This is a genomic window from Pseudomonas sp. BAY1663 (genome assembly GCF_000582595.1).
Classification (GTDB): Bacteria; Pseudomonadota; Gammaproteobacteria; order Pseudomonadales; family Pseudomonadaceae; genus Stutzerimonas; species Stutzerimonas stutzeri_AF.
The window spans coordinates 1-57,671 of the sequence record NZ_AZSV01000016.1 but is presented as its reverse complement, the minus strand read 5'-3'; the positions used below and the strand labels follow the sequence as shown (position 1 = coordinate 57,671).

At 63.7% G+C, this 57,671-nt stretch carries 40 protein-coding genes and 13 pseudogenes; 20 read left to right on the top strand and 33 right to left on the bottom strand.

Annotated elements, in window-relative coordinates; genetic code table 11:
* Positions 1 to 31 precede the first annotated feature (31 nt).
* A complete protein-coding gene (locus tag BAY1663_RS07225; RefSeq protein ID WP_003292102.1) occupies positions 32 to 223 on the top strand; it encodes a 2-hydroxymuconate tautomerase in 192 nt (63 codons plus the stop codon).
* A 30-nt stretch (positions 224 to 253) separates the two neighbouring features.
* Positions 254 to 694, top strand: coding sequence for a heme-binding protein (locus BAY1663_RS07220; RefSeq protein WP_003292104.1), 441 nt, complete (start codon positions 254 to 256; stop codon positions 692 to 694).
* Between the two features lie 187 nt (positions 695 to 881).
* On the opposite strand, the pseudogene BAY1663_RS07215 reads toward BAY1663_RS07220, so the two are convergent.
* Positions 882 to 1,220, bottom strand: a pseudogene (locus BAY1663_RS07215) (transposase); the annotation flags it as partial.
* Between the two features lie 308 nt (positions 1,221 to 1,528).
* Between BAY1663_RS07215 and BAY1663_RS07210 the strand changes: the two are divergent.
* A complete protein-coding gene (locus BAY1663_RS07210; protein ID WP_037039000.1) occupies positions 1,529 to 2,959 on the top strand; it encodes an FAD-binding oxidoreductase in 1,431 nt (476 codons plus the stop codon).
* Between the two features lie 312 nt (positions 2,960 to 3,271).
* On the opposite strand, the pseudogene BAY1663_RS07205 reads toward BAY1663_RS07210, so the two are convergent.
* From BAY1663_RS07205 to BAY1663_RS25835, 4 genes and pseudogenes are all read right to left on the bottom strand, one after another.
* Positions 3,272 to 4,040, bottom strand: a pseudogene (locus tag BAY1663_RS07205) (IS110 family transposase); the annotation flags it as partial.
* Positions 4,041 to 4,117: 77 nt separating this feature from the next.
* A pseudogene (locus BAY1663_RS07200) lies at positions 4,118 to 5,367 on the bottom strand (IS256 family transposase).
* Between the two features lie 167 nt (positions 5,368 to 5,534).
* On the bottom strand, positions 5,535 to 6,248 hold the full coding sequence (locus tag BAY1663_RS25840) for a methyl-accepting chemotaxis protein (protein ID WP_371257591.1): 714 nt from the start codon (positions 6,246 to 6,248) through the stop codon (positions 5,535 to 5,537).
* Positions 6,249 to 6,395: 147 nt separating this feature from the next.
* Positions 6,396 to 7,193: pseudogene (locus tag BAY1663_RS25835) on the bottom strand (Tar ligand binding domain-containing protein); the annotation flags it as partial.
* Between the two features lie 225 nt (positions 7,194 to 7,418).
* On the opposite strand from BAY1663_RS25835, the gene BAY1663_RS07190 reads away from it, so the two are divergent.
* Together BAY1663_RS07190 and BAY1663_RS07185 are read left to right on the top strand one after the other, a co-directional pair.
* Positions 7,419 to 7,991 carry a recombinase family protein gene (locus BAY1663_RS07190; RefSeq protein WP_051497089.1) on the top strand — a complete coding sequence of 191 codons (573 nt, stop codon included), beginning with the start codon at positions 7,419 to 7,421 and terminating at the stop codon, positions 7,989 to 7,991.
* 3 nt (positions 7,992 to 7,994) lie between these two features.
* Positions 7,995 to 10,960 (top strand): annotated as a pseudogene (locus BAY1663_RS07185) (Tn3 family transposase).
* A 5-nt stretch (positions 10,961 to 10,965) separates the two neighbouring features.
* On the opposite strand, the pseudogene BAY1663_RS07180 reads toward BAY1663_RS07185, so the two are convergent.
* Positions 10,966 to 11,259 (bottom strand): annotated as a pseudogene (locus tag BAY1663_RS07180) (IS110 family transposase); the annotation flags it as partial.
* An 896-nt stretch (positions 11,260 to 12,155) separates the two neighbouring features.
* Between BAY1663_RS07180 and BAY1663_RS25830 the strand changes: the two are divergent.
* Positions 12,156 to 12,233, top strand: a pseudogene (locus tag BAY1663_RS25830) (hypothetical protein); the annotation flags it as partial.
* Between the two features lie 14 nt (positions 12,234 to 12,247).
* Positions 12,248 to 12,553 carry a transposase gene (locus tag BAY1663_RS25075; RefSeq protein WP_162830792.1) on the top strand — a complete coding sequence of 102 codons (306 nt, stop codon included), beginning with the start codon at positions 12,248 to 12,250 and terminating at the stop codon, positions 12,551 to 12,553.
* A gap of 398 nt (positions 12,554 to 12,951) precedes the next feature.
* Here BAY1663_RS25075 and mobH read toward each other — a convergent pair.
* The 3 genes and pseudogenes from mobH to BAY1663_RS07165 form a co-directional block, all read right to left on the bottom strand.
* Positions 12,952 to 14,775 (bottom strand): annotated as a pseudogene (gene mobH / locus BAY1663_RS07175) (MobH family relaxase).
* Between the two features lie 207 nt (positions 14,776 to 14,982).
* Entirely contained in the window at positions 14,983 to 15,903 is a 921-nt protein-coding gene (locus BAY1663_RS07170; protein WP_014819614.1) for a nucleotidyl transferase AbiEii/AbiGii toxin family protein, read from the bottom strand.
* Positions 15,896 to 16,654 carry a type IV toxin-antitoxin system AbiEi family antitoxin domain-containing protein gene (locus BAY1663_RS07165; RefSeq protein WP_009397193.1) on the bottom strand — a complete coding sequence of 253 codons (759 nt, stop codon included), beginning with the start codon at positions 16,652 to 16,654 and terminating at the stop codon, positions 15,896 to 15,898. The genes BAY1663_RS07170 and BAY1663_RS07165 overlap by 8 nt, the downstream gene beginning before the upstream one ends.
* Before the next feature lie 230 nt (positions 16,655 to 16,884).
* On the opposite strand from BAY1663_RS07165, the gene BAY1663_RS07160 reads away from it, so the two are divergent.
* Entirely contained in the window at positions 16,885 to 17,253 is a 369-nt protein-coding gene (locus BAY1663_RS07160) for a DUF3742 family protein (RefSeq protein WP_009397194.1), read from the top strand.
* A 29-nt stretch (positions 17,254 to 17,282) separates the two neighbouring features.
* Here the strand turns inward: BAY1663_RS07160 and BAY1663_RS07155 are convergent.
* The 20 genes and pseudogenes from BAY1663_RS07155 to BAY1663_RS07065 all read right to left on the bottom strand — a co-directional run bounded on the left by BAY1663_RS07155 (position 17,283) and on the right by BAY1663_RS07065 (position 35,610).
* Positions 17,283 to 18,802 (bottom strand): annotated as a pseudogene (locus tag BAY1663_RS07155) (conjugal transfer protein TraG N-terminal domain-containing protein).
* 15 nt (positions 18,803 to 18,817) lie between these two features.
* Positions 18,818 to 19,170 (bottom strand): annotated as a pseudogene (locus tag BAY1663_RS07150) (hypothetical protein).
* Positions 19,167 to 20,573, bottom strand: coding sequence for an integrating conjugative element protein (locus tag BAY1663_RS07145; protein WP_037038994.1), 1,407 nt, complete (start codon positions 20,571 to 20,573; stop codon positions 19,167 to 19,169). Before BAY1663_RS07145 ends, BAY1663_RS07150 begins: the two are co-directional and overlap by 4 nt.
* 10 nt (positions 20,574 to 20,583) lie before the next feature.
* Positions 20,584 to 21,527 (bottom strand): annotated as a pseudogene (locus BAY1663_RS07140) (TIGR03756 family integrating conjugative element protein).
* Complete coding sequence (locus BAY1663_RS07135) at positions 21,524 to 21,967, bottom strand: TIGR03757 family integrating conjugative element protein (RefSeq protein WP_037038992.1); 444 nt, start codon at positions 21,965 to 21,967, stop codon at positions 21,524 to 21,526. The pseudogene BAY1663_RS07140 and the gene BAY1663_RS07135 overlap by 4 nt, the downstream one beginning before the upstream one ends.
* Before the next feature lie 143 nt (positions 21,968 to 22,110).
* Positions 22,111 to 22,629 carry a hypothetical protein gene (locus tag BAY1663_RS07130; protein ID WP_013721898.1) on the bottom strand — a complete coding sequence of 173 codons (519 nt, stop codon included), beginning with the start codon at positions 22,627 to 22,629 and terminating at the stop codon, positions 22,111 to 22,113.
* Positions 22,630 to 22,777: 148 nt separating this feature from the next.
* Positions 22,778 to 23,740, bottom strand: a complete 963-nt coding sequence (locus BAY1663_RS25070) for a hypothetical protein (RefSeq protein ID WP_249121790.1) — start codon at positions 23,738 to 23,740, stop codon at positions 22,778 to 22,780.
* Positions 23,715 to 25,739, bottom strand: coding sequence for a class I SAM-dependent DNA methyltransferase (locus tag BAY1663_RS07125; protein WP_256206586.1), 2,025 nt, complete (start codon positions 25,737 to 25,739; stop codon positions 23,715 to 23,717). The genes BAY1663_RS25070 and BAY1663_RS07125 overlap by 26 nt, the downstream gene beginning before the upstream one ends.
* Complete coding sequence (locus tag BAY1663_RS07120; protein ID WP_003292122.1) at positions 25,736 to 26,212, bottom strand: MerR family transcriptional regulator; 477 nt, start codon at positions 26,210 to 26,212, stop codon at positions 25,736 to 25,738. Before BAY1663_RS07120 ends, BAY1663_RS07125 begins: the two co-directional genes overlap by 4 nt.
* 217 nt (positions 26,213 to 26,429) lie before the next feature.
* Positions 26,430 to 26,924, bottom strand: a complete 495-nt coding sequence (gene radC / locus BAY1663_RS07115; protein ID WP_037038990.1) for a DNA repair protein RadC — start codon at positions 26,922 to 26,924, stop codon at positions 26,430 to 26,432.
* Positions 26,925 to 27,119: 195 nt separating this feature from the next.
* Positions 27,120 to 27,863, bottom strand: a complete 744-nt coding sequence (locus BAY1663_RS07110) for a thioredoxin domain-containing protein (protein WP_037038987.1) — start codon at positions 27,861 to 27,863, stop codon at positions 27,120 to 27,122.
* Between the two features lie 13 nt (positions 27,864 to 27,876).
* Positions 27,877 to 30,763, bottom strand: a pseudogene (locus BAY1663_RS07105) (conjugative transfer ATPase).
* Positions 30,763 to 31,197 carry a TIGR03751 family conjugal transfer lipoprotein gene (locus BAY1663_RS07100; RefSeq protein WP_037038984.1) on the bottom strand — a complete coding sequence of 145 codons (435 nt, stop codon included), beginning with the start codon at positions 31,195 to 31,197 and terminating at the stop codon, positions 30,763 to 30,765. Before BAY1663_RS07100 ends, BAY1663_RS07105 begins: the two are co-directional and overlap by 1 nt.
* Positions 31,178 to 32,611: a TIGR03752 family integrating conjugative element protein gene (locus BAY1663_RS07095; RefSeq protein WP_037038980.1), complete on the bottom strand. Its 1,434-nt coding sequence runs from the start codon at positions 32,609 to 32,611 to the stop codon at positions 31,178 to 31,180. The genes BAY1663_RS07100 and BAY1663_RS07095 overlap by 20 nt, the downstream gene beginning before the upstream one ends.
* Positions 32,601 to 33,515, bottom strand: coding sequence for a TIGR03749 family integrating conjugative element protein (locus BAY1663_RS07090; RefSeq protein WP_037038978.1), 915 nt, complete (start codon positions 33,513 to 33,515; stop codon positions 32,601 to 32,603). Before BAY1663_RS07090 ends, BAY1663_RS07095 begins: the two co-directional genes overlap by 11 nt.
* Positions 33,512 to 34,204 carry a PFL_4703 family integrating conjugative element protein gene (locus BAY1663_RS07085; RefSeq protein ID WP_023085008.1) on the bottom strand — a complete coding sequence of 231 codons (693 nt, stop codon included), beginning with the start codon at positions 34,202 to 34,204 and terminating at the stop codon, positions 33,512 to 33,514. Before BAY1663_RS07085 ends, BAY1663_RS07090 begins: the two co-directional genes overlap by 4 nt.
* Positions 34,201 to 34,611 (bottom strand): TIGR03750 family conjugal transfer protein, encoded by a 411-nt coding sequence (locus tag BAY1663_RS07080; RefSeq protein WP_037038974.1) that lies wholly within the window; start codon positions 34,609 to 34,611, stop codon positions 34,201 to 34,203. The genes BAY1663_RS07085 and BAY1663_RS07080 overlap by 4 nt, the downstream gene beginning before the upstream one ends.
* Before the next feature lie 12 nt (positions 34,612 to 34,623).
* Positions 34,624 to 34,992 carry a TIGR03745 family integrating conjugative element membrane protein gene (locus tag BAY1663_RS07075; protein WP_004254916.1) on the bottom strand — a complete coding sequence of 123 codons (369 nt, stop codon included), beginning with the start codon at positions 34,990 to 34,992 and terminating at the stop codon, positions 34,624 to 34,626.
* A 22-nt stretch (positions 34,993 to 35,014) separates the two neighbouring features.
* Positions 35,015 to 35,254 carry a TIGR03758 family integrating conjugative element protein gene (locus BAY1663_RS07070; RefSeq protein ID WP_037038972.1) on the bottom strand — a complete coding sequence of 80 codons (240 nt, stop codon included), beginning with the start codon at positions 35,252 to 35,254 and terminating at the stop codon, positions 35,015 to 35,017.
* On the bottom strand, positions 35,251 to 35,610 hold the full coding sequence (locus tag BAY1663_RS07065; protein WP_037038969.1) for an RAQPRD family integrative conjugative element protein: 360 nt from the start codon (positions 35,608 to 35,610) through the stop codon (positions 35,251 to 35,253). The genes BAY1663_RS07070 and BAY1663_RS07065 overlap by 4 nt, the downstream gene beginning before the upstream one ends.
* Before the next feature lie 307 nt (positions 35,611 to 35,917).
* On the opposite strand from BAY1663_RS07065, the gene BAY1663_RS07060 reads away from it, so the two are divergent.
* From BAY1663_RS07060 to drmC, 12 genes are all read left to right on the top strand, one after another.
* Positions 35,918 to 36,115: a helix-turn-helix domain-containing protein gene (locus tag BAY1663_RS07060; RefSeq protein ID WP_177325798.1), complete on the top strand. Its 198-nt coding sequence runs from the start codon at positions 35,918 to 35,920 to the stop codon at positions 36,113 to 36,115.
* A 66-nt stretch (positions 36,116 to 36,181) separates the two neighbouring features.
* Positions 36,182 to 37,225, top strand: a complete 1,044-nt coding sequence (locus tag BAY1663_RS07055; protein ID WP_023657714.1) for a DNA cytosine methyltransferase — start codon at positions 36,182 to 36,184, stop codon at positions 37,223 to 37,225.
* Between the two features lie 20 nt (positions 37,226 to 37,245).
* Complete coding sequence (locus BAY1663_RS07050; RefSeq protein WP_011805416.1) at positions 37,246 to 37,704, top strand: very short patch repair endonuclease; 459 nt, start codon at positions 37,246 to 37,248, stop codon at positions 37,702 to 37,704.
* A 20-nt stretch (positions 37,705 to 37,724) separates the two neighbouring features.
* The gene (locus tag BAY1663_RS25065; RefSeq protein ID WP_256206582.1) at positions 37,725 to 38,201 is read left to right on the top strand and encodes a hypothetical protein; all 477 of its coding nucleotides are present in this window, start codon (positions 37,725 to 37,727) and stop codon (positions 38,199 to 38,201) included.
* Positions 38,198 to 40,156 carry a DISARM system SNF2-like helicase DrmD gene (gene drmD / locus BAY1663_RS25060; protein WP_256206581.1) on the top strand — a complete coding sequence of 653 codons (1,959 nt, stop codon included), beginning with the start codon at positions 38,198 to 38,200 and terminating at the stop codon, positions 40,154 to 40,156. Before BAY1663_RS25065 ends, drmD begins: the two co-directional genes overlap by 4 nt.
* The gene (locus tag BAY1663_RS25055) at positions 40,141 to 40,863 is read left to right on the top strand and encodes a hypothetical protein (protein WP_256206580.1); all 723 of its coding nucleotides are present in this window, start codon (positions 40,141 to 40,143) and stop codon (positions 40,861 to 40,863) included. The genes drmD and BAY1663_RS25055 overlap by 16 nt, the downstream gene beginning before the upstream one ends.
* Positions 40,860 to 44,936: an Eco57I restriction-modification methylase domain-containing protein gene (locus BAY1663_RS24750; RefSeq protein WP_196696644.1), complete on the top strand. Its 4,077-nt coding sequence runs from the start codon at positions 40,860 to 40,862 to the stop codon at positions 44,934 to 44,936. Before BAY1663_RS25055 ends, BAY1663_RS24750 begins: the two co-directional genes overlap by 4 nt.
* Positions 44,933 to 45,625, top strand: a complete 693-nt coding sequence (locus tag BAY1663_RS24745; protein WP_218186652.1) for an ATP-binding protein — start codon at positions 44,933 to 44,935, stop codon at positions 45,623 to 45,625. Before BAY1663_RS24750 ends, BAY1663_RS24745 begins: the two co-directional genes overlap by 4 nt.
* A complete protein-coding gene (locus BAY1663_RS07035) occupies positions 45,580 to 46,887 on the top strand; it encodes a hypothetical protein (RefSeq protein WP_218186651.1) in 1,308 nt (435 codons plus the stop codon). Before BAY1663_RS24745 ends, BAY1663_RS07035 begins: the two co-directional genes overlap by 46 nt.
* Before the next feature lie 12 nt (positions 46,888 to 46,899).
* Positions 46,900 to 50,919 (top strand): DISARM system helicase DrmA, encoded by a 4,020-nt coding sequence (drmA, locus tag BAY1663_RS07030; RefSeq protein WP_023657717.1) that lies wholly within the window; start codon positions 46,900 to 46,902, stop codon positions 50,917 to 50,919.
* 2 nt (positions 50,920 to 50,921) lie between these two features.
* On the top strand, positions 50,922 to 52,781 hold the full coding sequence (gene drmB / locus BAY1663_RS07025; RefSeq protein ID WP_023657718.1) for a DUF1998 domain-containing protein: 1,860 nt from the start codon (positions 50,922 to 50,924) through the stop codon (positions 52,779 to 52,781).
* A gap of 13 nt (positions 52,782 to 52,794) precedes the next feature.
* Positions 52,795 to 53,544: a DISARM system phospholipase D-like protein DrmC gene (drmC, locus tag BAY1663_RS07020; RefSeq protein ID WP_223194972.1), complete on the top strand. Its 750-nt coding sequence runs from the start codon at positions 52,795 to 52,797 to the stop codon at positions 53,542 to 53,544.
* Positions 53,545 to 53,595: 51 nt separating this feature from the next.
* On the opposite strand, the gene BAY1663_RS23410 is transcribed toward drmC, so the two are convergent.
* From BAY1663_RS23410 to BAY1663_RS23405, 4 genes and pseudogenes are all read right to left on the bottom strand, one after another.
* Positions 53,596 to 54,288 (bottom strand): hypothetical protein, encoded by a 693-nt coding sequence (locus BAY1663_RS23410; protein WP_033895037.1) that lies wholly within the window; start codon positions 54,286 to 54,288, stop codon positions 53,596 to 53,598.
* A 282-nt stretch (positions 54,289 to 54,570) separates the two neighbouring features.
* Positions 54,571 to 55,319, bottom strand: a pseudogene (locus tag BAY1663_RS07010) (TIGR03747 family integrating conjugative element membrane protein).
* Positions 55,316 to 57,472, bottom strand: coding sequence for a type IV conjugative transfer system coupling protein TraD (gene traD, locus BAY1663_RS07005; protein WP_037038963.1), 2,157 nt, complete (start codon positions 57,470 to 57,472; stop codon positions 55,316 to 55,318). The pseudogene BAY1663_RS07010 and the gene traD overlap by 4 nt, the downstream one beginning before the upstream one ends.
* Positions 57,473 to 57,480: 8 nt before the next feature.
* On the bottom strand, positions 57,481 to 57,671 hold a 191-nt coding region (locus tag BAY1663_RS23405), incomplete at its 5' end, for a PFL_4695 family integrating conjugative element protein (RefSeq protein ID WP_128576127.1).

Genomic DNA, 57,671 nt, shown 5'->3' with positions numbered 1-57,671 from the left:
CCCGGGCGGCCTCTTCTTCAGGAGGCACACCATGCCTATTGCCCAGATCCACATCCTTGAAGGCCGCAGCGACGAGCAGAAGGAAACCCTCATTCGCGAAGTCAGCGAGGCCATCTCGCGCTCCCTGGATGCGCCGCTGACCAGCGTGCGAGTGATTATAACCGAGATGCCCAAAGGCCACTTCGGCATCGGCGGCGAAAGCGCCAAGGCCATTGGTCGATGAGCCTGCCTCCTCCTGCACAGAGTCCGGCACATGAGAACAACGAATCAACGCTCGCTGCACTGGGAAGCCGCCTATGCCGCCACCCGTGCGGCCGTGGCACATGCAGAGAAGCTAGGCGTGCGCATTAACGTCTGTGTGGTTGACCACTCCGGCCTGCCGTTGGCCTATCTGCGCATGAACGGCGCCTTTCTACATTCACGGGAAATTGCCGAAGACAAGGCGTACACCGCCGTGAGCTTCGGCTTCCCCACCCGCGACTGGCTCGACGTGCTGGGTGACAACCCGCGCCTGCGCATCGGCCTGCCGAGACGCGAGCGGCTGGTGGTGTTCGGCGGGGGCCTGCCGATCCTACTCGATGGTGAATGCATCGGCGGCATCGGCGTCTCTGGGGCCGACGAGGGGCAGGACGAAGCCTGCGCGGCAGCGGGCTTGGCGGCCATAGGGCATCATGAGGCATCCAGTTTGGGGTAGAGGTAGATTTCGACTTTCGCGCCCGAACGCATCATGCGGCTGGCTTCCAGAAGGAAATCAGCAGCATTGACTGGCCTTCTGATCTCTTTAGGCGGTTTCGGTAATAAGCGGAGCGAGAAACAGATCAGCCGATGGATGCTAGGTCGGCAAGCCCGTTCAGTTTGGCGGTGGCAGATAGACCGTGGGCCAATGGCTGGTTGGCGGCGAGCAATTCCTGCAACTGCACGGCTTGGCCGTCCTTGAGGTTCTCAGCGTTGCGCAGCAGCAGCCAGCGGCTGCGCTTGACCACCACCTTGCGCGCTGTTTTGTTATCGCGCAGGAGGTTGGCCTGGTCGACGCGACTATGGTCGATCACCTCACGACCGTAGCGCGCCACCCCATGGAACAGGTCGTAGGCCACGTCGGCTTGAGGGCAGTGCCGCTGCACTTCCAGGTCGAAAGCGGTGTTCATGTCCATGGCGACAGCCTCGATATGCTGGCAGTGCTCACCGAGCCACTCGAAGAATGGGCGAATCGCCTGGCCGCTGCATGGCGACAGCAGGGTGTGGGGGTTGGGATGTTTAGCGACTGCCAATCTACCCACTTCCTCGCCTGTTACTAATGAGGAACAAAGTATTCGAACATCGCAATGATATTACGGGGTATTGTCTGACATCATAAAAACACAAAAGCATCAGCGTGTTATGGGTTTCACGGATATTTATCGGAAAACTTTTTGACTGTCCGGATACAAAATTTCGGGTTAGTAACTCGCTCTTTCCCCAGAATCCGCGGCCGCCCATCATAAAGGCTGGACACGCTGGCCGTTCCATAAACTGGAAGAGGAGTCTCTTCATGAACATCACTGCATCGGAACCGGCGTCCGGGCCCTGGAACCCTAAACGAATTCTGGCCGCGCTGCGCGCCGACGCCAGCATCGGCGAAGTGCTGGCGGGCGCCGACATCGAGGCCCGGTACCTGAACGACTGGAGCGGTGAGGAAGGCGGCAGGCCGCTGGCCTTGGTGCGCCCGCACGACACCGCCGAAATTGCGCGCGTGCTGGCATTATGCCATGCAGGACGCTGCCCGGTGGTGCCGCAGGGCGGGCTGACCGGCCTGGCCGGCGGTGCCACGCCGATAGAAGGCTGCGTGCTCGTTTCACTGGAGCGCATGTCCGGCGTGGTCGAACTGGACCCTGCCTCAGCCACCATGACCGTCCTGGCCGGCACGCCGCTGCAGGTCGTTCAGGAAGCCGCGCAGGCGGCGGGCTTTCTGTTCGCGCTGGACCTGGGCGCGCGCGGCTCCTGCCAGATCGGCGGCAACATCGCCACCAATGCGGGCGGCAACCGCGTGATCCGCTACGGCATGGCGCGCGACCTGGTGCTGGGACTGGAAGCCGTGCTGCCCGACGGAACCGTGCTGTCCATGATGAACAAGATGGTCAAGAACAATGCCGGCCCCGATCTGAAGCATCTGTTCATCGGCACCGAGGGCACGCTGGGCATCATCACGCAGGCCGTGCTCCGCCTGCATCCGGGCGTCTCGGGTGCCAATACCGCGTTGGTAGCCGCGCCCGATTTCGGCTCGGCCATCAAGCTGCTGCGCCATGCGCAGCACCTCCTGGGCGGCCGGGTCAGCGCATTCGAGATGATGTGGCAGGACTACTATGCCGCGGCCACAACCGCCGGCGGCATCGCCGCGCCGCTGCCGGCCACGTATCCGCTATACGTGCTGCTGGACCTGCAGGCGGCCGCACCCGAAGAGGATGCGGCGCGCTTCGAGGCGATGTTGGAACACGCGCTGGCCGAAGGCTGGATCGCCGACGCCGCCGTGGCCCAATCTCACACGCAGACCCAAGCCTTCTGGGAACTGCGCGATGCCATCTCCGAGATGCTGCGCACCTTCGCGCCCACCATCAACTTCGACGTGTCCGCGCCCATCTCGGGCATCGAGGAATGCGTGGCCCGGATGCGCGAGGCGCTGGCGCGCGATTTCCCCGGCGTTCGGGCGATCTACTTCGGCCACGTCGGCGACGGCAACGTGCATATCATGGTGGGTTCGCTGCCGACTGACGACCGCAAGACCGAACAGCGCATCGAGGCTGCATTCTACGCTATCGTGCGCAGCCTGTCGGGATCGGTCTCGGCCGAGCACGGCATTGGGCTGCACAAGCGGCCGTGGTTGCACTACAGCCGCAATCCGGCGGAGCTGTCCTTGATCGCGACGGTGAAGCGCGCGATCGATCCGCACGGGATCATGAATCCGGGGAAGATTCTGGCGTCTTGAGTGAGGGTGGTGGCGGCTGTCGCCGCCTGATGGGTGCTGCAAGAGATTTTTTGAAGAAAAAATTTATGGTCATCCCGTTTCTGCAATACTGACCAGCGATGATTGTATGGCTTGCCTAAATCTATCCAGCGTCTCGTTGGGGCATGCCCCGCGCCACGATGAGAGTCGCGCCTGGTGATCCTGAAAAGCCGGCGGCTTCGAAAGCCGATTTTTATGTCAGGTTGTTCACCAGGTCGGTGGCCGTTCACGTCATCGGTTGTTCAGCATCGCAAAACCTGGAAGGGTGTTCCGTGGTACAGCTGAATGGCCGGGTCAGGCGGCGTAGACGACTGGCCCTGCTTCGAATTCCGAGTGGTTGGCGGCGAACGCCCAGGCGACTCGGGAGAACTTGTTGGCCAGGGCGCGCACCACCATGTTCGCATGGCGTCGCTGCCGTAGCGAGCGGACCCAGTGGGCCAAGGCACCCTGCTGATGCTCCAGGCGCTGCAGGTAGACCCGGGCGCACTGCACTAAAAGCCGCCGCAGATACTTGTCTCCCTCGTTTGCTGATACCCAGCAAATTGGCTCGACCGCCGGTGCTGTGCTGGCGGGGTACCAGCCCCACCGATGCCGCGAAATCACGGCTGCCGCCATACTGCTTGCCATCGCCCATTTCGGCCGATAACAGGCTGGCTGTGATCGGGCCGACACAGGGAATCGTCAGCAAGCGGCTCCCCAGGTCATCTTCCTCAAGCTGGGTGGTCATTTCCTTGTCCGGTGCCTTGATCTGTCCGTCCAGACAGCGTGAATGCTGATGCAGGCGCGTTAGGAGTACGACCAGCCGAGGCGGCAGCTCATGCTCATCCAACGTGCTCGGCAGTCGTCTGACCAGCGATAGTCCCTTGGGCAGGCTGATGCCGAACTCCAGCAGGAAACCGTGGGCCTGGTTGGCCGTCTTGGTACGATCACGCACCAGCGAATCACGCATCCGGTGCAATACCGAGAGCGTTTGCCGGGCCTCGATCTTGGGCGAGACGAAGCGCATGCTGGGCCGCGATGCGGCTTCGCAGATCGCTTCGGCATCAATGAAGTCGTTCTTGTTGGGGAGCCCGCAGAATCCGGAAAATAACGTACGCTAAGGATGAGGGTGTCCCGGATTATGTGTAAACGGGATTTCTATTAATCCTGCATCAATCGATCTTCGAACTGGATACTGAAGCGATTCAGAGCCGCTTTCCAGTCCCGTATCGGCATCGTCCACTTCTTGCTGATGTTGTTCAGCGCCAGATAAAACAGCTTGCTCACGGCCTCGTCAGTTGGGAACGAGGCCCGGGTCTTGATCACCTTGCGCAAACTCATGTTGATCGATTCGATGGCGTTGGTGGTGTAGATCACCTTGCGGATCTCGGCCGGATGGTCGAAGAACGGGATAACCCGTGCCCAGTTACGCCGCCAGGACAGGCCGATTGACTGGTACTGACCACCCCACTTTTCTTCAAACTCCGTCAGCCGTTGCTCGGCCAGTTCGACCGTCGCCGAGGTGTAGACCAGCTTCAGATCGGCGGCCACTTCCTTGCGCGCTTTCCAGGACACGAAGTTCAGGCTGTTGCGCACCATGTGCACGATACACAACTGCACGCAGGCTTTCGGATAGACCGTTTCGATCGCCTCGGGGAAGCCCTTGAGGCCGTCCACGCAGGCGATAAAAATGTCCTGCACGCCACGGTTCTTCAGCTCGGTGACTACCTGCAACCAGAACTTGGCACCCTCGGCTTGGGCGATCCACAGCCCCAGCACTTCCTTGTGCCCGTCCATATTGACCCCGATAGCCAGGTACACCGCCTTGGTCCGCACCGCGCCGGCATCGCGCACTTTGACGTGGATGCAGTCCAGATAAAGGATCGGGTACAGCGGATCGAGTGGACGGCCCTGCCAGAGCTTCACCTCGTCGCTTACCGCGTCCGTGACGGTCGAGATGAGGGTTGGGGAGACCTCGGTGCCGTACATCTCCTCCAGGTGCCCTGGATCTCTCGTACGCTCAGGCCGCGGGCGTACAGCGAGATGATCTTGTCGTCGAAGCCCGTCCAGCGGGTTTGCTGCTTGGCCACCAGCTGCGGCTCGAACAGCGCCTGGCGGTCACGAGGGATGGCCAGCGGCAGTTCGCCGAAATCGCCCTTGAGGGTTTTGTCGCTGTGACCGTTACGGGCATTACCGCCGGCGTTGAAGATCGATCCACTCTTGCCATGCCCAGGTGCTCGGTCATCTCGGCTTCCAGCGCACGCTCGACCAGCATCTTGGTGAGCTGGCTTGAGCAGGCCGTTTTCGCCAATCAAATCTTCCGGTTTCTTGTAATTGACCAGCAGGCTGTCGGCGAGCTTAACGAGTTCAGGGTCGGGCTTCGCTCGCTTGGTGCGTTTTACTACGGTCATGGGTACTCCTTGAGGCTGGCAGTCTCCTGCCAAATGACCGTTTACACAAAGTTAAAAACACCCTCCTCAGGATGGCCTGAGGAAGTCCTTTCTCGGGAAAAAGAGCCCAGCAGCCGAGCGGGTTACAGCGCATCAATTCCGCGAAGCTGGGGCTTTTCAGAGTTTCCCTAAAGACGGAACATGTGCATCAGACGCTGAAGTTGGCTTGCCAGAGAAGCCAATTGCGTACTGGTGGCAACATTCTGACGTGAGGCTTCGCTAGTTTTTTCGGCAATCTGGCTTACGTTGGTAACGTTACGGCTGATCTCCTCCGCGACAGAGCTTTGCTCCTCAGCTGCAGAAGCAATCATGGCATTCATGTCATTAATGGTCGCCACAGCATTACTGATTTGCTCCAGCATATGGCCTGCACTGGCAACCTGCTGCTTACCAGCTTGTGCTTTGCTGCAACTGCTTTCCATGACAGCAACAGCACGATTTGCGCCGCTCTGCAGCTTTTCAATCATGGCCTGAATTTCGTTGGCTGACTGTTGCGTGCGCGAAGCAAGCGAGCGCACCTCATCCGCGACAACAGCAAAGCCTCGTCCGTGCTCACCAGCATGTGCAGCTTCAATAGCCGCGTTAAGGGCAAGCAGGTTGGTTTGTTCGGTAATGCTTCGAATGACATCCACTACAGAGCTAATACCAGCACTGTCTGCCTCAAGCTCATGAATCACAGTGGCAGCGTGTTCAACTTCACTGGCGAGGCTGTCAATAGAAGCGATTGTTTGATGAACCACGCGCATGCCGCTTTCAGACTGCTGATCGGCCTCCTGTGCCGCCCGTGCCGCACTGGCAGCGTTCCCCGCTACGTCCTGAACAGTAGCGGACATTTCGTTCATCGCAGTAGCTATCAGGTCTGTCTCCAGCTGCTGGCGGCGGATACCGTCACTGGTTTGACTACTTGCCTGGGCCGTCTGCTCAGCTGCAGCTGCCAGTTGCTCCACGGCACCTGCCAACTCTTGAAAGGTGTGGTGAAAACGCGAAGCCATTTCATTGAATGCGCTAGATATTTCGCCCAGCTCATCACGCCCCTGATAGGTAACTCGATAGCCCAAATTGCCATCAGCGAGCTGCTGACCGCCGACTTGAAGCTCCCGAACGCCTTTGGTGATACTTGGCACAGTGGCCAGAGCCGTGACTGTGACCAGAGACAGAGCCACTACCAGCGCCAGTCCTATCATCGCCACAAGACGCTCGAATTGCTTATCCGCGTTTTGAAAGCTTAATTCAGCTGCCGACGCCTCCGACTCAATAAGAGTGCGCAAGCTGGCATAGGTAGTCATAAAAGCAGGATCAAGGCGGGTTAGCAGGATTTGGTTCCCTCCCGCATAGTCGCCTTGGCGCATCGCATTGAGCGTCGGCAGAACACCATTATCCAAGTAATCAGACAATTTGTTCTGCAGCTCAGTGCTAAGGCGCTGCTGTTCTTTGCTCATTGGTATACGCTGGTAGTCAGAAAGGCGCTCACGGATGATGCTTACGCTTTTATCCACTCTATCGAAATGCATACTCGATGGATGATCATGCGCCTTCTCGAAGGCACTTCCGGGCTCATGCTGAAGGGCAAGCAAAAGCTGAGCACGCGCGTTGTGCATGTGGTTATTGATGTCGCCAAGCTTGTCGATCGGTAGCAACATGTTGTTGTACAGCCGATCAATCACTGCATTGCTGGTGCGCATTCCATTAAGACCAGCCATTGGCAAGCCGACAGCCATAGATGCTAGAAGCACGAGCAAGCCGATGAGACGGGTTTTTATTGAGAAACGGGCTAGCCAACCACTCATCGTGTCACCTCATTATTAGATATTTCAATGTGCCTTCATTGTATCGGCTGGTTCATTTGAAATCTTGAGTCAGGCTCCCCCTCAAGGCTTCTCGCCATATGGCCGGGGGAAATATTAGTACTCAAATCAAATACAAGACCTAAAGGCCGTCAGGTTGGGCTATACCCTAACCGGATGTCAGGCAGCCCAGCGCTACGCCGTCAGATAGAGTCCATCATTAATTTTTTGACCTCTGCTTGCCAAAGTCATAGATTTCAGCCTGACAAATTCAGCAGTTACGACCAGAACCCGGAACGCCAACTGGAACAGACCCAGGTGAGCAAGCTGTTCACCGACAAGGCCTCGGGCAAGGATACTCAGCGCCCGCAACTGGAGGCGTTGCTGAGCTTCGTCCGTGAGGGCGACACCGTGGTGGTGCATAGCATGGATCGTCTGGCGCGCAACCTCGATGACCTGCGCCGCCTGGTGCAGAAGCTGACCCAGCGCGGCGTGCGCATCGAGTTCCTGAAGGAGGGCTTGGTGTTCACGGGCGAGGACTCCCCGATGGCCAACCTGATGCTATCTGTGATGGGGGCCTTCGCTGAGTTCGAGCGCGCCTTGATCCGTGAGCGGCAGCGCGAGGGCATCGCCTTGGCCAAGCAGCGCGGCGCGTACCGAGGCCGCAAGAAAGCCCTGTCCGATGAGCAGGCTGCTACCCTGCGGCAGCGAGCGACGGCCGGCGAGCCCAAGGCGCAGCTCGCCCGTGAATTCAACATCAGCCGGGAAACCCTCTACCAGTACCTCCGCACGGACGACTGATACATGCCGCGTCGCTTGATCCTCTCGGCCACGGAGCGGGATACCCTGCTCGCGCTGCCGGAAAGCCAGGATGACCTGATCCGCTACTACACCTTCAACGATTCCGACCTGTCGCTGATCCGCCAGCGGCGCGGCGACGCCAACCGTCTGGGCTTTGCGGTGCAACTCTGCCTGCTGCGCTTCCCCGGCTATGCGTTGGGCACCGACAGCGAGCGGCCCGAGCCGGTGATCCTGTGGGTGGCCAAGCAAGTCCAGACCGATCCGGCGAGTTGGGAGAAGTACGGCGAGCGCGACGTGACCCGTCGCGAGCACGCCCAGGAACTGCGCACCTACCTGCAACTGGCCCCGTTCGGCCTGTCCGACTTCCGCGCCTGGTGCGCGAGCTGACCGAACTGGCCCAGCAGACCGACAAGGGCTTGCTGCTGGCCGGTCAGGCGCTGGAGAGCCTGCGGCAGAGGCGACGCATCCTGCCGGCGTTGAGCGTGATCGACCGGGCTTGCTCGGAGGCCATTGCGCGGGCCAATCGGCGGGTCTACCGCGCCCTGGTCGAACCACTCACGGACTCGCATCGGGCCAAGCTGGACGAGCTGCTGAAGCTCAAGGCCGGCAGCAGCATCACCTGGTTGACCTGGCTGCGGCAGGCCCCACTGAAACCCAACTCCCGGCACATGCTCGAACACATCGAGCGGCTGAAGACATTTCAGCTGGTGGACTTGCCCGAAGGCTTGGGCCGGCACATCCACCAAAACCGCCTGCTCAAGCTGGCTCGCGAGGGCGGGCAGATGACGCCCAAAGACCTCGGCAAGTTCGAGCCGCAGCGGCGCTACGCGACCCTGGCCGCCGTGGTACTGGAGAGCACCGCGACCGTGATCGACGAGTTGGTCGATCTGCACGACCGCATCTTGGTCAAGCTGTTCAGCGGCGCGAAGCACAAGCATCAGCAGCAGTTCCAGAAGCAGGGCAAGGCGATCAACGACAAGGTGCGCCTGTACTCGAAGATCGGTCAGGCGTTGCTGGAGGCCAAGGAAAGCGGCAGCGACCCCTATGCGGCCATCGAGGCGGTGATTCCCTGGGACGAGTTCACCGAGAGCGTCAGCGAGGCCGGGCTGCCGGCCCGGCCGGAGGGCTTCGATCATCTGCACCTGGTCGGCGAGAACTTTGCCACCCTGCGCCGCTACACGCCGGCCTTGCTAGAGGTACTGGAACTGCGCGCCGCACCGGCCGCGCAAAACGTGCTGGCAGCCGTGCAGACGCTTCGCGAGATGAACGCCGACAACCTGCGCAAGGTGCCGGCCGATGCTCCCATCGCCTTCATCAAGCCGCGCTGGAAGCCGCTGGTTATAACACCTGAAGGCCTCGACCGGCGTTTCTTTGAAATATGTGCACTGTCCGAGCTGAAGAACGCCCTGCGTTCCGGTGACATCTGGGTCAGGGGATCACGGCAGTTCCGAGACTTCGATGACTACCTGCTGCCGGCGGAGAAGTTCGCCGCGCTCAAGCGTGCGCAGGCCCTACCCCTGGCGATCAACCCGAACAGCGACCAGTACCTGGAAGAGCGCTTGCAGCTGCTGGACGAACAGTTGGCCACCGTCACCCGCCTGGCCAAGGACAACGAGCTGCCCGATGTCATCCTCACCGAGTCCGGGCTGAAGATCACCCCACTGGATTCCGCGGTGCCCAATACCGCGCAGGCGCTGATCGACCAGACCAGCCAGCTATTGCCGCGCATCAAGATCACCGAACTGCTGATGGACGTGGACGACTGGACGGGCTTCAGCCGCCACTTCACCCACATGAAGAACGGTGCCGAGGCCAAAGATCGGGCGCTGCTGCTGTCCGCGATTCTCGGTGATGCGATCAACCTCGGGCTAACCAAGATGTCCGAGTCGAGCCCCGGCCTGACCTACGCCAAGCTGTCCTGGCTGCAAGCCTGGCACATCCGCGACGAAACCTATTCGGCGGCCCTGGCCGAGCTGGTCAACCACCAGTACCGCCACGCCTTCGCCGCCCACTGGGGCGATGGCACTACTTCCTCTTCCGATGGCCAGCGCTTCCGGGCTGGTGGCCGGGGCGAGAGCACCGGGCACGTCAACCCGAAGTACGGCAGCGAGCCGGGACGGCTTTTCTACACTCATATCTCCGACCAGTACGCGCCGTTCAGCACCCGCGTGGTGAACGTCGGCGTGCGCGATTCCACCTACGTGCTCGACGGCTTGCTGTACCACGAGTCCGACCTGCGGATCGAGGAACACTACACTGACACGGCCGGCTTCACCGATCATGTCTTCGCCCTGATGCACCTGCTGGGCTTTCGCTTCGCACCGCGAATCCGCGACCTCGGCGAAACCAAGCTGTACGTGCCACAGGGCGTGCAGTCCTACCCGACGCTGCGCCCGCTGATCGGCGGCACCCTGAACATCAAGCACGTCCGCGCCCATTGGGATGACATCTTGCGTCTGGCTAGCTCGATCAAGCAGGGCACCGTCACCGCCTCGCTGATGCTGCGCAAGCTCGGCAGTTACCCGCGTCAGAACGGCCTGGCCGTGGCCCTGCGCGAACTAGGCCGGATCGAACGCACTCTGTTCATCCTTGACTGGTTGCAGAGCGTCGAGCTGCGCCGCCGCGTGCATGCCGGGCTGAACAAAGGCGAGGCACGCAACTCCCTGGCTAGGGCGGTGTTCTTCAACCGCCTCGGCGAGATCAGGGATCGGAGCTTCGAGCAGCAGCGCTACCGGGCCAGCGGCCTCAACCTGGTGACGGCCGCCATCGTGCTGTGGAACACGGTGTACCTGGAGCGCGCCACCCAGGGACTGGTCGAAGCCGGCAAGCCGGTGGACGGCGAGCTGCTGCAATACCTGTCGCCGCTGGGCTGGGAGCACATCAACCTGACCTGCGATTACGGCTGGCGGCAGAGCCGCAGGCTGGAAGACGGGAAGTTCAGGCCGCTACGGTTGCCTGGAAAACCTTAGCGTACGATTTTTTCCGAATTCTGCGGGCTCCCCTTGTTGCCCTTGACGAAAGGACGCACGAACTGCGGCGAGATCAATTTCACTTGATGCCCGAGCGCCGTCAGTTGGCGCGCCATAAAGTGCGCTCCGGCGCAGGCTTCCATCACCACCGTGCAAGCCGGCAGGATGCCAAGCAATCGCATCATTTGCTGGCGTGTCGCTTTCGTGCGAAAGATCTTCCGGCCAGAACCGTCTTTTCCGTGTAGATGAAAGCTTTGCTTGCCCGGATCAATCCCTACCAGTGCAACTGCGCTCGTGATGATGGCCTCCGAAATAAAACACCCTGCGAAAGTGTGCCCTCGGAGGGTGGGGATGACCATCTCATTAACCCGAATCTCGAACGCGCGGAACCCACCAGGCAGCAAAAGCCACCGATCTTCTCGCATGCAGCCAACTACCCTGCTGCTGCCCAGCTCCACGCTGATCCTCCGCGCCGTTTCGCAAACTACCGGTATCAGCCTGCATGCGCTTTTCATCCATGTATTCGAGCGTGCTGGACAGGCTGCTCGCGGCGACGGTCTTGCGGCTGCCGCCGCGTATCGACAGTAAGCCGCCCCCCCCCCCCCTTTTGCTCGAACACCCCGCCCTGCATCCTGTGCTTTTCCAGTAGGGCATTTATATGGAAACGATGCACGCGCGCCGCGAGTCCTGGGCTCGGCATGTTCAGGCCTGGCAGGACAGCGGGCTGACGCAGTTGCTTATTGCCAGTAGCATGCGCTCAAACCCGAGGCACTGGCCTACTGGATCAGGCGCAGCAAGCGGGCGGCCACGCCGCTTACCCTGGTGCCCGTGGCAGCGGCAGGGGTGTGGCTGCTGCAGGCATGCCAGTGGCTGGCGGTTGGCGTTGCCGGCGGACGTCGATGCAAGCTGGTTGGCCGGATTGCTGCGGGGGATGGCCTGACGCGAATGCCGGCCCAGGTTTGGCTGGTGGCCGACCGATCAACATGCGCTTGGGGATCGACGGGCTTTGGTGCACCTTCAGCAGGCCCTCGGGCGACCACCCTGCGATGGCACGACCTATGCCTTTCGCAATCGGCACGGCTCGCGGCTCAAGCTGTTGCAGTAGGACGGCACCGGTGTGTGGTTGGGTCAGCGCCGTCTGCATCAAGGCCGTTTTCGCTAGTTCCATGCCGCCGAATGCAGCGCCGCGCTGGTCAAGATCGGCGAAGACATCAGCGAGCAGCTCGACCTGATCCTGGCCAGGTCCTTCGTCCACCGGCACAGTCGCCCGCAATAAGCCTGCCGCCCGTGCGAAAGCATCAGCGCCGCGCCGGTTCCGCCGGCAGTGGCGTGGCCTTGCAGCCCCTGGTGGATCGGCTGCGCGCCTTATTGCTCCAACGCCAGGTGCTGCATGCCGATGAAACACCCTCTGCAGCAACTCGATCCCGGCGAGGGGAAAACCAAACGCCCCTATCTCTGGGCCTACTCTGGGCCTACCGCAGCAACGACCTGGAGCCCAGTGACAGCCGAGGCCTTGCGGCGCATCGCCGATCTCTATGCCCTCGATTGGCGCGCCCGCGCACTCGACGCGGCCGTCCGGCAGCTACTGCGTGAACAGAAATCCCTGCCCAAACTGCAGGCCCTACACGACCGGCTGCAGCTACCGCGCCGCCGCCATCCAGAGCCTTGCTGGCCACCACCAGACTGAACGGGCTCGAGTCCGGCGCCTGGCTCAAGGACACCCCGGGAAAAACTGCCAATCTGCCCACCAGCCGGATCGAGGAGCTGTTGCTCCTCGCGTCTCAACCTGAGTAACGATGGGACGGCTGGACGCTCACCTTTTTCATAAGACAAGCCAAAAACGGGCACCTACCCACAGCATGGGTTCGTGGAGGCGGGCTTAACCGTGACCGGTTGCTGAATGGGGGCGATGCCGCTCAGCATGCGCTTAATGCAGCTCACGACCTGCTCAACCTAGATTGCTAATTCCCGGCTTGGATAGGGGGCAGGTTTTACAGAGGGTTCGCGCTTGGTAAGAAGTCCTCATGCAGGAGCCGCAGGTATGGGTTGTCTGGCGGCGTCTCCTGGAACAGCGCATCCGGGCTGACGAGCAGGTAGCCGTGCAGCCGGCGCGACTTGCGCGGCCCCGTGACTTCGCAGGTCCAGATGTTCAGCCGCTCGGCTGCTTGCGGTGCTGTCCCAGCTTCTCGAAGCGCTTCTGTACCCACTGCCACCCCTCCAGCTTCTCCTGCTTGGCCAGCGCGACGACTTGAAGGTACTCCTGCGCGTAGCGCTGGAACACGCCGGGGCTGACGAGGTAGGTCGTACCGGCGACGGTATGCACCAGGGCCTTGGCGTCGTTGATGATCAGCTTGCGCGTCTGGATGCCCTGACGCAGCCAGGTCATGAAGTGCGCCCCGGAGGGCTCCGCGCGATCCTGGGCAGGCGCGAGGCTCATCTGCGGCGGGGGCACGATCGAAGAGGCCAGCTCGGACTCGGCGACAGGGCAACTCGGGGTCTCCATTACCGTGGGGGGAGCGTCGTCGCCCAACAGGTCGAGTAGCGCGGCCACGGCGGTGTCCGTGGCTGCGGATGCGATCGGCGCCGTGCTCGCGGGTGCAGCTTCGATGCCTTCCACGCGCGACCCATCAGCCACCGCCGGCGCCTGCGGCGTTGGCTCCGCCTGTTCCTCTTCGACCTGCACACGGCCTGCGAACGGCGCCGGGCGGTCGGCGGCATCCCAGATCATCGCCGGCGAAAGTTTCAGGAAGGTGAATGCGTGCGACCAGCCGGCGTCGCTGGTGACGGTAGCCTTCCAGATCGCCTTGCCATCCGGCGTGGGTTGCACGATGCCGTGATCCTGCAGCACGTTGAACACCGCCGTGTTGCTCGCGGGGATGCCGCCGATGCCCTGCGACAGCAGATGTGCGCGCAGCTTATCGGAGACGGTCTTGCTCACCAGCCAGAGTGCGTCCTGCGTCAGCCATCCATCCGAGGCCTGGGGCTGGTTCAGCTTGAATTCCTCCCTTAGCAGATAGCGCAGGCCGTCCAGCAGCTTGCGCTGCAGCGTGTGCCTGGGCGCCGCCAGCGCCTTGCCGGGATCGCCGCCGAGTTCCTGGGCGACCGAGGCCTGATCGGCCTGCACGACCAGCTCGCCGAGCGTACCGGCGTGCTCGTACTGGCCGGCCAGCACGTACAGCAGCGCGGCCCAGAGGTCGGGATAGCCGCTGAGCCAGTCGAAGATGTCCCGTTCGAGAATGCGCGTGTAGAGCAGCCCGGTGGCGGCGCTGTGCAGGCGGTACTCACGCTCCTTTCGGTAACGGAAGCGATAGGGCTTTCGCAGTGGGCCGTGCCAGGGATGCCAGGCGCTGCCGTCGGCATGCTCGACGTGCAGATCGACCGCAATCTTGCCGATGTCGTGCAGCAGGGCCGCGTAGGCCGTGCCTGCGGTCCAGGCCTCGGCCTGGGCAGCCTGCGCTTCCGGCGTGACGCCCGCAGGCAGCAGGTATGACTGCCGCAATTTCAGCGCATAGGCGACGATCTCCAGGCCGTGGTCCAGCATGCCGCCCGGATAGGCGTGGTGGTGGCTCTCGGAGGCCGGAAACTGCTGGACCAGCTCGGCGTAGCGCTCCAGTGGGGCGAGGTAGAGCGTGGCGAACTGTCGGCGCGAGAGCGATGTGCGCTGCCAGATGTGTTCCAGCAGTTTCTGCCGACGCGGCGTCGCCAGCAGCGATGCGGCCGACTCGGGCCGCATCGACTTTCGGAGTTTCGATGGCGGATGTGGGCGGTGTGCCGGCGGTGGGTGGCACCCGTTTGCGCTGGAACAGCGAGAGCATGACGCCCCCCCCCCCGGATGACGGGCTGATCTGGGGCGCCTTTGGCCTTTTCGGTAGGGCCTTTCCCCTTGGCCCCGTTCCCTTGCCCCTTCCCAGCCCTTTGGCCTTTGTCGGAAGCCTTTGGGTATAGGGCCGCTGCTTCGCGGATGCCACGATGAATGCGGCATGGGGCAGGCCCGACAAGCGGGGAATACTTCTGTCGCCGCGTCAGATCTGGCCCAGGCCGGCATCGAGCGCAGCGGCTTGCGCGGCGAAGTCCTTGGGGCGCTTCTTGCGAAAGGTCTCCAGGTTGTTGAGCTTCCAGCGCAGTGCCGGCAGTTGCGCGGCGTGCTGGCATTGCACCAGCGACCAGTCCGGTTCTGCGCGTACCAGGCCGCTCAGGAACCGCCTGTGCGCCTTCGTCAGCCGTTGCTGCAACTCGCGTCGCAACTGCGCGCGAGCCTCCAGCAGCGTGTCCAAGGGGCAGTCCACTTCGGCCATACCGACAAAGGCCCGTTCGTACTCGCCGGCGATGTCCTTGTCGTTGCCGAACAACACTTCGTGGGGCGGCCGGTTGTGGCCCGCCAGATAGATCACGAAGCACTCGACCATGCCATCGCTGATGTCGCCCGACTCAAAGAGCTGCCACACGTCGAACAGGTCGCGCGGATGCTGCCGGTCCAGCGCGGCCACCAGCTTGCCGGCGTACAGCTCGTCCGGTGCCAGGATCGGCACGTCCAACTCGATGCCGAACAGATCGCTGGTCTTGGCGCTCAGCGGCCGCCGCTCGACGGGCAGCACGCTGCCTCGGAACACGACGTTGACCTCGATCTTCACCTGGCTGGCATCGTTCTCGACGATCAGCTTGGTGTCCCCCAGGTCCTTGGCGCGAACCAGGCGTGTTTGCACGCCCAGCGGTGCAAGGCGCGCGGCGATGGCGGCCAGCTCCTGGTTGATGGCTTGCAGCGCTTCGTCGCGCGGCGTCTGCCACGGAAGGTACACCACGTCGATGTCCACCGAAAGGCGCGGCATGTCCCGCACGAAGAGGTTGATGGCCGTGCCGCCCTTCATGGCGAAGATGTCGTTGGCGAACACGTCAGGCGCGACGGCCAGCAGCAGGCGAACGGTGTCCGCGTAGGTCTTATCCATGAGGTCTCAGGCTCAGCAAGGTGCCGTCATCGAGCCGGCTCATCCAGCGCGTGTTGCTGCCGGTGCGAACCGGGTACTGCTCCAGCAGAGCATCGACATCCACGAGGTTGGTCTCGCGCGCCCAGGTGAGGAACAGGCGCACGGCCTTCACGCTGGCGCAGCAGGACAGCAGTTGCCCGAGTAAGTCCTTGCGGGGGGAACGCAGTCCATCAAAGATGTTGCGGGCCTCTTCGAGGCTCTGCTTGGCGCCGGCTTCGTACAGCAGTTCCAGAACGGCACGCTCGGAGGCAGCCACCCGCAGATCCTCGGGCAGGCCAGGCGGCGTGGTCAGGGTCATGCTGGCCAGCGCCGTGTCCGGCCAGTCGAACAGGCGGGCGTGGACGTAGCGGGCCGGAAAGCGCGCGGTGAACCAGGCCGGCAACGCGAAACGACCGTCGCCCCACAGTACCAGCGTCTCCCGGCTGCCCAGGTTGTGGCGCACGCCCTGCAGGGCCAGGGCGCTCTTGCCGCCGACGTGCAGGCCGGGCACGCGCTGTTGCAGGAACTTCAGCGCACTGTAGACCCCGAATTCATCGTTCGGGAAGGCATAGACGCCATGGGCCAGGCGCACGAGCCACCCGCCGTCGGCATAGTGGGCGGCAAGCTGGGGCGACACCCCGAACTGACTCAGGGTGGCGAGGTCGAACGGCGCCCCGCGGGGGAGTCCGGCCTGCAGCCGCTTGATTACCTGGTGCCTAGAATTTCCATCCATGCTATAAAAATAGCACGGAATCCAATCAGCCCCTAGAGGTATCGCAAGAACCTCGCAGGGAAAGTAGCATAAGGTTTGATTTCTATTGCAAAATCTAATCATCTTGGCGACACCCGAGCCAGCCTGGCTCTGCCAGCCGCAACCCACCCGCCCTCCTGATCGCGGTCTATGCTGGAGGGCAAGCCACAACCGGCCGCTCCTGAGGTGAGGCACCACTGAAACCGAGGCACATGAGCATGACCACCAACACGCACAACGGGCGCTGGAGCCACCGGCTGGGCCGGGGGGCTGGCCGTGCCTGGCGTGGATACCAGCGCCGCGAGCAGCGTGTCGCCGGCCGGCTGGTGACGCGCGGGGTGCCCGCAGGCGCGGCGACGGCGGTGCTCTGGATCGTCAAGCTGGCCGTGCTTGGCATGCTGCTCTACACCGTATCCTGGCTCGTCCTGCTGCTGGCCTTTGCGGTGGTCGCCACATGGTTCGCGCGAAATGCCGATGCGGATGACGAGAAGCAGCCGGAACTTAGAGACGGACACTCGGGCGTCGGCCTGTACGACAAAGATGACTGGCGGATCGACATGGGCGATCCCGACGAGCCGTAGCCGCCGCATCAGCGCGAGGAGAGTGCTCCTTACTTCGCTGCACCTTTCGATACGGCCGTCATCGCAAGACGAGAGCCGCTACCTCCAGCCGACTTTGCATAGGACGTGCCAGTGATGAGACCGCCCAGGAAGTTTCCAGCGCGAACTCCCGCCCATCCGAGTGCCATCACCCAGAACGTCGGTAACACGATGAACATCATCGCCATCACGAAATTCAACAGCATATCGCCGAAAGCGTTATTCAACCCCATCAGCGGGTTGAAGTTGCTGTGCGGCGAATGCCAGCCGTAGAGCGCGTCCAGGATCGTGCTGTCGATCCAGCGCGCGAGCTGGAACCAGAAGTCCACGAAGAACAGCGCGAACTGGACGCAGCTCACCGTCACCACCGTCTTCAGGTCGTAGGTGCCGATCAGCAGCACCAGCGGGATGCAGATGACGAGCGCCATCTTGAGCATCGTCAGCACCATCGGCAGCGCCTGGCGCACCACGTCCATCGCGGGGAAGAAGGCCAGCGAGCCGACGGTCAGCCCCAGGTGGCTCGCGTCGCGCGTGACGATGTTCGGCAGCGTCTTGTCGATCTGGCCGCCGTAGTCGGTGTAGACGGCGCCTGGTTCATCTTCTGCTGCCGCGGTGATACCACGGCGCGGATCACCGAGTCATCGACCTCGCTCGGCGACAGGAAGCCCGCCCAGCGCGCGATGCGCGACAGCAGATCCGGGTCGACCTGAGCCAGCAGCCGGCTGCGCAGTCCCTGGCCGCCATCGGCCCACCACTGCCGGCAGGACGGATAGCCGCCGCCGCTGTCCACCTGTGCCAGCCCCGCATCGCGGGTCGCGTCGTAGGGCCAGGCCGTGCGTGGGGTCTTGGCGCGATAGGTGTCATAGAAGCCGGGCGTGTCGAGGAAATAACTCGACCCGATCCAGGTGACGTCGTTCATCTGTTCCTCGGAGAGCGTCGGCCGGTTCATGAACAGCTTGGCGCGCGACGGCCCGTAGCAGTCGTGCGTGAAGTCGGCGACCTCCTGTGCCAGCACCGGATCCTCGATGCGCGTGGCATCCACATCCATGCGAATCTGACGCAGGTCCGTGCCGCAGGGAATCGCCGCCACCGCGGCGCCCGTCACGGCTTTCGACAGCGAGTGCATGAAGAACCACCACACCGGCACCAGCGCGCTCTGATCGTTGAGCGCGGTGTAGACGTTGGACCAGCCCGTCTCGTTGGGCAGCGGGACGTTGACCTGGCATTGCGCGGAGCGCGTGGTGTCGAACTTGATCGTGGCGAGATCCACCGGGATGAACGGGATGCCGGCGAACAGAATGACCACGATCGCCACCCACACCCGGTTCTCGATGCGCATCGACGACAGCACGCCCTTGTTGCCTTCGTCCGCACCTTCGCTGCGGGCCTTGAGCCATTCCTGGATCACGATGGCCACGAACGGCAGCGCGAACACCCCACTGGCCACGAGGATGCTCCAGATGCCGTTGTTGACCACCCAAGCCACCAGGGTCAGGTAATACTCCAGGTAGTCCGTGGTGTAGAGCGTCATGGCTGCCTCCCGGTCTCAGCCGTGCCGCAACAGTTGGCTGGCTTCCAGCGCGACCACGGCGATCACGGCCGCGATCTCCGTGCGCAGCAGGCGCTGATGCGTCTCGCGGGACGCTCCCGCCGCAGCAGGCGCCGGCGCAGCCACCACCAGCCATAGGCCGTCGCCCCATAGAGGCACAGCCGCCACACGAAGAAGTGCCCGGCGTGCGCCTGCAGCCAGTGCTGCCAGCCCTCGACGCCGCCGACCACGTGGATGCCGGCGATGTTCACCGCCACCGCGGCGGCGACCACCAGCAAGGTCCACAGCAGCGCCACGCCGACACGGCGGTTGAACAGCCATGGCAGCCGCAGCCAAGCCGGCCGGCTCATGGCGTACCGCTCCGCGGCTTCTGGACTTCCCGGAGACGGTCGCGCGTGGTGTCGCCCTCGAAGATGCCGCGCGAGCCGGCAGCGCGGGTGCTGTGGCGCTGGATGATCGCCATCGGCGAGTTGCCGGCCAGCGTGCGGCGCAGCTCCAGCTCAGTCTTGAGGTTGTTGATCTCCTGCACCAGCGCGCTGTTCTCCTGGTCGACCGCCTGCACGGCCAGTTCGTTGGCGGCGACGTTCGGCTCCTTCTTGCCGGTCAGCAACGTGCGTTGCAGCAGCAGGGCCTTCTCCAGCACGCTGGACAGCGCCGCCTCGGACGCGAGGCGCTTGCCCAGCAGGTCCTGGTCGGGTTCGTCGCGCAGGGCCTCGATCACGCCGCGGGTGATCGGCAGCGAGCTGCTGCCGGCCGCGTCGAGATTGGCCGGTGTCGTCGGCCGGGCGCCCGTCACCAGCTCCTGCAGCACCTGCAGCCTGGCCTCGTACTCTTCCTGGATCACTGGCGTGAGCCCGACGCCAGGCATGGTCTGGGTCTTCGTGCAGTTCTCGCAGGTGCGTTGCTCGCGTTCGCCCAGCACGCGGTTCGCAAAGTCCGCGGCCGCGCCGGGCGACGACCATGTCTGGCAGGTCAGGCGGTTGCCGCAGGTGTTGCTCGGGATCGACGAGGTATCGGTGGCGCTGCGCCCGTTGAGCAGGTTGTAGCCCGCGCGTGTCACGTCGCCGATCACCTTGATCGAACTCTGGCCTGAGCCACCCGCGTTGCCGCCGCCGACCCAGGGCACGCCGTTGTTCCCTTTGTTGGACTCGGCCTGCTCGATGGCGGAGACGGCGTCGGTGCTGCTGACCGCATCCCGCAGCGCCATCCCCTCGGCGAGCTGGTCCCAGCCGGCCTGGCCGCCGGCCATGTCCGCCATCCGATTGGCGATGGCCCGGCAGGTCATCTTCGAGCGGTCGAAATCCAGGCGCGCCTGGAGGATGCCGTTGGTCAGCAGGTTGTAGAGCCCCGGGTCGGCGCGCTGGATGATCAGGGCCGGCAGCGAGGCCACGGCGCTGGTGGCGTTCTGGATCACGTTGCTCATGATCGTCTGGAAGCCGTTGCTGATGCCGTTGAGCTGGTTCTGCAGCGTCGTGGTGATGCTCATGTCGCCGCAGATCAGGTTGCTGTTCCAGCCGATCCCCACGCCGATGCTCTGCATGTTGCCGGCACCCCCCATCGACACGGCCCGGCCGCCGCCGATGCTGTAGAGCACGTCGTCGCCGATCACGCTGCCGCCGACGTTCACGCCATTGGGGTCGATGCGGGTCTGCGCCCAGGCGACGCCGACGACCAGCGTGATGGCCGCCACGAGCAGTGTGGCCCGCAGGGGCGATTTCGCGCGGCGCAGGAAGTCAGGGAGGGATGCGTTCATCGTGGGTTCCTCACATGAAATCGACGCAGCCGAGGAAGACCTGGCCACGGCGCCGGCAGCAAGAGTACGGCCGCCACAAGGCCCAGGCGTAGTCGCCCTGCTGGGCCTGCACGCGGGTGCGGCTGTGCGGGAAGACCACGCAACTGTTCGAGAGCGTGGGCGTCAGCTCCTGCCACTTGCCCGTCGAGGCGTCGGTCTCCATCAACGCGCCGGCCGGCCAGTACCCGTCGCGGGCGTTGGCCAGCAGCGGCTGATAAACGTGGACTTGGTTGCGGCGGGTGACGATGTCGCCCGCGCGCTGCGCGACCACGGCGCCGCTCTCGTGGTCGTCGGTCTGGTGCAGGAAGCCGCCGCGCGGATACACGTTGCCCCAGAGGTTCAGGCCGGTGCGCGTACCGATTTCGCGCCGGCCGGGGATGAGCGCTTCGGGGTAGAACGCTTCCGGGATGTTGTAGCGCCAGGCGATCGTGTCGAGCGTACTCAGCAGATACGGCATGAAGGCCGTGCCAGCGCCCTCGCAGGTGTAGCCGGAGGCGCTGGCGAACTTGCTGAACACCTTCCCGGCCGGATGGCCGATGACATCGGCGTTCTTGAACTTGGCGAGGTTGTTCTCGTTGTCGTGATTGGTCGTGCCGTCACCGCCAGCTTGGCGGTCGGGTTGGGCATGCTCATCGCCCTGACTTCCAGCCACGGGTTTTCTCCAGTGTTCGAGTAACTCGATACCACCGCATCGGGGACGTAGTGGCGCACCTTGACGGAAGTGCGAACCGAGCAGCCGAAGGGCGTGCAGTACAGCCAGTAGCAGATTCCGACCACGCGGTATTCGAGGCAGTCGGGCGATAACGCTGACGAGACGATGGTGGCGGTGTCCAGGGCGAACGTCGACGTGGCCGTGCCCAACAGCAGCGAGGCGACGGTGGCGCGCAGGCGTCGGGATGCCCGCAGGAGGCTCATGGCTGCGTGCTCCGGTAGGCGTCGATGCGCGCAACGGCGCGGGGCACGTCGGGCTCGCCGTAGACCACGTAGCGTCGATCGACCACCACGGCGGGAATTCTGGCGATGCCCAGTCCCCAGGCATCAGCGACGCCCTGATAGGCGTGGCCGATGCGGCGCTGCAGGGCCTCGCCGCCATCATGCAACCGCTGCCGCACCAGGGCCGCGGCCTGTTGCGGGTCGGCCGGCAGGTGCGCGGCGAGTTCGACCTCGATGCGCGTGGCCTGGTCCATCTCGATGACCCGCACGCCGGCCGGGGCCTGCACCGGATGACGGCTGTCGGTGACGACGAGCACGTCGGCTGCTGCAGTCTGGGTAAACATGAACAGCACTGCCCACAGTCCGGGCGCAATGCTGATGGTCGGCAGCCGGGGCGAAGCCTTGAAGACGGGGGCCGGCATATCGGGCGTCCTTGGAGTCGATCAAAGTCACAGTCGACTTCAAGTGCCGATCTAGCGCGACAAAGAAACCGCATCCGGCCCCTGCCGGTTTCATACCCTATGCCGTTGTGAGCGTTGTGATTGCCTCCTGTCGGAGGCGGAGATCAGGTGCGGGACGCTGAGGTGCCCGCGAACCCAAGAAACGCATGCTGTAAGCGAATCGGCATCGACGGCTTGGAGCGTGCGTGTAGGCTCTGCCAAGTCCCGTCACTGATGTCGCTCGGGGCGAGGCGATCTACCGAGCGCGAAACTCTTCTCAAGTAAGCGTTGACGCCATCCGCGGATTCCGAAGGAACGCCGGCAAGAACGTACCCCACCATGAAGCCGATAGCATGGTTCTCGCCGTACTTCTCCTGGATGAATCGATCCATGCCCTCGACGACGTACTCTCGACACAAGTGAGTGTCCGACCCGGCGATTCGTTTGCATTCGATGATCGCGTGCGGATCATGCTCCTGCGTGCGCAAGAAAATTTCGACGAACGCCAGCGGGATGTCGGTACGTCCGTCTGGCAGCATCACGTTGCTTTTAGATCGCGATTCCGTGCCAGGCAGCACCATGATCTGCTTCCACGGGGAGTTCTTCAGCGCAATGCGCATCCCGTCCCGCAGGCGCTCGGTCATGATTACCTCTCCAGCGTTGGCATTCACGTCCTCGGCTGCGCATGCTCGCTGCCAACCTGCGGCCAGTGTCAGCAGAATGACCGCCACAACCTCGGGCTCAAGTTCAATGAACTCTCTGCCAGTGCAGGAGGTGTCTCATAGGGGATCCTCAAACTTTGCCCCCTGAAAAGCTCTCCGCGACCACTGCATCGGCATCTTCCAGTGCCGCTATGCCCATCCAGTAGCGCCGCGCTGCTGGCTTGATGATCACGACTTCGTTGCGTCCGTGTACTCGCAATTCCCGCTCTGCACTGAGCGCGGTCGCAATCTTGACTTTCAGGCGCCTGCCGATACGTGCCAGTACTTCACCCAATTCGCCTTGTGGTGCCACGACGCTCACGCTCGCATTACCCGGCCCCTCTTCCAAGACAAAGCGCACGACGCGCAAGGCCGAACTGCTTGGCAAGTCGAGCACTTCGGCGCGCATGTGCCGCTTATTGCGAACGGAAAGCCAATCCTCGATAACGGACAGGAACGTCTTGGCATACGCCGTGACCTCAGTACGACTGTCCGATGGCTCCACGGATGATTCGCGGCCGGTTTCCCATTGCCACCCGGCGCGAAGGAGGCCGTCTCGAATGACAGTTCGGTCGGCATCGTTCAGTTCGTACAGATCGAAGACAGCTTCGTCCAGTTCAGCCCATCCCCTCTCGTCGGTGCCGTTGGCGCGCAGATTCTTCTCAATCTGCAGCAGGCGCTGGCCAGCCTCAGATTTCACTGCGCTCGTGAAATTAGGCACCGGTAGGAAGCTGAGGTCGCGAGCCAGCAGCTTCCTCTTGTAGATTCCAAACTCTGCAGCGGTCAGATAGAAGAACCATGTCGCAAAAGCAGAACTCAACACGGTGGCAAGCAAATGTGCCGTCCGCGTGTGCCCTCTCGGAAGAGACACTGCGAAGTATGAGTTCGTGAAGACGAGATCCCGCTCGGAGACGGCCGCCAAGACGCGTGGACTCCCCAGAAGCATTTCCTTCACGATGAGAAGCGGGGCTTGATATATCTCCCGCGATCGTGGCCATTGTGCCTTCGATTGGCTGAAAGTCGGCAAATCATCGGGAATGTTGAAGTGCTGCATGTCTTTGACTTGCAGTACATCCAATCCTTTTAGCGGGCGAGCATCGCGCGTCTGATTCTCTGGGCCCGCGAATCAATCCAACCTGGAAGGTAGTGTCGAGTAATGAGAGTTGCTCGCCCAGATTTCTGTGGGCCGAAGTCAAGTCATCCAGCAATAGGAGGTCACGGCGCCGGCCAACGGCTGCTGCCTTGAGCTTCAACGGCTGTTCTTGGATCTCGTCGAGTGTCAAAGTGATGACGTCACTCGGCGCCACCTCGAACGAATGAGTCCTTGCACCGCTGGGCGTCCACGGGATCTGAACGACCGTGACCTGATCCGTTCGCTGCTTCGGTCGATGACGGGCAAAGAGAACCACTGCGGGCATAGCCGCTGTCGCGAAGAGCCAACTGCACAAATTGGACAGATTTACCAAGGTGATCGGAGCCACGGCTCGCATCACATGCTGAGCTGCTGCCATGCCGGTGCCGCTGCGGCTGAAGAACGGCATCGCGCTAAGAATGATGCCGAAACGGGTCTTCTCATGTGAGAACTCCGCCGCTCGCAACACGAAATCCAAGCCTTCACCGCGCGGTTGCGCAGGTACGCCCGCAACCCTGGTCTTGCGCCGCGCTTCGGTTCCTGTCTGCCCCCTAAAGCTCCAAGGGGGATTGCCCACGATAAGGTCGAACTGCTTCAGCCCTGTCGGCGTCGCCAGCACGGCCTTGCCATCTCCATCACGTTCGACAGTACGAGCGTCACCGACGAGCAATGTCCTGCCGATCAATGGCTGGAACTTCAGGGACTGCGGTGGTTGCGGGTCAGGGTCCAGCTCAAGCGCAGCCAGGTACAGGCTGAACGCAGCGACGCGAATCGCGGCTTCGCTAATGTCTACGCCATACACCTGCCCGTAGAGCGTCGAGCGGATCAGCTCCCTCGTGGGCGGCTGACCTTGCGAGCGAAGATGAACCAAGCGCCGCAGCGCTTCGACCAGGAAGACACCGGAGCCGCACGTCAAATCCAGCACCGACTCCCGTCCAGATAGACCATCCATGACCTCATCGAGGACCAGCGAGACGACGGACAGTCGCGTGTAGTGCACGCCGTTTCGCAACGCTTCTGTGCGCTTTCCTCCAGTCTGCGGCTCAGCATGTGCAAACTGCTCGTAGATCGAGCTGATGAGCTCGACCGGAATCACGTCGAACTGGTAGGGGAAGAAGCTGAGTTGCCCGCTTTCAGGATCGACAGCCTCCAGGAACTCCGCAACCCGCGTCAAATGGTGAGCGGCTGGTGTCGTTTTCACCGACGAGGGCGGAAACATATCGCCGTTGAAGGTCTGGGCCAGCCATGCGAACAGCTTGCTGGTCGCTGGCCGGTCGCGCAGGATCGCCGGCAACGCCGTGCGGCCGCATACCCGCTTCAACCGCGCCGCACTGACGATCTCGCGGTCAATCAGGTACTGGGTGAAGATCACGCGCCCAATCAAGGCCTGCGCCGCATCGCGCGCGAGATTGCCTGCGACCAAATCGCGTTCGAGACATCCAAGGTCAGACAGGAGCTTCTGATCGACGCTGGTCTTGCGATCGATGGCCGGCACCTGGGCCCAGAATTGGCCCGTCTCGATCGCCAGTCGGCCGGCCAACTCGTCCAGTTCATGAAGCGAAGCTTCGATGTTCTCGAAACGCCGAATCAAATGTCTCTGGGCATCGCCTTCTTTCGCGGGTGTGCCGAAACCGTTGTACAGGTCGATACGCTGCGGCGAGATCACCCACAGCAACGGCGCGAACCCCTCGTTCCAGACCTCTCGTCGCCACTGGCTGACCAGATCGTCTGCAGGCGCGCTTTGCTCAAACTTGAAGTAGACGGTCAACGACGACGCGCTGCGCCACAATGCGTCCGGAACAAAAACGCGGCCGTGGCGCGAGGACTGCGCCTCAGCCCCCAACCGAAGGCCGGGCGCGGGTCGCCCGTCCGGCAGGTAGCCGGTTGCGGCGAGCACCTGTTCCAGCGTGGCAGTGTTCACGCCCTACTCCGGATAGCTTCGGGTGGAAACGGCAACGCTGCCTGGCTCGGCGTCGGGACGATCGGCAGCATGTGCTGCTGAAGCCGCATGATCAACGGATCGAGCGGGATCACGAGAGTCGGTTGGGCCGGCGCCGGCCCAACCCCCTCGGGGCCGATATCGCACAGGTTCGCCAAAGTGGGCGTCACGAACGCCACAGACCCGTTCAGCGCCAACGCGCCACTGGTGCTCAGCAACCGAAAAAGCGCGTCCACGCCGACGCTGACGGTGGCGATGTGCACGCCCAATGAGCTGACCAGCTCATTGGTAACGGCCAAGCCAAGGAGATCGGCGAAGGTGAATCGGGCAGCCTTCCCGGTCTTGGACGCCAAGTAGGGCACGGTCTTGCGCCAATGCCGCACCGTTTCGGCGGACACGCCAGTTAGCGTGCGCATCTGATCCTGAGTGTACTGGATGGCGGTGACGGCAGACATTCGCGTTGCTGGCAACTAGAAAATACGCACATTCTGCCATGTAAAGGTGTGCCTCTCAACAAATAAAGGCCGGTTCAGCCGCGTATCCCGCAAGCTTGCAAGCTTCCGAAATCGTGACCATCAGAACGCATCGCCAAGGTGGCAACCGGAACCGTTCATGGCAGTTCTTGTGGAGAGGGGCAAGAGGAACAGGCGCCCCCGGAGGGACGCCTGCGGACTACAGTAAGCCGGCTTCGGCGAACGAGTACGGGCTGCCCTTGCCGACGATGAAGTGATCCAGCACCCGGACATCGACGGTGGCCAGGGCGCTCTTCAACCGCTCGGTGATCGCACGATCAGCGGCCGAGGGCTCGGTGTTCCCCGAGGGGTGCTGATGCGCCAGGATCAGCGCCGAAGCGTTGAGCGCCAGCGCACGCTGAACCACCACCCTCGGATACACCGAAGTCTGGTCGACCGTGCCCTTGAACAGCGGCTCGAAGGAGAGCACCTGGTGCTGGTTGTCGAGAAACACGACGGCGAAGATTTCGTTCGGCTCCGCGACCAGTTTCAGGCGCAGGTAGTCGCGCACGGCGGCGGGACTGCCCAGCGCTGGACCGGCCTTGAACACGCGGTTCTCCAGCAGGGTGATGGCCTGCCGGATGATCCAGTCTTCGTGCTGGGCGGCGATCAGGGTGAGCGACTCCGGGCAGGAGTCGGCGATGACGAGAGACATGGCGAACCTCCAATGGATGAGATCGGAGGGCGCCTGCCGCTGGAGGGCAAACCCTCCTGGGGACGATGGGGATGGAACAGGTGACGAGCGGGCATCCACCACCGCGGATGCGGTGGCTGTTCGCGTCAAGGGATGCGATGCGAACGGGTTTCGATCAACGCGGACGAGCCGCGCCGCAGCCTTGAAGATCGATGGCTACCTGGGCATGTCACCGGCAACGCCGGCGGGCATGTCTGGGGAATGGGCGGGTTCGGCTGCGGTCGTGCTGCCGGCGGCGAGCAGGTCGATGGCCGACAGCAAGGCATCGCCTTCGACGGGGCCGTGCAGCAGGAGGGTCTTGCCGGACTCGCGGTCGCGCAGTTGCAAGGCCGGCGTGGCCGCGATGCCCTGCTGTGCCGCTTCCACCGCCTGGGCACGGATGACGGCATCGGGGCGCTCGCTGTCGAGACAACCCTGCATGGCTGGCGTGAGGTCGGGATAGCGCAGGCCCTCCGGCAGGCCCTGGCCGTCGCCGCGGGTGTTCGCGTAGAGCCACGCCACGGCCTGCCAGAACGTGGCATGTCCGCCCGTCTCGCCCGCGCACTCGGCCAGGCGTGCCTCGGCAGTCGCGGCCGGCTCGTGCATGGACAGCGGCAGGTGGTGCCACTGCCAGTTCACCTCGGGATGGGCGTCGATCCAGCGCTTGAGCGCGGGGAAGTAGGCCCGGCAGTACGGACACTCCAGGTCGGCGTACCCGACCACCGTGAAGCGCGCATCGGCACGGCCATACAGCCAGGGCGGGCCGGCCGGTTTCGACGCTTCGGACCCGGCGGCGGCCAGGGACATGGGCTCGGTTGCCGGATGCGGCGCGCGCAGCAGCATCCACGAGGCCACCGCAATCGTCGCCACGATCAGCAGACCGATCCAGGGATGACGGCGGGCGAATGAAGGCAGGCGCATCGTGTCGCTCCCGTCAGGCCAGCGTGTCCAGCGCCAGGGGTTCGATGCCCCGCGCACGGTCGATCTTCTCGGCCACGCGGAAGGCGGCATCCAGCTCGCTGATGCCGTGCTGCTGCATCAACTGGAAGCGTTCGGCCTTCTCCTCGGGCTCGGTCATCGCCATCGCCAGGTAGAGGCTGGGCGGCACGGCGCGGAACAGCACTTCCATCGACTTGGACAGGATGACGCCCTCGCTGAACTTGCCGGCCTCCTTGCGTGCCGAGAGCATCAGCGCCTTCTGCGAAGCGTTGAGTTCGCGGAAGCGCGCGATCTTCTCGACTTCATCGGGCGGCATCGACAGGCAGATCCACCACTCGATCATGTTGAGCATGGGCTCGGCCGCTTTCGGCAAGTCGTCCAGGTTCTGTGTGGCGAGCCAGAACCAGGCGCCGAGCTTGCGCCACATCTTGGTGATCTTGACCACGTAGGGCGCGAGCAGCGGGTTCTTCGTGATGATGTGGCCTTCGTCCGTCACGTTGATGATCGGGCGGCCCAGGAACTGGTCGCGCTCGGCGATGTTGTTGACGGTGTTGATGAGCGAGATGTAGGCGATCGAGAGTTGGGCGTTGTAGCCTCGCGCGCGAAGGTGGCCAGGTCCACGATGGTGATGTCCGCCTCGGGCCACGGCGTGCCGGACCGGTCGAACATCTCGCCGTCCACGCCCTGGCAGAACATGTCCATGGCGTCGGCCATCTCCAGCAGCCGTGCGCGCCGCATCTCCGGCAGCGTGGCGTCGCGGGCGCGCTCGCGCAGCGCGTCGCGCACATCGCGCGTGAGCACCGTGCGTCTATCCGCCACGCAATGCTGGGCCGCATCGAGAATGCACTGGCGGATCAGGCTGCGGTCGGCGCGCGTCATGCGCGCTTCTTCCTTGTCCTCGCCGCCGGTGATCATCAGTCGTGCAGTGATCTCCAGCTCGCCGAGCACGTCGCGCTGCTCATCGCCTTCCACGGCCATGCCGGCATCGGTCTGGTCTTCGTCGAGCGCATCGGCGTCCAGCGTCTGTACCTGGCTCGGCGTATCGACCAGGCGCCAGGCGTCGGCGAACGGCGCCAGACTGACGCCCGCGCCGGGCGCGAGCTTCACGCGATGCACGGTGAGGCCCAAACGTGCCGCGAAGTCGCCGAACAGGCCGAAGCTGTTGCCCGCCTCGACGATGAACAGGCGCGGCCGATAGATCGCCGTCACCTGATTCAGGATATTGTTGAGCGTCGCGCTCTTGCCCGACCCCGTAGGGCCGAACAGGAACAGATGCGCGTTCATCTGCCGGTCGAGGCGGTTCAACGGATCGAAGGTGATCGGGCCGCCGCCGCGGTTGAAGAACGTGATGCCCGGATGCCCCGTGCCCTGACTGCGGCCCCAGACCGGCGCCAGGTTCGCCGCATGTTGCGCGAACATGAGCTGGGTGTACCACTGGCGCTTGTCGGCCGCCGGATCGAACACGCACGGCAGCCAGCGCAGATAGCTGTTCAGCGGCGCCACCTCGTCCTCTTCGCGTACCGGCTGCAGGCCGGCGTTGAGCATCACGTTGACGAGCTGCAGGCCGCGCGCATCGAGCTGGGCCAGGTCGCGGCCGCGCAGGTAGAACGCCAGCGCGCCGCGGTAGAGCTTGTGCGCGCTGCCGATCAGGCCGCGCGCCTGCTGCACGTCCTGCCGGGTCTGCTCCGAGGCCAGGGTCTCGCCGACGGCCTTCCTGGCGAGGTGGTTGAGGTGCGCCTCCAGCACGTCCTGGGGCGTGGCGACCAGCGTCAGGCACATCACCGTGTCTTCGGGCATCTGATCGAACAGCGCGTTCATGCATCGCCGCCTTTGCGCGTCTCGCCCGTCAGATGACCCGTCACGGGTGGCGTGCGCAGGCGATCCATCGCGATCACCCGATGCGGCATGCCGTCGAAGAACCACAGGCCGTTGGGCACGTCCGAACGGGGCTGGCCGAAGAACAGGCGCTGCGCGAAGTCGGTGCCGCTGGCGAGTTCGATCTCGCCCTCCTCCCGCTCTTCCGGGTAGCGGGTCAGCGCGTAGAAGCGTTCCCGATCTTCGGCAGTGGCGCCGAGCAGGGTCGGATTCGGGTTGAACCAGCGCAGCAGCCAGGCGTGGATGTCCGCCGCGCCGAGACGCCGAGCCTTCACGCCGGCATTCGCCAGCCCGCCGACGAGGCGGTCGCAGATCGTGGTCAGTGCCTGCTCGGGCGACTGGCCGCGCCGCGGGGTCGGCGCCGCGGACGTGCGGCGGTAGACCACCATGCGCACGCGCCGGACCTGGCCGCGCCACGGCAGGCGCGTCACCGTGGTGTCCTCGAACAGGCCGCCCGGCTTGGCGATGGCCCGCAGGTGATGGGCGAAGAAGCGCAGGTAGAAGTCGCTGAACGCGCTGTCCTGCGCACGCGGCTGCAGATAGTTCGCCAGGGAGCGCAGATAGTTGTCCCAGTCGGCCTCGTCCTGGGCGTAGAGCTGCACCACCCAGGGGTTGTCGTCCAACTCGTCGAAGGAGTCCTGCAGGGCGTTCTCCAGCGCATCGCGCGCCTGCCATAGCCAGGCCATCTCGCGGCCCTCGGTGCCGACCGGCGCCAGCTCGAAGAAGGCCGCCACCGACTGGCCGTCTTCCAGCAACATGCACTTGCTGCCGGGCAGGTACTCGACCCAGGGCAGCAAGTCCGCGAACGACGGCGCGACGCCATAGAGCGCATCGTGGTCGGCCTGGGTGGCCGGCCTGCGCCGGCCCCGGCCGAGCGCGCTGCCCGGCTCGGCGACACCCTGTGCCGCCAAGGCCGTTACGTGCCGTGCCCAGGCATCATCGGTCGCATCCACGGAGTCAGCAGGCGATGCATCGGGCTTGCGTGAGCACGGCAGAGACCAGGCCATCAGTAGTCCTCCACGCGCTCGCCCGGCATCGCGTACTGCACGCGCTGGTAGAGCGGGAACACCGTGCTGTAGCCGGGCACCGGCACCGGGTCGGTGCCCGCCAGGTGCGGGAACACGTACATCACCAGGTCGGGGTTCGGCAGGCGGTGGAACTGGCGGTAAATCTCGTTCTGCGCGGTACGGGTGTAGCGCGCCTGCACGCCGGGCGCCGCCTGCACAGCGGCCTCGGTCAGCGGCCGGCGCAGGCCCTGGCGCGCATCGAGCAGTTGCCGCGCGGCCTGGCCGCCGCCCGCGCTGCCGCCGGTCTCCTGATGCCAGATGTCGAGCATGGTGCTGTCGCCGTGCGGCAGCAGCTTCTCCTTGCTGGTGGCGCAGCCGCCGAGCAGGGTGGCCGCCAGCAGCAAGGCGGCCGCGTCAATCCAGATCCGAGGCATGGGCTTCTCCGGTGCGGTGGTGGACCCGACGCCCCTTGGCGTCGTAGTCGATGTCGAGCGGCTGCTCCAGATGCACGGCCACCCTGGCGCCGGGCTGCACGTAGACCGCCGCGAAGGCCTGGCCGTAGAGCTTGTTGACCCAATCGGCCATGTCGCGCACGCCGCCCGCGAGGATGCGGCCCATCGCTTCGTTGCCGCTGATGCCGACGGTGCCCAGCGAACCGTTGCTGTTGGCGACCACGGCCACGCTGCCGTTGTCGGACTTGATGAGCGAGGCCGCGCCGGCGCCGGCCGCGGTGATGAGCGCCTGGCTGCCCAGGTACTGCTGGGCGTTGCTGCGCCGCTCGCCGCTGACGCAGGGAATGCCGTAAGGGTCGCTGATCCAGCCCAGGCCGCCTTGGATGCTGGCGCCGTTGTGACCCGAGTTGCCGCCGCTGCTGCCGCCCTTGCTGCTGTCCTCCGGCACCGTGCGGATGGTGCCGTCCTGGAACACGAACGTGACCGAGCGGATTTGCCCGCGCACGCACGAGAGCGTCCAGTCGCCCGAGGCCGTGCCGCTGACCACGGCGCCGGCCACGTCGGGGATGTCGATGCCGTTGGCCGTGAGGTTATCCGGGCCGATCAGCACCTTGAACGGGTACGGGTCGTTGACCGTTCCATCGATCGGCACGCGCCCGATCAGCGCCGTCATGGCAACCGACCCCATGAGCGTCGAGTTCGACGGCACGGTGTAGACAGCCTTCGTGGATGCGCCCACCGCGCGGCTGCCGACGTCGGCGACGGATTCCACTGCGGCCGACAGGCTTTTCTGGGCCGGCCCGAAGCTCAGGGGAAAGCTTGGCTCCTTGCTGCCGTTCTTGGCGTCGACCTTGGCATCGTCGGGCTCGACCCACTGCGTGCCACCGACGCCACGGTCGAAGCGCTTGCCGTCACCCTCTTCCAGCCCCAGTCCGACGGGCAGGTCGGACGGGCCACCCTTGCCGGCAAGGCCGTCCAGTTGCCGCTGCAGATCCTGCAGCAGCCCCTGGGTCTGCTGCCTGTCGCTGGCCACCTGATTGCGCTCCTGCTCCAGGCGGTTGCGCTCGCCTTCCAGCGCGCTCTGGATGCGTTGGTCGATCGCGCTTTCCCGCGCACGCAGACGCTCGTTCTCGGCCTTGTGCTGCTTGTTGTCGCCGAGTGCGCTCTGCAGCTCGGTGCGCAACTGCTTCACCTGGGCCACCAGCGTGGCGACGGTATCGCGCGGCGTGTCGCCTGCGATGCCCAGGGCTTTCATCTCCTCGGGCGTGAGCGTACTGGCCGCGCCCTTGGGGGCGGCCTGGCCGCCGGGGGCGCCGGAGAACAGCTTGATGCCGACGAACACCAGCAGCAGCGCCATCGGGATCAGCAGCCACTTGAGCAGCGGATTACTCTTCATCGCGCGCTCCTCCGGTCGAGCCGGCCGCGGCGGCCGGCGGCAGGTTCACGCTGGCGTCGATCGGACTCAGCGCCGGCAGCAGCGACTCGGCCAGGCCGTGGCCGCGCGTGACCAGGTAGAGCACCGTGGTGTCGGACGGGTTGCCGGCCGGCCCCAGGTTCGGATGCTGGAAGGTCGCCGCCACGAAGTTCCCCTGCAGGGCGCGCGGGTCGAGGTCGAGCCAGCGCGCCGAGGTGTTGGTGAGGCGCACGGCCGTCACCCACTGGTCTTCCAGGCGCCACGCGGCCAGTGCCCGCGCGTGCACCGGCAGCGTCGGCAGCAAGGTTTCCAGCGCGAGGCCGCGGCGCAGGTTCACGCGCCCGATGCCGGCGACCGGCTCGACGGTGCGCAGCGGCGCGTACAGGTTCTGTGCGGCATGGCGCGTCAGCACGACCGGTACCGGCGTTTCGCGCCGGGGAACGGATTTGCCCGCGGGCGCATCGGCCTGCTCGTCCGCGCCGCTTGCTGCACCGCCGCCGTAGCGCTTCGCGGGGGCTGCCGCTTCCACGATGCGCACCGGCTCCAGTTGCGCCTGGCCGTCCTTCGCCGGCTCGGCGGCGATGTCGAGCAGGATCAGCGCGCCGGATTCCACGTCCTGCAGTTGCAGCCGCGTGGGCGGAATCGGCTCGCTCGCCCGCAGGTAGATCGCGCCGCCCGCACTCTGCACGCGCAGATGGTCGCCGACGCTGGCCGGCACGCCGACGCGCACATTGCGGTCGATGAAGACCACGCGCTCCTGGCCGACCACCAGCGGCACCGGCAAGGGCAGGCGCTCCCAGCGCAGGATTTCCACGGCCTGGCTGGCCGGCACGAAACCGAGGATCAGCAGGACGCCGGCCAGGGCCGACAAGGCAATGGGCTTCATGGGGAGTCTCCCTGCAGATGGCCGGATGCGTTGGCGGGCGCGCCGGCCTGGGTCGGCGTCGGCGGCGGTTCGATGCGCTGGGGTGCGCCGGCGTAGCAGTCCAGCGCCAGGCCGAAGGGGTTGCGCTCGGGGTCGATGTCCAGCCGGACGACCTTGATGGGGTAGCGCACCAGGGCGCGCTTGACCTGCTCGGAGCCGTAGTATTCGTCCGCGCTCACGTCGAGCGTGACGATCCAATCGCGGTCGGAGACCACCTTGACGCGCGTGGCCGGATCATCGCCGTAGCCGCGGCCGGGAATCTCGTAGATGCCGCGCACGCGCTGACGCAGCTCGCCACTGGCGCGCCGGTACTCGTAGTCCTGCTGCAGGAAGGCCCGGCAGCTCGGCGTGAGGTAGGCTGATAGCGCGCGCAGGTTGCGCGGATAGTCTTCTTCGCCGTTCGTGGGCCAGCGCTGTACCTGCTGCCAGATGTAGAACGAGAAGGCGTACACGCTCTCGGGGGGCACGTCCCACCACTTGCGCGTGCTGCCCGAGCGCAGGTCCGGCGGCACATGGATGGTGAGACTCTTCGGCGCACTCCACCAGCCGAAGCCGAGCAGCAGCGCCACCACGAACAGTGCGCCGGCCCCCAGGCGCAGCGTCTTCACGTGCGCCTGCAGGTGCGCAACCTCGTTCTTGAAACGGCTCATGGCGCACCTCGATCACTGTTGCGCCGGGTAGTCCAGCAGCCCGAGCGGGTGATGAGGCGCTGCCCGCCCAGGAGCGCTGCCAGCGCCGGGTGCCGCAATGCCAGCCGCCACTGGAGCTGCCGATACAGCCAGGTGTCGGGCCGGCCGCGCTTCTGCGCGCGCAGGAAGCCGCCGCCGACGAAGACGCCCAGCGCGATGCCGGCGACGATCAGCGTGGGCACCATGGCGATGCTGTGCGTGAGCCAGGCCAGCGGCAGGCCGAGCGCGAACCCGGCCGCCGCCGACAGGCCGGCGCAGATCCACAACTCGTCGGCGGTCAGCCCGCGCACGACCACCGGCTGGCGGTTCAGCCGGTGCGGCAGGAAGGTCACCAGCGTGTCGCGCGAGGTCTCCGAAGGATCGGCCATCGCTTGCCGCCCTCAGAGCACGCCGGTGGCCTTGGTGAGCAGCCAGATGCCGACCACCAGCAGGATCGCGCCCACGGCGACCGTCAGGCCGAACTGGCCCCAGGTGGCGCGGCCGGTGTGGATCTCCGAGTAGCGCGTGTAGGCGTGATAGCAGACACCGACGAACATCGAGGCGACCACGAGCAGCGCGATCAGCAGCACGATGTCGTAGCCGTAGTTCTGCAAGGTCTGCAGGATGCCGCTGCCCTGGCCGCGTGATGGGTCTTCCATGGTCGGCAGGCCCTGCGCGAAAGCCGACAGCGGCAGGCCCGCGAGCGCCAGCGGCAGCAGCGGTGCGGCGATGCGGGACGGAATGCGATGGGATGTCGGTGGCATGTTCATGGCGTATGGCCTTTCGTGACGGTCAGGAGAGGAGGAAGAAGGTCAGCACCAGGTACATCGCCACGAAGCGCACGACGACGGCGAGGAACTGACGTTCAGTGATGCGGTGCTCGGCCCAGCCGACGTAGGCGGTGCGCATGGCCCACACGCCCCACAGCAGCAACACGGCGAACACGAAAGCGAGCACCACGGCAGCGACGGCCGAAGGCGCAAAGCCACCGTTGGCCTGGAAGGCGGCGACCTGATCGGTGGAGGGCGTCATGGCGACGGCTCCTCGTCGTCGGCGCGGTCGCGGCGGACGTAATCGCCGACCAGCGGGACGGGGTCGCGCGGCTGGGCGCGCTGGGGCACGAGGTAGTCCTGCAGGCCGGCGCGAACGCGCTTCAGGTCTGCGCGCAGCCGGGCGTAGTCGAAGTGATAGCGGGCGCGTTCCTGCGGCGCGGTATTGGCGGCGTGCTCGGCGAGGCGGTCGATCAGGTCGAGTTGGCGGGTGAGCGCGGCGAGCTGCTCACGCTCCGGGGTGTCGTCGGCGATGGCGGGTTGCATGGCCGAGAGCAACACGGCCAGCAGCACGGCCAGCGAAGGCCATGCGGATGCGCGGCGGTTGGTCTGTCCCATCGTGCCATTCCTTCCAGCTAAGGCAATGGCGTGATGGTGTGGAAGAGCGGATGTCCATGCTGCAAAGAATCGGAACCGGTGCCGTACCGGATTCCCGGTCTCACCTCCATATGTCAGGCCCGAAGCTTCACGTCATGACTGGCTGCGTCTACATGCTGAGCCCGGGTGAGATATGAGGCCGTCAAGTCCGATGAAATCCGCTCAAACCAGGTCCAATCGGGCTAATTCGGCTGTTCAAGTGGGCCGGTTGATGTAATATCTCAACATTGCCCGTACTCCGCCCCACCCTGTGATGGAAGCTCATGTCATGTCAGATCGCTGGTTGTCGGTCGAGGAGATCGCAGAGTATCTCGGCGTCAGCAAGGACACCGTCTATGCATGGATCAGCAAGCGGAACATGCCGGCTCACCGTATCGGCCGGCTGTGGAAATTCAAGACCGAAGAAGTGGATGAATGGGCCCGTTCTGGAGGGGCGGCGGATGCCGAGAGCAAGGGCAAGGAATGAGGTACTGGTTTGCCATGGGTTTCGCCTACTTCGTTCAAGTATCGAAGTGGAAGCAGGAGATTTGATGTGACAACGATTTCTTGTGTGGATTTGTTCTGCGGAGCGGGCGGGCTGACGCACGGCTTCGTGCTGGAGGGGCTGCCCGTGGTTGCCGGTATCGATCTGGACCCGGCCTGCCGCTTTCCCTATGAAGCCAACAACCAGGCCCGATTCGTCGAACGTGACATCAGCAAGGTCACCGCGTCTGAACTGAAAGCGCTGTTCGGCGACGCCGACTTGACGATTCTCGCGGGCTGCGCACCGTGCCAACCTTTCTCGACCTACGCACAGCGCTACGAACTCGACGGAAAGGATGGCAAGTGGGGCTTGCTGTATGAGTTCGCGCGTCTCGCCAAAGGCGCCAAGCCCGATGTCATCACGATGGAAAACGTCCCTACCGTCGCGAAGCACGAAGTGTTTCATGACTTTGTCGATACGCTGAAACGGCTCGGCTACAACGTTTGGTTTGATGTCGTGGACAGCTCCCGCTATGGCGTGCCGCAGATGCGGCGACGCATGGTGCTGCTGGCATCAAAACATGGTGACATCACGATGATCGAACCGACCCACGAAAAACCGAAGACGGTTCGTCAAGCCATTGGCCGCTTGCGCCCATTGAGTGCTGGTGAAGCGGCTCCGAGGGACAAATTGCACGTCACTTCGACGCTATCGGAAAAGAATCTCAAACGGATCAAGGTATCGAAACCCGGTGGCACCTGGCGCGATTGGCCGGATGATCTGGTCGCCGACTGTCACCGCGCCGAGAGCGGACGCACCTACCCGGGCGTCTACGGCCGCATGGAGTGGGACAAACCCGCCCCGACCATGACCACGCAATGCTACGGCTTTGGCAATGGCCGTTTCGGGCACCCAGAACAGGACCGAGCCATCTCGTTGAGGGAGGCAGCGATCCTCCAGAGCTTTCCACGCGACTACGCGTTCGTGCCGGATGACGGCGAAGTGAGCTTCAAGGTTCTCGGGCGGCTCATCGGCAACGCGGTTCCCGTCGATCTCGGTCGTGCCATCGCGCGCAGCATCAACACGCATATCGCATCGGTCACGGCCCGATGACGAGCTGACGAGGGCTTCCGATGTCGCGCATTCAGCCCTCGTCCCCCGAGACCAGTCGCCGCATGGCGAAGGTTCGGCAGAAGGGAACCGATGCCGAGATCGCATTGCGAAGAGAGCTTTACCGAAGGGGCCTGCGTTACCGGATCGACTACGAGGTCCTGAAGAAACCTCGCCGCGTCGCAGACGTGGCATTTCCGGGTTTGAGGATCGCCGTCTTCGTCGACGGGTGCTTCTGGCACGGGTGCCCCGAGCATGCCACCTGGCCGAAGCAGAACGCCGAGTTCTGGCGGCAGAAGATCGAGACGAATCGCCTCAGGGACGCCGACACGAATTCGAGGCTTCTCGAAGTCGGTTGGACGGTACTGCGATTCTGGGAACACGAGTCCCCGATCGAAGCCACGGAAACCGTCGCACAGGCGGTCGCCATGGCGAGAGCGAAGCACTGCACATCGCCTGCTGGCGCGCACAAGAAGAACTGAACAGGAAGATGGCAGACTGCATGGAAATCTCGAACGATCAGAAGCACCACACCTACCGTACCCGTCCGGAGCCCGGCCAGCTGGTCGAGGTTCGCCGGCGCCAGTGGGTCGTGGCGGATGTCGCCTCCTCGAAATTGGAATCGGCTTCGGCGTCGCAGAACTGCGTGACGCTTTCTTCCATCGACGAGGACGGCCTCGGCGAAGAACTGGAAGTCATCTGGGAGATCGAACCCGGCGCACAAGTCATCGAGCGTGCGGGCCTGCCTTCCATTACCGGGCAAGACCACTCCGACACGCTCGAAGCCTTCCTGGATGCGGTGCGATGGGGCGCCGCCACCAATGCAGACCGAGGGTTTCTGCAGGCACCGTTCCGCAGTGGCGTCAGCATCGAGGACTTTCAGCTCGATCCTTTGGTGCGCGCCATCGACATGGCGCGCGTCAACCTGCTCATCGCCGACGACGTCGGCTTGGGCAAGACCATCGAGGCGGGCTGGTGATCCAGGAGATGCTGCTCCGGCACCGTGCCCGCACCGTCTTGATCATCTGTCCTGCATCCCTTCAGGAGAAATGGCGCATCGAGATGCTGGAGAAGTTCGGCCTCGACTTCCGCGTGGTCGACACTGCCTACATCAAGCAATTGCGGCGCGAACGCGGCATCCACGCCAATCCGTGGACATCTCATCCGCGCCTCATCGCCTCGATGGACTGGGTCAAGAGTGGCGAGGGGCTGCGCGCCATGCGCGATGTCCTGCCGCCCCATGCCGGCCATCCGCGCAAGTTCGATCTACTGGTCGTCGACGAAGCGCACAACATCGCCCCCGCCGCCGGCGCGCATTACGCCCTCGAGAGTCAGCGGACCCGCTTCATCCGCGCGATCAGCCCGCATTTCCAGCATCGCCTGTTCCTGACCGCAACGCCGCACAACGGCTACACCGAGTCGTTCACCTCACTGCTGGAGTTGCTGGACGATCAACGCTTCGCCCGGAACATCCTCCCCGACGAGAAGCAGCTGAGCCAGGTGATGATTCGTCGCCTGAAGAGCGATCTCGTCGATGCTGACGGCAAGCCCCTGTATGCCCAGCGAAAGCTCCAGGCGCTGGCGGTCCCATACACGGACGAGGAACGGGAGATCCACCAGAAGCTGAACGATTACTGTGCCAGCCGCGAAAAAGACGCGGAGAAGACCGGCAGCACATTCGGCACTTCGTTCGTCAATCAACTGCTCAAGAAGCGCCTCTTCTCGTCGCCCGCCGCGTTCGCTTCCACGCTCGAGAAGCACGTCGCCTCGCTGTCGAATGGCGCCAAGCCCAAGGGTCGAGATGCCATGGCCGAGCGCATCCTGCGCAAAGCCATCCTGAAAGCAGACGAGGATTACGCCAACGACCAGGAAGTCGAGAATGCTCAATCGGAGGCCGTCGAGGAGGCATCACGCCGTTCCCAACCGCTTACGCAAGAGCAACAACGGATTCTGGCCGACTTGAGGCAATGGGCACAGCGCGCCAAGAACCAGACCGACTCCAAGGCCAGAGCCATCCTAGATTGGCTCTCAGCCAATCTGAAACCGGGAGGTCAGTGGAATGACCGCCGGGTGATCCTGTTCACCGAATACCGCACCACCCACCAGTGGATGCACGAGATCCTCGCCAGCCATGGTTTCGGTGGCGAACGACTCGGTCTGCTCCACGGAGGACTCACTCAGGATGAGCGGGAGCCCATCAAGGCAGCCTTCCAGGCATCTCCCAAGGATTCCCCCGTCCGCATCCTGCTCGCCACGGATGCGGCCTCCGAAGGTATCGACCTGCAGAACCACTGCAATTGCCTCATCCACCTGGAGATCCCCTACAACCCCAACGTGATGGAGCAGCGCAACGGGCGTATCGACCGTCACGGACAACGCGAGAAAGAGGTGCTGATCTGGCACCCCGTCGACGGCGGTGACAAAAGCCATGCATCGGTCGGTGGCCATGGTGACGACATTCTGCGTGCGCTGCGCAAACTGGAGTCGATGCGCGCCGACATGGGCAGCGTCAATCCGGTCATCGCGCCCCAGATGTCCGGGCTCATCGAAGGCTCGCTGAAGGATCTGGACACCCGCCTCGCGGAGGCCAAGATTGCCAAGGCCAGGCGCTTCGTGCGCGCCGAACGCGAGCTGAAAGAGCGCGTCGCCAAGCTCCATGAACGACTCCTCGCCACCCAGCAGGATTTTCACCTCACGCCCGATCACATCCAGATGGCGGTGAAGACTGGTCTCGCGCTAGCGGGCCGCCCCCCGTTGGAACCCGTCGCCCTCGCAGATGCACCCCAAGGCAGCGCATTCAGGATGCCACCCCTATCGGATCATGGGCGCGCTGTCTGGAGGGCCTGCGTCACCCGCATACCCAGCAGATACGCCCCATCACCTTTGACCACGCTGTGGCCAAGGGGCGAGACGATGTCGTGTTGGTCCACCTGAATCATCGACTGGTGCAGATGTGCCTGAGGCTGTTGCGCGCCGAGGTCTGGGCGCAGGATGACGTGAAGAAACTCCATCGCGTCACCGTGCGCACATTACCGGATGGCAGCATCGAGGGCCCGGCTGTGGTCGTCATCTCGCGGCTGGTCATCACCGGTGGCAACCACCATCGCCTTCACGAGGAACTGACCGTCTCGGGCGGCTATCTGCGCGATCAGTCGTTCCGGCGCGAAGAGGGTGTCACGCGTGTCCAGCAGTGGCTGGACGAGGCGCAGCCAGTCACTGCGAGCGATTCGCTACTCGATGCCATTCGGGTGCGCTTCGATCGCGCCCAGCCCGCCATCCTGCAAGCGGTCGACGCCCGCTCGAAGGATCGACTCAAGTTTCTGGCCAATACTCTGCAGACCCGCAAGCAACAAGAGATGGATGACATCGGTACCGTGCTCGACGAGTTGGAGAAGGCTATCCAGAGCGAGTTGAAGAAAGACCAACAGCCCGAGCAGCTTTCGCTGTTCACCGAGGACGAGCGCACTCAGCTCAGACGCGATACCGCCGCGCTGGAGGCACGCCTCGCGCGCATCCCGGCCGAGCGCATCCAAGAGGTCCAGGCCATCGAAACCCGCTATTCCAAGCTCGACGATCGCACTTTCCCTGTTGCCGTCGTCTTCTTGGTTCCCGAGTCAGCCATGCAAGGGGATGCAGCATGAGCAATCACGACCTGCACCACGACTGGCTGGCGCTCATCGAGATCTCCGGCCCGTTCCTCGCCGTTCCCGTTCTCAAGGAAGCCTTTCCCCAAGGTCTGGAAGAACTCGACGGAACCAAGCGCAAACGGCTGCGTCAGGCCTACGAGGAATGGCGCGAGGCGCTGGAGACGGACGATCCGCAGTTTGCCGAATTGCACGCTGCGTGGATTGATGAGGTGTTGGCGCGCGGGCTGGAACTCGACGAGGATGGCAAAGGCGACGTTCTGAAGCGCGCCGACTGGTGCGCGGCCGAACTGAATGTGAGCCTGCCAGAACACGGCGTGACGCTGTCCCCGGACCTCGCCGTCATCGACGAGCAACGGGCCGACAAGCCGCAGATGCTCATCCACACTTACGGACAGGATGTCGATCTCGATGCCACTCTGAAGCTGGACGGATGGGCCGCCACCCCGGCCGATCGCATGGTTCAGTTGTGCCGCGCCACCGGCTGCCGCCTCGGGCTGGTGACCAATGGCGAGCGCTGGATGCTGGTCGACGCCCCAGTTGGTGCCGTCACCACCTTTGCCAGCTGGTACGCCCGCATCTGGAGTCAGGAACCCATCACCCTGCAAGCCTTCGTGCACCTGCTGGGTATTCGTCGCTTCTTCGTCGATGAAACCGAGCAACTGCCGGCACTGTTCGACCGCTCGCTGAAATATCAGGACGAAGTCACCGACGCCCTCGGTGAGCAGGTGCGGCGCGCCGTCGAAGTGCTGATCCAGGCCCTCGACAAAGCCGACCAGGACCGCGACCGCGAGTTGCTGCGCGACGTGAAAGAGCCGGTGCTCTACGAAGCCGCGCTGACGGTGATGATGCGGCTGGTGTTCCTGCTTTCCGCCGAGGAACGCGGCTTGCTGTTGCTCGGAGACGAGCGCTACGAGGCCAACTATGCGCTCTCGACCCTGCGCATGCAGTTGCGCAAGGAATCCGAGGAGATCCTCGAACGCCGCTGGGATGCCTGGTCGCGCCTGCTGGCGATCTTCCGTGCCGTATTTGGTGGCATCGAACACGAGAACCTGCGCCTTCCAGCGCTGGGCGGCTCGCTGTTCGACCCGGATCGTTTTCCCTTCCTCGAGGGCCGCGCCAAGGGCTCCGACTGGCGCACCGACCCGGCCAAGCCGCTGCCGATCGACAACCGCACCGTGCTGCTGTTGCTCGAAGCCATCCAGCAGTTTCAGGGCAGGACATTGTCCTACCGTGCGCTGGACGTCGAACAGATCGGTTACGTCTACGAGGGCCTGCTGGAACGCACCGTCAAGCGCACCGCCGAGGTCACGCTGGAACTGGATGGGACCAAGAATGCCAAAGCCCCCTGGGTCAAGTTGGCCGAGTTGGAATCCGCCCGCCTCGACGGTGCCGAACGCCTTGCCGAACTGCTCCAGGAGCGCTCCGGCAGTTCTGCCAGCCGCGTGCGCAACGATCTGGTAAAGCCTGTCGACGATACGCTCGCCGACCGTCTGCTGGCCGCCTGCCATGGGGACACCAACCTCCGTAATCGCATCAAGCCTTTTGCCTACCTGGTACGCACCGATCCATGGGGTTATCCGCTGGTCTACCCCGCCGGGGCCTTCATCGTCACCACCGGCTCTGACCGTCGCGAGACTGGCACCCACTACACCCCAAAATCGCTGACCGAGACCATCGTCACCGAGACGTTGACGCCGATAGCGTACGTAGGGCCATCCGAAGGTACCCCGCGTGAGCAGTGGGTGTTGAAGTCACCCGCCGAACTGCTGGACCTGAAGATCTGCGACCCTGCCATGGGCTCAGGCGCCTTCCTGGTGCAGGCCTGCCGCTGGCTGGCCGATCGCCTGGTCGAGGCCTGGTCACTGGCTGAAGGCAGTGGAAATCCGGTGAGCGTGGATGGCGAAGTCCTGGATGTGCCGCACACCAAGGAGCCTCTGCCCCGCGACACCGAGGCACGCACCGTGATCGCCCGCCGCCTCATCGCCGAGCGCTGCCTCTACGGCGTGGACCTAAATCCGCTGGCGGTCGAACTCGCCAAGCTCTCCATCTGGCTGGTGACGCTGGCCAAGGGGAGGCCGTTCGGCTTTCTGGACCACAACCTACGTTGTGGCGACAGCCTGCTCGGTATTCATCGGCTGGATCAGCTCACCGAACTCACCATGACGCCGACCGGGAAAGGTCAGCAACGCCTGTTCGGGCAGAACATCGAACAAGCCGTGCGCGAGGCGATCGAATTGCGGCAAGCGCTGCGCCAGATGCCCATCCGGGACATCCGTGACGTCGAGGCTATGGCGCGACTGGATGCCGATGCACGCCAGAAGCTCGACGTGCCGGAGCGCATCGCCGATGCGTTCATCGCCGAAGTGCTTTCTTCGGGAGGGAATGCCAACGTCCTGTCCAGTACCGTCGGCACGCTCGCGATTCACGCCGGGCAGGCCGTCGATGGTAAGCGCGACGCGATAGAAACCATGATTCGGCGAGCGCACAACGCATTGAGCGCCGATCTCCCTCCTGAAAAGACAAGACGTTTGCCGTTCCATTGGCCACTGGAATTTCCAGAGGTCTTTGCGAGATCGCTCTCCGGATTCGATGCTCTCGTCGGCAACCCGCCGTTCCTGGGCAACCGCCTCTGGAAAAGCGCAATGGGTGACAAGCTGCAATGGCAGTGCCAGATGGTCTTGGGTGCATCTCCGGGCAAGATCGACTTGTGCGTGGTCTTCCATCGTCGCGCCGTCGACCTGCTGCGAACCGATGGCTGTTATGGGCTGCTCGCGACCAGCAACATCGCCGAGGGTAGTGCCATCGATGTCGGCCTCGGTGTAGTGGTTCAGAACGGCATGATCTATTTCGCCAAGAAAGGCATGCCTTGGCCCGGCACGGCAGCCGTGGTGGTTGCCATCGTTGGTTTCATCAAGGGCGAATGGCCGGCCGAATGCGATGCCGATGGCCGGAAGTGTGCTCGCATCGGACCGAGGCTGGAGCCAGAAGCCTCGGATGTCTGGGCCCCACAAACCCTGCCGGATGCACTCTTTGCTTTCGAAGGTGTAAACAACAGCAAAGGTCTGGCATTCGTCATCACGCCGGACAGCCCCTGGTTTGAGCGACTCCAGAATGAACCGGACAGCCTGCTCCGTCCTTACATCACAGGTGACGACATCACGAGCTCGGCGCTCAATCGCATCGGTCGATGGGCGCTGGATATCGGTGATCGCAGTTTGGACGAGATCGCCAGACGATGGCCGATCGCCCATCGCTTCATCGTCGAAGAAGTGCAACCGACTCGCACGGTCGCCGCTCTCAAGAGTTACAAAGGTTTGATCGATCGTTGGTGGCAATTCTGGAACCACCGCGCCGACCTGATGCGGCGCATACGGCAGCGCGGAAATTTCATCGGCTACTCAAAGAACACAAAGTACCCGGTTGGCATGCTCGCTCCGTCCGATTGGATCTACACGAACAAGGTACTTCTGATCGGAATGGAGCGGGATGACCTCTATGCCATCTCGCTAAGCACAGGCTTTCGTGCGTGGCTCGAACGATTCAGCGGTGGGAATCTGGGCGAGACGCTATCGCTTTCCATCAGCGAGTCGGTCGCCAAGTACCCAGTTCCGAGCAGTGAAGTCTCCCGGGCGGGCATCGATGCGGCAAAGCGTTTCAACGACTTGGCGGTTGCATTCGGCGCTGCGCACGAATGCGGGTTGACCGACGTCATGAACGCCATCCATACCCCTGGCGAGGAGGATGCAACGATCGTCGAGCTGCGGCAGTTACTGGTCGTAATCGATAACGAGGTGACAGCGGCCTATGGGTGGGATGACCTTGAGATCGTCTACGACTTCCGTGAGATCGATGGAGGCTCCGCCAATGATCCTTGGCGTTGGTCTTTGTCGAGCGACCTTACCGCTGACCTCCTTGGACGGCTGACCGCACTCAATCGTGAACGCTTCGAAGCAGCTGCGAGTAGCAGCAGCGGCGCGTCCACAACAACAAAGTCCAAACGCGGACGCAGACCGAAGGCGGCCTCTCCCGCCACCCTCGACGGGCTGTTCGGTGAGGGAGAGCTATGAGCGACAAATACAGAATGACGGTCGACCTGAACGTGCTCGACCACCTCGGGATCAACCTCTACAGCAACATCGCCGCCGTTCTGACCGAGGCCGTCGCGAACGCCTGGGATGCCGACGCCGAGACCGTCGACATCAAGATCGATTCGGACGGCAACCGGATCGAGATCCTCGATGACGGTATCGGTATGTCGGTCGATGACATGAACGGCAAGTACCTGCGGGTCGGTTATCGACGGCGAGATGAAGATCTCGAGCATGGCAAGACGACTGCCAAGGGCCGACCGGTGATGGGCCGCAAAGGGCTGGGAAAACTCTCGCTGTTCTCGATTGCTAACGTCATCGAAGTCGAGTCAGCCAGAGATGGCTCAGCTCATGGCCTTCGCATGACCGTGGACGGAATCCACGAATCGGTTCAGAAGAGGGAGCCCTTCTACAGCCCCGAGTCCCTGCCCGCCGATCAGATCGCGGTAACCAAGGGAACACGAATCGTTCTGCGCGATATCAAGCGCCAGCGGCTCGGTCGTGGTGCGCTGGCTCTTCGCAAGCGCCTGGCGCGCCGCTTCTCTGTGATCGGGGAGGCCCACGGTTCAAGATCGATCTCGATGGGCAGCCCATCACACCCTCCGATCGTGGCGACCTGCCGATGGTGCAGTTCCTCTGGCAGTTCGGTGACGACGCACTCGACCTGAGTCCCGCCGGTCAGCTCCTGGAGAAGGAATCGCTTCCGAACCGCTTCGATGCTTGGGATACAGGGTGGAAGGTCAGTGGCTGGATCGGCACGGCTAGGTTCCCCAAACAACTGGATAGTGAGGATGCCGGCAATCTGAATGGCATCGTCGTGTTCGCCCGTGGCCGCCTGTTTCACGAGAACATCCTCGACAAACTGAACGACGGGCGGCTCTACACGAAGTACCTCACCGGGCAGATCGAGGCCGATTTCCTAGACGCCGACGACGCACCAGACATCGCGACCAGCGATCGGCAGCGCGTGCAGGAGGATGACCCCCGATATGGGCAGCTGATCGCTTTCCTGAAATCACGTCTTACGCAAGTCGAGAAGCGCTGGACGGAATGGCGCAAGAAGCACGAGGTCGAGAAAGCGAAGGAAACATCGCCCGCCCTCGCCGAGTGGCTCGATACGCTCCCCGAGGGATACAAAAAGAGCGCGGAGACGCTGATCGCCAAACTCAGTGCGCTGCCGGTCGATGAGGAAGAGGATCGGAAGCTCATGTACCGGCACGGCATCCTGGCATTCGAGCGCATGAAGCTGCGCGGCTCGACCGAGGAGTTTGTGACGAGCATCGAGAGTGCCGACAGGCTGCTGGCCGTGCTCGCCGACAGAGACTCGCTTGAGGCATCCCTCTACCGGGACATCGTCAAATCGCGTCTGGATGCCATCCGGGATTTCCAGACCATCATCGATGAGGACGCAAAGGAACGGGTGCTCCAGAAGTACCTGTTCGATCACCTCTGGTTATTGGACCCGGCATGGGAGCGTGCCACGGGCAGCCCGATCATGGAATCGCGCCTGACGACGGAAGGCGTGCTGATCGAAGACATGACCGAGAAAGAGCGCCTGGGCCGCGTCGACATCGCCTATCGCACCAATGCGGGCAAGCACGTCATCGTCGAGCTCAAGAAGGTCGGCCGCAAGATGGGATTGCTCGAACTGGTGGAGCAAGGTCAGACCTACGTCGACAAGCTGAAAAAGATCCTGCGCGAGCAAAACGATGTCAGCCCCAATATCGAGGTGATCTTCGTCCTTGGCAAGACCGTCAACGAAGAGGCATCGAACCCCGACCGCCTCAAGTCATCGATGACATCGATCTCACCGGGCAGCCGCATCGTCCATTACGACACCTTGATTCGGGGCGCTCAAGAGGCGTATTCGGCATACATCGAGAAGAGCAAGTCACTCGACAAGCTCGAAAAGATCGTGGACAGGATTTGAGGTGACCAAGGTATGACGAAAACTTCCAACGCATGGATCGCCATCGATCATGGCCTCGGCACCGACCACAGGCTCGCGCCCTATATCTTGGTTCTGAAGGGTGAGCGTTCTCTCTATCAGGCCATCGAGGAGGACGACTGGGTTCTGGTCCTGAACCCCGTTGGTAGCATCACCCGTGTCGGGCGTGTGCTGCGGGTTCGTTCCGATCTCGAAACCACCACGCTCTATTTCGACCGACTGCTGTCGATCACAGACCCCGTCTCGATCGGCCTCACTGCACTCACGCCACCGTCTTCGAGCAGCATCGGTCGGGTCCAGTGGACCGATTTCGTCGAAGCCCTGCCCAAGGCATTGCACAAGACCATCGCCGAAGTGCCGACGGTCGGTTCCGATCCCAGATCTCCCCAGCATCAGCAGGAACTCGCCTACATCCGCGAACTGCTGCAACTGGCCGTGATGGACGACTTGCTCGGCCCGGCTGGCGGCCCTCATGAGCGCATCGTCGACATGGGTGTGCGGGATCGCTATCTGGTGGGCAAGCTCGCCCCGCGTGAGGCGGCACAGGGTGGCATCGAAGGGCTCGAAGGGCCACTGGCGAACGACGAGGTCGAAGAGCCCACCGACCCGAAGGCGCCCGGCCAGCATGAACCCGGTGCGGAGTTCGGCACGGCGACGGGGCGTGTCGAGCCCGAGTCTGACGCCGCCGATGAGATCGACGCTGCCAGCAATCAATCGTTGGTACCGAGCAGCCTGGGCATGACCTTCTGTGTGGATGGTGACGCCGAACGGATCGAAATCGAGGTGCGCTGGGGTCGCTACGAGCGCAGCGATGAGCACGAGATCTTCCGCATCCGCAAGAACAAGGAGACCGGCGCCGAGGAGCAGACCAAGGCCAAGGTCTGGCAACGCATCCCTTGTGGCGGCAAGCTGGTGCTGCCGCTCACCGAAGGCGTGATCCCTCATCAGGCGCCGGACAAGACCTATCCCGAAGTGCGGGTGCAGGGCTCCGTGCGCGCCAAGAACGCGAATGGCGATCGCTTGGTGACGCTGTTCCTGGTCAACGCACAGGAAGAACCCGAGACCAACCGCGATACCGCCTGGGTCTTCCAGCCGGAGCTGATCGTGCGTTCGGAAGCTGAAGCACCCAAGCGCGCAATCTTCCGCCGCCGGCCTGTGCTGGATGCGGACGGTATGGACCCGGAGCGTGAATCGCTGGAGATGATCTACCGCAACCGGGTGGAGTTCGCGGTGGGGCACGGCGTCGCCGTCCATGCCGAAGCGGCGGATGACGTGACGCTGGCCACCGAGGTGCGCATCACTGTCATGCCGCAGTACGAGGTGCAGGTCACCGAGACACCGGGGCTGGACCCCGCCGACCGGCCGGCGATGAAGGAAATGGTGAGCAGTGGCCTGCTCGACATGCAGCGCCTCGCCACACTGGACATCGATCCGCTGGTCGACGCCCTCAACCTGTTGACCAAGGATTACGCCGCGTGGATCGATGAGCAGCGTGCTCGGGTCGGCATCGACGTGCTTGGCTACGACGCGCAGTCGCAACAGGCAATGGATCGATGCCAGGAGATCCACACTCGCCTGCAGCAGGGTATCGATACGCTGAAGAGCGACGCGAATGCCCTGGCGGCCTTCCGTTTCGCCAACCGGGCAATGGCCACGCAGCGCGTGCGTAGCCAATACGCCCTCGAAATCCGGCGTGGCAAGGACGTCACCGTCGAGCAGTTCGACGTACTGAAGAACCGCAGCTGGCGCCCGTTCCAGTTGGCTTTCCTGCTGCTGTCGATCCCATCGCTGGCCGACCCGACGCACCCGGATCGTGTGCAACCGGTCGAAGCCTATGCCGATCTGCTGTGGTTCCCTACCGGCGGTGGCAAGACGGAGGCGTACCTAGGTGTAGCCGCCTTCACCATGGCCATTCGGCGCATGCAGGGCAACCTGGGCGGCTACGACGGCTCGCGCGGTCTGGCCGTGATCATGCGTTACACCCTGCGCCTGCTGACGCTGCAGCAGTTTCAGCGTGCCACGGCACTGATCTGTGCGATGGAGGTGCTGCGTCGCGAGGCGCTGGCCAAGGGTGACGAATCGCTCGGCATCGAACCCTTCACCATCGGACTGTGGGTGGGCAACAAGGTGACCCCTGGCACGACCGAGGACAGTCATCGGGCCATCGAGGACATCCGCAATCCCGGTAAGTACAACGCCGGCGCGGCGTCTCCTGCGCAACTGACCAGTTGCCCTTGGTGTGGCTCGGAAGTCGCCCCAGGGCGCGACGTGGAGGTCGACAAGGGGCGTGGGCGCACCTTCGTCTACTGCGGCGACAAGAAGGGCCGTTGCGACTTCTCGAAAGGCAAGTCCAGCAAGCTCCCGCACGCGGGCATTCCGGTACTGGTCGTGGACGAGGAGATCTACCACCGTCCCCCGACGATGATGATCGCCACCGTGGACAAGTTCGCCATGATGGCGTGGCGGGGCCAAGTGCGCACGCTGTTCGGTCGGGTCGGCCAGGAATGCGAGCGGCACGGCCTGCTATGGCAAGGCGCGGACTGCCATGGTAACCACCAGGCCGGAAAGGGGCTCGCTGCCACCAAGGTCAAGAACATCAGCCCGATCCGACCGCCGGACCTGATCATCCAGGACGAGTTTCATCTGATCAGCGGGCCGCTCGGCACCATGGTTGGCCTGTACGAGACGGCCGTGGACGAGCTGTGCGGCTGGAAGCTCGGCGAACATATGGTCAAGCCGAAGATCATCGCGTCGACCGCCACGGTGCGTAAGGCCCGCGAGCAGGTGAACAACGTCTTCATGCGGCGTGTGTCGGTGTTCCCGCCGCACGGGCTGGACGTGGAAGACAACTATTTCTCGGTCCAGCGACCGATCGAGGACAAGCCGGGACGGCGCTACCTCGGGGTCTGCTCTCCCGGAAGTTCACGACCTGCGATGCTGATCCGCGTCTACACGGCGTTCCTGACTGCTGCTCAGGCACTGTTCGATCACTTCGGCGAGCCAGCAGATCCGTACATGACCATGGTCGGCTACTTCAACTCGCTGCGCGAGCTGGGGGGCATGAAGCGCTTGGCCGAGGACGACGTGCAGACGCGTTCCTACCGGGTGCAGATGAGCATGGTCGAGCGGCCCGCGTTGGCGCAACGCAGCGTCAGCAACATCCGCGAGCTGACCTCACGGGTCTCCAGCCAAGACATCCCGAAGTACCTCGACAACCTCGAGGTGAAGTTCAAGTCCGAGTTCGATGCCGCAGCCGGCAAGTACGTGACCAAGTGGCAAGAGGGCGACACCCGGGCGATCGATGTGGTGCTGGCCACCAACATGCTGTCGGTGGGGGTCGACGTCAATCGGCTGGGACTGATGGCGGTCAACGGCCAGCCCAAAGGCACGGCGGAGTACATCCAGGCCACCAGCCGAGTGGGTCGTTCCTTCCCCGGCTTGGTCTGCACAGTGCTCACCTGGGCACGACCACGAGATCTCTCGCACTACGAAACCTTCGAGCATTACCACGCCACTTTCTACAAGCACGTCGAAGCGCAGTCGGTGACGCCGTTCTCGCCGCGCGCGATGGACCGTGGCCTGACCGGCTCGCTGCTGAGCCTGATGCGTCTGGAGAACGATGTTTTCAGCCCCAACGAGGGGGCAGGCAAGTTGGACAAGTCAGACCAGACCGAGATCACCGATGCCATCGATGTGCTCGTCAGACGAGCCTGGAATGTCAGCGAGCTGTCCAGCACCAAGGGCCTGGCCGAACAGGAACTCAAGGAGCGCGCAGATGAGTGGGCCAAGGAAGTAGGCAAAGGTGGCCGCATCCTGGCCTATGAGAAGCGCGGCCCCGAGAAGGACAAGACAGTTGCATTGATCAGGTCACCGGGCATCCAGGCCTGGGACAACTGGACCGTACCAATGTCGATGCGCGAAGTGGAGCCCGGCGTGCGTTTGATCATGAATACAAGCCACATCACGGACGACCACGATTGGAAGCCTCGTCCCGCGACGAAGGATGAGGACTGAACATGACGACGAGTAATAAGACTCCAGTCGGAGAAGTAAGACCCAGCCAGTTGCTCTGGACCTACGGGCCAGGGGCGTTGATCGATCTGCCGAGCCTGTCCGTCGTGACGCTTGGCATCGACCGATGGGAAAAGGACCGCTGCCAACCGATCCAGGAAGCCAGACTGCTGGCCGCCGTTCGGAAGGTGCTTGGAGCACAGGTCGAGAACTTGCGGATGCCGCCGTTCCAGAAAAGCGAGCTCGTCGATGTCTGGTCGGCCGAGGCCAACATCGGCGTTCCCGTCCGGCCATTCCCGCGCTGGATGCGCTGCGTGAAATGCGGCCTGCTGTCCCCCTTCGATGCCGGACTGTTCGAGATCAAGGAGAACCGCTTCAGGCCCGAGCGAACCCGGTTCGTCCACAAAGGATGTCGGGGTTCGAAGGGCGATCAACCCGCCAAGGACGCCGATGCCGTACCGGCACGTTTCCTGTTGGCCTGTCGCGATGGTCACCTCGACGACTTCCCTTGGCACTACTTCGTCCACGGTGGAAACAGTTCATGCAAGGGCACGCTACGCTTCTTCGAGAGCGGCGCCTCGCTGCAGACGGAGAATCTATGGGCGAAATGCGATACGTGTGGTGCGTCGAGGAGCATGGCCCACGCCTTCGGCAAGGCCGGAAAAGAGAATCTGCCGGGTTGCCGAGGACGACATCCCCACCTCGACCACTTCGACAACGAATGTGACGAGGAAGCGCGGGCGGTTCTGTTGGGCGCCACGAACAGTTGGTTCCCAATCACACTTTCGGCGCTCGCGATTCCCCAGACCAAGGACCCACTCAGTCAACTGATCCAGGATGGCTGGGAGTTCTTTGAAGAGCTGGAGTCCGAAGCGGAAGTGTTGGTGACGGCGAAGACGCTTAAAAAGACCGGAGCGCTGCCAGGGATCGACAAATATCCTGCGGCGTCGATCTGGTCGGCTATCGAGGCGCACCGTAGCGGTGGCGGACAGGAGGTCGTGGGCGAGGCCGATATCAAGGGCCCCGAATGGGACGTGCTGACAGAAGCGAATCCGCCCACGGACTACCCGCACTTCATGAGCAAGAAGGTCGGCACGCCACCGGCTTTTGCGAAGCACATCGGCAGAGTGCTGCTTCTGGAGCGACTGCGAGAGGTCAATGCCTTGCTCGGTTTTACTCGGGTGGAGGCGCCCGAAGAAACTGGCGACCCGAACGAACGGCCCCAGATGGCCAACCTCTCACGAAGCAAACCGGATTGGGTTCCCGCGAACCAGGTACATGGTGAGGGTATCTTCATCCAGTTCGATGAACCGGCGCTCGTCGCTTGGGAAGCACTACCTGCCGTCGCGCAGGTCGACAAGATGCTCCGGGGCGGCCACAGGGGATGGCGCAATTCACGTCATCTCGATCCTGACGAGGGCTACCCCGGCATTCGCTACGCCCTGCTCCACACGCTATCGCACTTGCTGATTCGTGAGCTGGCGTTGGAGTGCGGCTACAACGCAGCGAGTATCCGCGAGCGAATCTATGCCGACACCTCGGGCGAGAGTCCGCAGGCCGGTATCCTCATCTACACGGCAGCGGCGGACTCCGATGGAACGCTGGGCGGTCTCGTCGATCTCGGCAAGCCGGAGAATCTGGGTCGCCTATTGGAACAAGCCTTGAATCGCTCGAAGATCTGCTCCTCTGACCCGCTTTGCTCCGAGCACGATCCCGAGAAAGATCGCTCACTTCATGCTGCGGCGTGCCACGCTTGTAGCCTGGTGGCCGAGACCTCCTGCGAGCGCGGCAATCGCTACCTGGATCGGTCATTGCTGGTTCCGACCCTGGAACGTATCGACGCGGCTTTCTTCAAGGGCTTGTGACATGGAGAGGCTCTTGGACGCCGTCGCAGCTGTGGTCTGTCTGGTCTCTCCTGAGAAGGTACAGGCCATAGCTAGCCGGATTCGTCGGACCGATGCCAGCAAAGCAGCCGGTGCGCTGTCGGGCGTGGTCAGCACCCCCGTTGCTGCTGAGGTTGTGGATCAGCTCATCGATGCTTGGCGAGCCAGTGAGGTCAGCGCCGATGAGCTTGCATCGATGCTGCTCGCCGCCGGCCATGTTTTCACCAAGGCTACGAATCAACAATCCACCGAACTCGTGTGGACGGGACCGACGACACCCTTCGTCTCGGCTCGACGAACCGAGCAGACGCTACTGCAGGTCATCAACGCCGCTGAGCAGACCCTGTTCATCACCAGCTTCGTGGCCTACAACGTCTCGACCATCGTCAAGGCGCTGAATGCGGCAAGTGATCGCGGAGTGGTCATCTCCATGCTGCTCGAATTGTCTCAGGACCACGGCGGCAGCATCTCGTTTGACGCGATTGGCAAGATGAGCACGCTGGTCTCCGCTGCGAGGCTTTATTCCTGGCGAGACAAAGCCGCCCCGTTCTCTGACGGGCGCGTTCACGCCAAAGTCGCCGTTGCCGATGGCAAGATGTGTTTCATCACCAGCGCCAACCTGACCGGCCACGCGATGGAGCAGAACATGGAGGCCGGTGTGCTTCTCACCGGCGGGCAGATTCCCAAGCTGCTACTAGACCATTTGCAGGCGCTGGTAGACACGAAGACGGTTTCACCCGTCTGAATCGCTACTTCGAAATCCATCTGCCTGCCGAAACGAATGCGTCCTGCCGGATCAGTCCCAGACGACTTCGCAGCCGAGATATTCCCGAAGGACGATTTTCACGGTCAGCCCATTGGCTTGGCTGGTATGGAAGCGATAGTTTCCTTCTTGCACGGCCAACCATCCCTCGGTGAAAGTGTCGGTGCCCGCCACAAGCAGCCTCTGCATCGCACGGCTCCCGACTTCCGGCCAGACATCGAACGCGTCGTCATCGCTTTCGAATGCGGTGCGCTCTTTTTCCGTCATGAGCGACAGCGGCTTGAATCCGAGGCGTGATGGTTCGTGGAGTTGTGGCTCGTTGAGTTCGAATGCGGCATGACATCGAGCCAATTTGAGGATGACGCGACTCACGCGGTCGTTTTCGGCTGCCCAGACAGGGCCTTCTGCACCATCTGTGCGTGCCCGCTGCAATCGGGTCAACAGCGAGGAGTTCGCACGCAAGATACGGCCAATCTTGGCCCTGTGCAGTTTTTCGGGTGCGATGTCCCCGGCGATGACACATTCGAGCAAACAGGCCAGATATTCTTCGTCGAGTGAAAGGCCGTTGTTGCATTCACGGCACGCCGGAGCCGCCATGAGATTCTCTGGATACGGCTCATCCAAGAGAACTTTCGACGGGACGTGATCGATGGTTTCGCTTGGCCCGCCGCAATGCACGCAGAACCCATTGTTTCTGTCGTCGCCGTAGCATCGCAGCTGCTGCATCTGGCCTGCCTCCGAAGCTGTAGGTGCGAGTCGCGCCGCGTGCCTTGGGCAACCCCTGCTGATTTCAGATGGTACAGCACTCGACGAAAGCACAAGGAGAAACTAGCGGAACCAGTGAAATTAGTGCCGTGACAAGCACTTGCGGCTGATTTTGTCCGGCGAAATTAGCGACAGAATCCCCCGGTCAGTTCGCAGCCCAGCCGGTACACGCGCAACAGTGCGCCCGGCGCACCGCTGCGCGTTCGCCCCACTGAACCGGCGTGAGTGACGCTCCTGGGTGTTTCACAAGTACTTCTTGAACGTCGCCGCCGCGATGCACACCGCCACGCCGAGCAGTGCGGCGCTGGGCAGCAGGATCAGCAGCGGGTTCACGCTGACCGGCAGTGCCAGGTAAGTCACCCACGGCAGCACGGCCAGCGGGATCAGGCTGGCCCTGGCGCGGTGATAGATGAACCCCGATTCGCGTCCCGCGCCGAAGCGGCGGATGTCCCGGCGCACCAGGCCGTCCACCAGCCCGACGAAGGCGGCCATCAGGAACAGCGGCAGGGTCAGGCACAACACCAGCAGCCGCACGAGGAAGACCAGCGTCGTGTAGGCCGCCGCGATCAGGTAGCTCTCCACGTTCACGTAGACCAAGCCGATGTAATAGCGGAAATCCTTGGTCGGACGGTGGCTGCCGGCGCTGGCTTGCGCCGAGGCGTCGCGTATCCAGTCCAACAGACCGCTCTTCACGAACAGCCAGTCGTAGCCCTGCTCGACCAGCCGGTGCGCGGTGCGCCCCGGCTCCTGCACCAACGCGCTGCGCGTGAAATGCGTGGAGAGCTGATCCAGCTCGTAGTGCAGCATGCCCTGCGCGTGGCGCCAGCCCTGCTCGGGCCAGAAGAAGTGCATGCCGACGCATTCGATCAGGATGCACAGCAGCAGCGCGCCGCACAGCACGCCGAAGAAGCGGAACGGCAGCGTGACCAGACCGGCGATCAGCCTTGCTGTCGTTGCTGCTGGCGCTGGGCCGCGACGGCCGGATCGCTCATGCTTCGGCCTCTTCAGCGGCGGCCATCTGCTTGAAGTCGTCCAGCAGGTCGTCGGGCAGCGCCTTGTCCTGCAGGCCGGGGATGCCTTGGTTCTCCCACCAGTCTCCTGCCTCGACGTAGTGCTGCCGCATGTAGCCGGCCAGCTCCTGCAGATCCTTCGGCATGGCTTCGTCGGGGTCGGGTGCCGGCAGCGGCATGCGGACTTTCCAGAGGTTGCCGCCCTCGATCAGCGCGAAGCACTGCCCCTTGGGCAACGCCACCACATGCGCCGGCTCGATCAACGGCACGCTGTTGCTGCTGATGCGGTCCTGGGTGTTGGACGTGAAGGCGGTATTGCCGTGCGGGTCGGAGCTGTCGGTGGCGCCGCTCATCAGTGCCGTGGCGTACACCTCGACCTTGGGCAGTTGTCGCGTCAGCAGCTCGGCGGTGGCGGTCTCGCGCACGCGCAGCATGAACAGGTTGTTGAAGTTGCCGACCACCTGGCCGGCCTTGGCGCGGTTGCCGATGCGCGCCTCGATGTCGCTCAAGGTCTGCGTGTAGGCCGTCACCTGCACGCCGGCACCGCCGCCCTTGTTGACCATCGGAATGAACTCGTCGCCCATCAGCTCGTTGAATTCGTCGGCGTGGACGTTGATCGGAATCTTGGCGCCCACCGCGGCGCCGGGCAGCCCGTCGTCGATGCCGAACTTGTAGATGTGGCCGGCGACCGAGACCAGATCGCTGAACATCGAGTTGCCCACCGCCGCCGCGACTTCGGCGTCGGACAGCGCATCCAGCCCCACGTAGACCACCGCGCGTTTGCGGATGACCTGCATCCAGTCGAAGATCGGCCGCGGGTCGGACAGGTCGGAATAGTTCGGTGCGAGCAGTTGCGCGATCTTGCCGGTGGTGAGCTTCTCCAGCAGCGGCAGCAGCGAAGCGACGATCTTGTCGAAGTACGTCCGGTCGTAGCGTACGGCGCTGCGCAGGCCGTCGAGCACCGGGTCATAGACGCGCACTTGGGACAGGTACTGTTCGAGGGCCACCACGCGCTTCTCGCGCCCGATCATGTTGCGCGGGATGTTCTTCTCGTTGAGCTTGCCTTCGAGCTGGACGATGACCTCCCAGGCCTTCGGCTCGTTCTTTGCGAAGTAGTGCTGGGCGTACTCGATGAACAGCGCGTCGATGTTGATGACGTGGCGCTGGATCAGCAGGTAGTCCGGCCGCTGCCCCAGCTCGACCAGGGCGCGGGCGATGATGTTGACGAAGCGCCAGGCGAATTCGCGGAACGCCGCGCTGTTGCCTTCGCCGGAGAGCTGTCCGGCGATGCGCGTGGCCACCTCGGAGATCCGCCCGAACCGGCCCACGGCGTTGTAGCGCGCCGAGATGTCCGGCCAGCCCAGATGGAACACGTAGAACTCGCCTTCGCGCCCGGCGCGCTTGGCCTCGACGTACATGCGCTTCAACAGGTCCGCATCGCCCTTGGGGTCGAAGACGATCACCACCTCGTGCTCGCCGCGGACCTTGCGGCGGATGTCTTGCGTGATGAACAGCTCGGCCAGCCGCGTCTTGCCCACGCGCGTGGTGCCCAGCACCAGGGTGTGGCCGACGCGCTCGCCCAGCGGCAGGGTGACGTCGACCTCAGCCGGCTCGATGCCATGCAGACGCGGCAGTCCGCCGACCGGTGGCAGCGGCCGCGCCGGGTTGAGCGGGCTGTCCCAGGCCAGCGCCCGTGCCAGCGTCGAGACGGGAAACGGCGCGAACTCAAGCCGCTCCTCCAGCCGCCGGGCGGCCCGGTAGATCGCCGTCGGCTCGACATAGCGGCGGAACTCCGGCCGGTAGGTCTGCATCAGCCGGTGCGTGTGTCGCTGCTCCCAGCGAAAACCCCGGCCGACGAACAGCCGTTGCTGACTCACCGGCACGTCGCGGCTGGTCATCACGTAGCGCGGCAGGCGGCGGATGTTGCGGCGATAGCGCAGGATCGCCCAGGCATCGCGCAGGCGAATCGCGCCGAAGGTCAGGAAGGCCAGCGCCGAGCCCAGGCCGAGCAGCGGGTTCAGCGCGAGCGACCACGGTGCCACCAGGCACAGAATCGCGGCGCCGGCGCAAACCGCCACGGTATGAAGCTCCACCGCTGGCCGCAGCAGCACCTCGACCGCATGCGGTTGGGCCATTTGCGCACCTACTGCTCGATGCCGGTGGGCGTGATGAGCACCGGGTAGTGGCGCAGGCCCAGGCGCTGGGCCAGGTCGTCGCCGGAGGCCGGCGAGAGGGTCAGGCCGGGAGCCAGCCTGCGCAGCGCAGTCAGCGCGGCCATCGATTCCACGTTGACCACCAGGCCCACGGCCCCAGCTCGCGCAGCGCGGCCTGCCG

Coding starts and splice junctions, on each gene's coding strand:
- BAY1663_RS07165 (WP_009397193.1), bottom strand. CDS start 16,654: ATGGATGGAAATTCTAGGCACCAGGTAATCAAGCGGCTGCAGGCCGGA.
- BAY1663_RS07095 (WP_037038980.1), bottom strand. CDS start 32,611: ATGAAGAGTAATCCGCTGCTCAAGTGGCTGCTGATCCCGATGGCGCTG.
- BAY1663_RS23410 (WP_033895037.1), bottom strand. CDS start 54,288: ATGCAGCAGCTGCGATGCTACGGCGACGACAGAAACAATGGGTTCTGC.
- BAY1663_RS07070 (WP_037038972.1), bottom strand. CDS start 35,254: ATGACGCCCTCCACCGATCAGGTCGCCGCCTTCCAGGCCAACGGTGGC.
- BAY1663_RS07210 (WP_037039000.1), top strand. CDS start 1,529: ATGAACATCACTGCATCGGAACCGGCGTCCGGGCCCTGGAACCCTAAA.
- BAY1663_RS24750 (WP_196696644.1), top strand. CDS start 40,860: ATGAGCAATCACGACCTGCACCACGACTGGCTGGCGCTCATCGAGATC.
- BAY1663_RS07225 (WP_003292102.1), top strand. CDS start 32: ATGCCTATTGCCCAGATCCACATCCTTGAAGGCCGCAGCGACGAGCAG.
- drmB (WP_023657718.1), top strand. CDS start 50,922: ATGACGACGAGTAATAAGACTCCAGTCGGAGAAGTAAGACCCAGCCAG.
- traD (WP_037038963.1), bottom strand. CDS start 57,472: ATGGCCCAACCGCATGCGGTCGAGGTGCTGCTGCGGCCAGCGGTGGAG.
- BAY1663_RS07170 (WP_014819614.1), bottom strand. CDS start 15,903: ATGGATAAGACCTACGCGGACACCGTTCGCCTGCTGCTGGCCGTCGCG.
- BAY1663_RS07050 (WP_011805416.1), top strand. CDS start 37,246: ATGTCGCGCATTCAGCCCTCGTCCCCCGAGACCAGTCGCCGCATGGCG.
- BAY1663_RS25070 (WP_249121790.1), bottom strand. CDS start 23,740: ATGCAGCACTTCAACATTCCCGATGATTTGCCGACTTTCAGCCAATCG.
- BAY1663_RS07220 (WP_003292104.1), top strand. CDS start 254: ATGAGAACAACGAATCAACGCTCGCTGCACTGGGAAGCCGCCTATGCC.
- radC (WP_037038990.1), bottom strand. CDS start 26,924: ATGTCTCTCGTCATCGCCGACTCCTGCCCGGAGTCGCTCACCCTGATC.
- BAY1663_RS07145 (WP_037038994.1), bottom strand. CDS start 20,573: ATGAACGCATCCCTCCCTGACTTCCTGCGCCGCGCGAAATCGCCCCTG.
- BAY1663_RS07075 (WP_004254916.1), bottom strand. CDS start 34,992: ATGAACATGCCACCGACATCCCATCGCATTCCGTCCCGCATCGCCGCA.
- BAY1663_RS25840 (WP_371257591.1), bottom strand. CDS start 6,248: ATGAACGAAATGTCCGCTACTGTTCAGGACGTAGCGGGGAACGCTGCC.
- BAY1663_RS07110 (WP_037038987.1), bottom strand. CDS start 27,863: ATGCGCCTGCCTTCATTCGCCCGCCGTCATCCCTGGATCGGTCTGCTG.
- BAY1663_RS07120 (WP_003292122.1), bottom strand. CDS start 26,212: ATGTCTGCCGTCACCGCCATCCAGTACACTCAGGATCAGATGCGCACG.
- BAY1663_RS07090 (WP_037038978.1), bottom strand. CDS start 33,515: ATGAAGCCCATTGCCTTGTCGGCCCTGGCCGGCGTCCTGCTGATCCTC.
- BAY1663_RS07135 (WP_037038992.1), bottom strand. CDS start 21,967: ATGCCGGCCCCCGTCTTCAAGGCTTCGCCCCGGCTGCCGACCATCAGC.
- BAY1663_RS25065 (WP_256206582.1), top strand. CDS start 37,725: ATGGAAATCTCGAACGATCAGAAGCACCACACCTACCGTACCCGTCCG.
- BAY1663_RS07160 (WP_009397194.1), top strand. CDS start 16,885: ATGAGCATGACCACCAACACGCACAACGGGCGCTGGAGCCACCGGCTG.
- drmA (WP_023657717.1), top strand. CDS start 46,900: ATGACGAAAACTTCCAACGCATGGATCGCCATCGATCATGGCCTCGGC.
- BAY1663_RS07035 (WP_218186651.1), top strand. CDS start 45,580: ATGGTGCAGTTCCTCTGGCAGTTCGGTGACGACGCACTCGACCTGAGT.
- BAY1663_RS07065 (WP_037038969.1), bottom strand. CDS start 35,610: ATGGGACAGACCAACCGCCGCGCATCCGCATGGCCTTCGCTGGCCGTG.
- BAY1663_RS07100 (WP_037038984.1), bottom strand. CDS start 31,197: ATGCCTCGGATCTGGATTGACGCGGCCGCCTTGCTGCTGGCGGCCACC.
- BAY1663_RS24745 (WP_218186652.1), top strand. CDS start 44,933: ATGAGCGACAAATACAGAATGACGGTCGACCTGAACGTGCTCGACCAC.
- BAY1663_RS07060 (WP_177325798.1), top strand. CDS start 35,918: ATGTCAGATCGCTGGTTGTCGGTCGAGGAGATCGCAGAGTATCTCGGC.
- BAY1663_RS07085 (WP_023085008.1), bottom strand. CDS start 34,204: ATGAGCCGTTTCAAGAACGAGGTTGCGCACCTGCAGGCGCACGTGAAG.
- BAY1663_RS07080 (WP_037038974.1), bottom strand. CDS start 34,611: ATGGCCGATCCTTCGGAGACCTCGCGCGACACGCTGGTGACCTTCCTG.
- BAY1663_RS07130 (WP_013721898.1), bottom strand. CDS start 22,629: ATGACCGAGCGCCTGCGGGACGGGATGCGCATTGCGCTGAAGAACTCC.